The following is a 55006-nucleotide window of genomic DNA, read 5'->3' as shown; positions in this document are numbered from 1 at the left end:
GAGCTCGTTCTTGCTGGCCACGTAGGTGTACAGCGACATGGCGGTACGCCCGAGCCGTTCTCCCACGGCCCGCATGGACAGGGCCTGGAGGCCCTCGGCGTCGGCGACCTCGATGGCGGTCTCCACCACCAGATCCACGCTGAGTTGGGCCCGTGGCCCGGGTCCGGAGCGTTCGACCGGCTCGTGGTCGCGCCACAGCAGCCGCATGGAGCGACGGGGGTCTCCCTGCCCGGCGTAGACAACCACTTGCATCTCCTTATGGAATAAACTAACGTTCGCGGGCCGTTAGTTTACCGCATAAGGTTTCCCGAGGACCCTGAGGAGCAGCTTGTCTTCCGAACCCACCACCCTGGCGGACTCCCACGACACCATCCAGGTCCGAGGGGCCAGGGAGAACAACCTCGACAACGTCTCCGTGGACCTGCCCAAGCGAAGGCTGAGCGTGTTCACCGGGCTCTCCGGATCGGGGAAGTCCTCACTGGTGTTCGGCACCATCGCCGCCGAGTCACAGCGGCTGATCAACGAGACCTACACCGCCTTCCTCCAGTCCTTCATGCCCAGCGTGGGCCGCCCCGACGTGGACGCGCTGCGCAACCTCAGCGCCGCGATCATCGTCGACCAGGAGCGCATGGGCGCCAACTCGCGCTCCACCGTGGGCACCGCCACCGACGCCCACGCCATGCTGCGCATCGTCTTCAGCAGGGTGGGCACACCCCGTCTGGAGCCCGCCAGCGCCTTCAGCTTCAACAACTCCGAGGGCATGTGCCCCGAGTGCGAGGGGTTGGGCCGCACCAACCAGATCGACCTGGAAGAGCTCTACGACCGGGACCTGTCCCTGAACGAGGGCGCCATCACCGTCCCGGGGTTCGCCGTGGACAACTGGTACTGGCAGATCTTCGCCACCTCGGGCCTACTCGACCCCGACAAGAAGCTCCGCGACTACGACGAGCGGGAGTGGGACACCTTCCTGCGCCACCCCGTGACCAAGGTGAGGGTGGGCACCAGCAACCTGACCTACGAGGGTCTGGTCCCCAAGATCAAGCGCACCTACCTCACCAAGGAGCGCGAGAAGATGCAGAGCGGCATCCGCGCGTTCGTGGACCGGGCCGTGGTCTTCTCGACCTGTCCCGAGTGCGCGGGCACCCGGCTCAACGCCGCGGCGAGGGAGGTCAAGGTCAACGGACGCACGATCACCGAATGCGCGTCCATGCAGATCAGCGACCTGGCGGAGTTCGTCCACGCGATCGACGAGCCCTCGGTGAAGCCGCTCGCGGACACCCTCGGGCACACCCTGGACTCGCTGGTGGAGGTCGGACTCGGATACCTCAGCCTGGACCGCGAGTCGGGGACGCTCTCCGGCGGCGAGGCCCAACGGGTCAAGATGGTCCGCCACCTGGGCTCCAGCCTCAGCGACGTCACCTACGTGTTCGACGAGCCCACCGTGGGGCTGCACCCGCACGACATCGAGAGGATGAACCACCTGCTGCTGGGCCTGCGCGACAAGGGCAACACCGTGCTGGTGGTCGAGCACAAGCCCGAGACCATCGCCATCGCCGACCACGTCGTGGACCTGGGGCCGGGCGCCGGACCCACCGGCGGCACCGTCACCTACAGCGGCGACGTGGCCGGGCTGCGGGCCTCGGGTACCCTCACCGGGCGCCACCTGGACCACCGGGTCGCCCTCCGCGAACGGGCGCGGACCCCGAAGGGGAGCCTCCCCATCCGAGGCGCCAGTACCCACAACCTCCGGGACGTGTCCGTGGACGTTCCACTGGGCGTCCTCACGGTCGTCACCGGGGTGGCGGGCTCGGGCAAGAGCTCGCTCATCCACGGGGCCCTGCCCGGCCGGGAGGGCGTGGTGGTCGTCGACCAGTCCGCGATCCGCGGGTCGCGCCGCTCCAACCCGGCCACCTACACCGGGCTGCTGGACCCGATCCGGACCGCCTTCGCCCGCGCCAACAAGGTGAAGCCCTCCCTGTTCAGCGCGAACTCCGAGGGCGCGTGCCCCGAGTGCAAGGGCGCCGGGGTGATCTACACCGACCTGGCGATGATGGCGGGGGTGGCCACCACCTGCGAGAAGTGCGAGGGGCGCCGCTTCAAGGCCGAGGTGCTCGAACACAGGCTGCGGGGGAGGGACATCAGCCAGGTTCTGGCGATGTCCGTGGTGGAGGCCCGCGACTTCTTCGCTTCGGGCAACGCCCGCGTGATCCTGGACCGGATGCACGACGTCGGACTCGGGTACCTGGGGCTGGGGCAGCCTCTGACCACTCTGTCCGGAGGCGAGCGCCAGCGGCTCAAGCTGGCCATCTCCATGGCCAAGAAGGGCGCCGTGTACGTGCTGGACGAACCCACCACCGGCCTGCACCTGGCCGACGTCGACCGGCTCCTGGCACTGATGGACCGCCTGGTGGACGACGGCAACACCGTTGTGGTGATCGAACACCACCAGGCGGTGATGGCCCACGCCGACCACCTCATCGACCTCGGTCCGGGGGCCGGGCACGACGGCGGCCAGGTGGTGTTCGAGGGCACACCGGCCGAGCTCGTGGAGCGGGGGGAGACCCTCACCGCCCGGCACCTGCGCGCCTACCTGGGCCGTTAACGTCCCTGAACGAGCAGGTGGGGCCCGCCGTCGGAGAACTTCCGAAGGCGGGCCCCGTGTGTGCTCGGGTGCCGCAGGGTGGGGGCAGGAGGTGACGGGCACGGCCTCGCGGGCGCGGGCGATGACGGCGTAGGGGGTGCTATAGCGCACGCTGGGTCGCACATGACCATCACGATGATCCCGGCGAAGCCCGCCCAGCCGTTGGGCCCGTAGGAGATGAAGAGCGTGACGGCCAGGGTGCAGCCGAACAGGCTCTGGATGTCGTTAGTCCAGACGGTCAGCTTCTCGGTCCTGAAGGACCGAGCTTGCAGCTCGAGCCCACACCTGGATGGTGAATGCTAGTCCGCGTCGTCGGCAGCGTGACTCACTGCCCAGACCGCAACACCACGTTGGGCGATGTTACGGCCTGCGTTGACGTCGGCGTGCTCAGCGAAGCCGCACGACGTGCACTGGAAGGTGGCCTGGTCGGCCCGGTTCTTCTTGTCGATGTGGTCGCACTCACTGCACCCCTGCGAGGTGTAGGCCGGATCGACGTAGACCACCGGCACCCCGGCCCGTTTCGCCTTGTAGGCGATGTAGGAGCCGAGCTGGGCGAAGGACCAGGAGTGCAGCGTGACCCGCTGGGGCTTGCGTAGCCGGACCCTGTCACGAATTCCGCCCAGATCTTCCAGGGCGATACCGCGACAGGTGCGTTGAGCCTCGGTCACGATCCGCTTGGCGATGCGGTGATTGGTATCGGCGGCGAACCGCCTCTCACGGCCCGACAGGCGACGCGGCACACGCTTGGCGGACTTGGTGCCCTTGGACTGCAGGCGCTTGCGCAGATGACGGTGGCGGTGGCGGACGTGGTTGAGCTGCTTGCCGGAGTAGACGGTGCCGTCCGAGGTAGTGGCGATACTGGCGATCCCGAGGTCGACACCGACGAACCCCTCGGGGGTGTACTCCTCGGCTACGGGCACCTCACAGGTGGCGTACAAGTACCAGTTGTCACCGCGTCGGACCAGGTACGTGCGCCACCGAGGCCACGAGATCGGCAACGTGGTGAGCGGGGTGCTCACCGTGGACGTCGGGTTCGACACCTACGAGCTGCGGCCGGGCGACTCGATCACCTACCCCTCCACCACCCCGCACCGCATCTCCAACCAGGGCGAGCACGACGCCGTCGCCGTCTGGCTCAACCTGGACTGAGCCCCGGCCCGCCGAGGTTCGAGCGCGTCCGCCGGGACGGGCGGGGGCCTCCGACCGGGACGCACCCCTCGCGATGGGCCGCGGACCGCATGTGACCCGCCGACCGCTCCGGCCTCAGGCGAGCTCGTCGAAGCGCTCCCGGGCGCGCTCCACCTGAGGCATGGTCTCGGTGGACCAGACCAGGAGCGCGTCGACGAGGTCCTGGAGGGTTCGGCCCAGGGTCGAGATGCGGTACTCCACGGCCAGGGGGCGAGTGCTCACCACGACCCGGTCGACCATCCCGTTGCGCTCCAGGCGCCGCAGGGTCGCGGTGAGGGACTTCTGGGTGACGACGGGGATCGCGCGGCGCAGGCCGTTGAAGCGCAGGGGCTGTTCGCAGAGGTGGTCGAGCACCTGGAGCGACCACTTGTCGAGGATCTGGTCGAGGAGTTCACGGTGCTCCGCGGTGATCTGCGGGGCGGGCTGGACGGTCGGGGTTTCGCGCATGATACCTGGTCTCGTTGAGGTTCCCTTAGGCCACCTAGTACACATGAGATACCTGACCTACGCCAACCGGAAGGACCCTTCCATGACCGTGCAGCTGCTTTCCCCCGAGGGCCTGTTCCAGCCCGTCCCCTACCACCACGTCGCGATCGGCACCGGCAGTCGCCAGGTGCACGTGGCCGGACAGATCGCCCGCGACGGCGACTCCAACCGGCTGGCCACCGGCGACCTCACCGGCCAGGTCGAGATCGTCCTGCGCCACACGGCGAGCGGCCTGGCCGCGGCGGGCGCGACCTTCGACGACGTCGTGCGCCTGCGGTTCTTCGCCGTCGGCTGGAAGCCCGAGAAGGCCGACGCCTTCATGAAGGGGATCGAGAACGTCACGGAGGAACTGCGCCTGCCCACGCCGCTGCCGCCCGTGTCGCTGATCGGTGTGGACTACCTGTGGGAGCCCGACGTCCTCGTCGAGCTGGAGGCCTTCGCCGTCCTGGACTGACTGTGAGGATGTGTAGTGGCTTCTCCGACGGGTCTGACTCACGGACTGACCGACGTTTTCTGTCCTGTTGGGGATTTGTCGGCCCGTTCGGAGGGGCCGCTACACGCGACCGGACGGGCGATCGTGACCTCATAGGAGCTTGGTCTAGGAGCCCCACCACAGTCTTGTCCGCCCGCCCGGCCGGCGCGTGCCACCCCAACGGGATCAGCGACAAGGCGGCAGGTACCAGCATGACCGATCAACCCCTCGATGTCACAGCGGGCGTGGACACCCACGGCCACACCCACCACGCCGCGATCATCGACCCGCTCGGCCGGCACCTGGCCGACGCCGAGTTCGACGCCACCGGCCCCGGATACCACCAGCTCCTGACCTGGCTGGAATCGTTCGGAACCGTGGCGGCGGTCGGAGTGGAGGGCACCGGCGCCTACGGAGCCGAACTGGCCCGCCACCTGGCCCGAGCGGGCCTGACGGTGGTGGAGGTGGACCGGCCCGACCGCAAGATGCGCAGGATGAAGGGCAAATCCGACCCCATCGACGCCTACGCCGCGGCCACCGCGGTCGCCTCGGGCCGGGCCACCGGTACCCCCAAGACCCGCGACGGGATCGTGGAGGCCATCCGCGCCCTGCGGGTGGTGCGCCGCTCAGCGGTCAAGGCCCGCACCCAGGCCATCAACCAGACCCGCCAACTGGTGGTCACCGCCCCCGAACAGGTGCGTGCGGCGTTGCGTGACCTTCCCGTCAAGGAGCTGACGGCCCGGTGCGCCCGGCTGCGCCCGGGCACTGACCTGACCGATCCGGTCCCAGCGGTCAAGTTCGCGCTGCGTCGGCTGGGCAAGCGTGTGGGTGCCCTTGATGAGGAGCTCCAGGAGCTGGATGTTCGACTCAAAGCCTTGACCCGTCAAGCTGCCCCGGAGTTGTTGGAGGTCAAGGGTGTGGGTCCTGATGTGGCCGGCCAGCTGTTGGCCACGTGTGGGGATAACCCCGACCGTTTGGGTTCGGAGGCGGCCTTCGCGCACTTGTGCGGGGTGGCGCCGATCCCGGCTTCCTCGGGGCGGCGGGACCGGCATCGGCTCAATCGGGGCGGGGATCGGGCCGCCAATCACGCGTTGCACACCATCGTGCTCTCTCGGATGCGATGGGACGAGCGCACTCGCGCCTACGTTGAGCGGCGCACCGGCCAGGGGTTGGCCACCAAGGACATCATGCGGTGTTTGAAACGCTATGTGGCTCGGGAGGTCTTCCAAGTGCTGAACTCGAAGAACACGACGAAATCCCGGGGCAGAGATGACTTCGCTGAAGCTGCTTGACATCCATAGGAGCATCCACGACCACCGGTGGCCCCGCTCAGGAAGCGGGGCCACCGGGATGGTTCAGTCCTCCTCGAGCGCGTCCTCGTCGGGCCGGACCCGGCCCGCGAGCCGGTAGTCCACACGGACGTCCTCGTAGACGGTCCCGGTCTCGACGGGCCTGGGGACGCCGGACCGGTCGCTGCCCGCCGTGCCCTCCGACCGGGGGCTACCCCTGTACCTCGACTCGACCTGCGGCACCTCGCGGAACGTCAGTTCGCGCGCGGTGACGGACGCGCCGATCTCCACGTCGTACCCGGGTTCCTTCCGGTTGTTCACGGTGATCACCCCCGGTTCACCGGTCGGCCCCGCCACCGGGGCGCCGCACCGTGTCACCGGCCCGCTTCGCGACGTCGCGCAACACGTTCGCGGTGGCCCTCGCGGCCTCTCCCGCGCTCTTCGCGGCCTGCTCCGCCCGCTTCGCCGCGGCCTCCACGGACCCCACCGCGTCGGCGGGAAGCGAGCCGACATCCTCTGGCGGGTCGTCGACGCCCTCGTCCCCTCCGGCCTCGTCGGGCGCCTCGTCCTCGATGTCCGGGTCGGGGTCGGGGTGCTCCGTCTCTTCGGCGCCGGACCCGTCGTCGTGTGCCGCGTCCCCGGTGGCCGGGAGCACGTCGCTGACCGTGTGCGCGGCACCTGAGCCGACTCCCTGCGCGGTGTCTCCGACGTCCTCGACGGCGCCACCAGCGCCCTGTCCGACATCCTCGACGGTGCTCCCGGCACCTTGACCAACGTCCTCGACCGCGCTTCCGGCTCCCGAGCCGACGTCCTCGACCGCGCGACCCGTACCCTGTCCGACGTCCCTGACAGCGCCTCCGGCCCCCTCGCCCAGTGCTCCGACGGCACGGCCCGCGCCACCGCCCACCTCTTCGAGACCGGATTCCACACCGCGAGCCACGTGTTCCAGGACCTGCGGGTTGGTGTCGATGGTGTGCAGGACCCGGGCGATGATCTCCCTGACGTTGTCGAGTCTGACCTTGAGCAGGGCCTCGGCCTCGACTCCCTTGATGTTCAGGTGGACGCGACCGAGTCCGACGTCGGCCCCCACCTTCAGCTTGAGCAGGTCCAGTACCTCGGCCTGGAGCGAGACGGAGGCGACCAGGTTGTCGACCTCGAGGTCGATCTCGTCGACCCGCAGGTTCGGGACTTCGAGCAGGACGTCCGGATCGCCGCTTCTCGCCGACTCGCCGTCGGATTCCCGGCGCGGCGCCGGAACGGCCTCGGTTCCCACACCCTCCGGTGCCGGGTCCTCCGCGACCCTCTCGACGTCCTCGCTTGTGCTTCCTCCGGTCCTTGGAGTCTCTTCCACCTTTCCCACAACCTTCCGCGTGGCTGGGAACACCCAGCTGTCTCAGCGCCCTTCCGGGGGGTGTCTTCGAACGGTCGGCCCGGTCGCGGACTCCGGTGCGCGGTGTCTTCCGTTGGTCGCCGTCGCGGGGGTGCGTGAGGGCGTGTCCGCCCCACGTACCCACCGCGAGCGCCAGGTAACCGTTACTCCAGTTCAGAGCTGTTCCAGGTGGCCTGATGCCCGGGCAGGACACGCCCCGCGCCAGGTCGGTCCCGGGCGCCCGCGCGATACTGGGCCGTATGTCGACTTCCTCCAGCTCCGAGCCCCCGCCCTTCTCCCGCGTCAAGATCCGGGTGGGAGCGCTGGTGTTCTGCCGGAACGAGGTGGCGCTCATCCGGCGCGACCGGCCCGGGTCGGTGCACTACACACCTCCCGGCGGCAACGTCGAGCCCGGTGAGGACCTGGTGGCCGCGCTCCGGCGCGAACTGGCGGAGGAGCTGGACCTGCACCCGCACCAGGCCACGGCACCGGAGCTGCTGTGGGTGGCCGACCAGCGGGTCAGCCGCCCCGGCCCCACCCCGCCGCCGCGCAAGCTCCACCTGCTCTACCGACTGCACGTCTCGCCCGAGGTGCGCGAAGTGCTGGCCGTGGAGGAGTACGACGAGCGGGCCGACGGCGGGTACGAGGTCGGCGTCGTGGAGTGGATCGACCACCGCAGGACCGCCGAGCTGCCGTTGTTCCCCCTGGTGGGGGCGGCGCTGGCGGCCCTGCCCGACCCGCACGCCCCGGTGACGGACGCCGCCCTGCCAGCGGCCACGGACGACACCTACGCGTGGGTCTAGGTCGGCCTCAAGCGGGCTGGTCCTCCGCGACCTTCTTGAGGTCGGACAGCCAGGTACGCCAGTCGGCCTTCCACTCCGCGGCGCGCTCGGCGCTGGCGACGCGGGTGTGCTCGACCCCCACCGACGACTTCGCCTCGCCCTTGGCCTGGAAGGTGACCGCGACGCGCGTGTCCTCGGGCAGATCGGCGGTGAAGCGTTTGCCCGGCTTGGCGGTGCGCTCGGCGGCCTCGACCGGCAGCCAGCGAGCGCGCAGGTCCGGGTCGGCGAAGGCCGCGAACAACCGCTCCACCGGGACGTCCACGGTCTTGCTGGCGCTGACCGCGAAACCGTCCTTCTTCTGTCCGGGTACGCGCAGGCCGCGCTCCTGCTCGTAGGCGACCGTGACGGTCTGCGCCCACCAGCCCGGCACGCCCTGCTCGTCGACCAACCACGCGGCGATCTCGGTGTGGGTGCGCGAGGTGGCGCCCCAGGCGTCCAACAGGGCGAACCAGCCCTCGTAGTCGCGGCCGGTGGCGTCGGCGACCTTGTGCCCGCGGACGCGGTCGCGGATGGTCGCGGCGCCCGTCCCCGGGGCGGCGGCGCTGTCGGGCGCGGGCTCGCTCTCGGGGAGCAGCTGTGCCCGGGCGGCGGTGTAGCTCTCGCCGGTCTTTTCCATGCGGTCGCGCACGGTCTGCTTGAAGGACTTCTGGCGGGTCATGACGGCTCCTCGGCGGCACACGGCGGAGCCCACGCCCCCGTCGCCCGCCGGAAGGGCTCACACGTCACACCGGCGTCCCGAGGGCTCCAGGGCCCCCTTTGCCTCCACGAGGCCGACGGCGTGGGCGCCGGGGCCGGAGGTTGGGCGCGGGACCGCGCCGTGTCCCACGTTACCCCGCCCCCCCGCCGCGCCGCCACCCCTTCCCAGGTCAGGGCCGTGCGCGATGGGCGCGCAGCACGGTGTCGTGGGTGTGGTGCGAGCCCGGGGGAGCGGGGGCCACCCGGGCCCGGGTCTCGTTGACGGTGACGGTCCAGTCGTCGTCCAGGAGCCCGGCCACCTCGGCGGGCTGGTAGTAGTCGGCGGGAACGTGCCCGTCCTCCAGCCGCTCGGGCAACGGGGTGATGTCGTGCCCGACGAACAGGAGGGTGCCTCCGGGGGCGACGGAGGCCAGCAGGGCGCGCAGGGCGGTGTGCTCGGGTTCGCGGGGGAGCGGGAAGTAGTGCACGGTGACCAGGTCGAAGCGGCCCGGCGGGGGCGGGGCAGTGGTCAGGTCCCCGTGTTGCCACGAGAGCCGCTCGCGGACGTCGGCGCCCTGGGCGGCGGCGCGCTCGAGGGCCACCCGCGAGATGTCGACCCCGGTGACCCTCCAGCCCCGTCGGGCCAGCCAGAGGGCGTCGCCGCCCTCGCCGCACCCCACGTCGAGGGCCCGCCCGGGTGTGAGGTCGTCCAGCTCGGCGACGAGGACGCCGTTGGGCTCGCCGCTGAACAGCCGTTCCCGGCTGCCGTACCTGTCGTCCCAGAATCGCGCGTCCATACCGGTCTCCTCACGGGGTCGGGGAGGCCGGGTGGCCCCCTCCGCCACCACGGTGCCCCCGACGGGGTGATTCGGCAAGGAAATGTGCGATAACGGCAAAAACCTCGTTCAGGACGGGTGGTCGTAGACCAGGGTGTGCCGCCAGAACAGGCGCCGACGCACCCGGGCGCCCGGCAGTTCCCGCGCGACGGCGGCACGGATCTGGTCGAGGGTCCACTCCGGTTCGCGTGTGGGGGCGCGCATGTGCGCGGGGGGTTCACTGGCCGGAACCGGGTGTCGCAGCAGGCCCACCAGCGGGTTGAGCACGGCGGAGAACACCCCGAGGAGGTGGTCGGCGGGGGTGGCGTCGCGGTGGCACCCCACGACCACCAGGCGGCCGCCGGGAACCAGGACGGAGCGCAGCTCCCGCAGGGTCGGCTCCAACGGCAGGTGGTGCAGGACGGCCACCATGGTGACGGCGTCCCAGCGCCGCCCCGGTGCGCGCCCGTCGAGGCCCGTGCGGACGACGGTGATCCCGGGAACGTCGGCGAAGCGGGAGACGGCCAGGTTCGCGGTCTCCGGATCGGGTTCCAGTCCCGTGACCGCGTCGACCCTCCGGCGCAGGCGGGCCAGCAGGTTTCCGGTGCCGCACCCGACGTCGAGGACCTCGCGCGCCCCGCTGGCGGCCACCCGGCGCACCACCCAGGGTGCGAGCCGGTCGTTGTGGCTCCACGGGTGCCGTCGGTTGAGGCGGTTCAGCCAGGCGGCCACGGGTGTCGGTGAGGGCATACCGGACACGGTAGCGGCGCCGCGCCGCCTCAGCCGAGCAGAACCCCGACCAGGGTCACCCCCGCCCAGGCCGCCCCCACGCCCAGGGACAGGTGCGCCAGCACGTTCAGCAGGGCGCGGCCCCGGGCGCCGGTCCGTGACAGCTGGACCGTCTCGTAGGCGAACGTCGAGTAGGTGGTCAGCGCCCCGCACAGCCCCGCGCCGAGCAGGTCCGTGGTCGCGGGGGAGAGCGGAAGCGCCAGAACCGCGCCCAGGACCAGGCTGCCGACCACGTTCACCAGCAGGGTTCCCCAGGGGAAACCCTCGCCCAGGCGGCGTTTGAGCTCCAGGTCCACCAGGAACCGGATCGGAGCCCCCACGGCCGCGCCCAGGACCACCATCAGCGCGCTCACGGGTTGCGCCCCCCGCCGTGGGTCAGGAAGCGGTGGGCCAACGCCGAGGCGGCCCAGGCCGCGGTGAGCGCCCCCGCCACTGTGAGGAGGAGATAGGCCAGCGCCACGCGCGGCTCCCCGCGCTCCAGGGCTGTCACCACGTCGGCGGCGTAGGCGGAGAAGGTGGTGTATCCGCCTAGGAACCCCACCCCCCAGAAGGGGCGGACCAGGCGGTTGCCGGGCCAGCGGTGCACGATCAGCTCCATGAGGAGGCCGATCAGCAGGCAGCCGGTGACGTTGACCGCAAGGATCGTCCAGGAGACCCCGGAGCTCGCGGGCGGCCAGAGCGCGTCCAGGGTGTGGCGGGTCAGCGCGCCCAGCGCACCGCCGGCGGACACGGCGGCGACCAGGGGCGCCACGGACCCCCGTGCGGATGAGGACATGGGGTCATTGTGCACCCACCGCGCCCGACCTGCCCGCTCGTCCCCGGGGGAGCCTCCTCGCGTCAGGGGCGTGACCGCTGGAGTGTCAGGGTCCGGTTCAGGGGGTGTTCAGGGCGATCCCTCATGGATTCCTGTCCGGCTGTATAGAATTCTGGCCATGCAGTCAGAAAAAAAGCCGGGCAGTCAGAAACGGTCCTTCATCGAGGAGGCCCGACGGGCGCAGATCATCGAGGCGGCGGTGGAGACCATCGCCGAGATGGGCTACCCCAACGCGTCCCTGGCGCGGATCGCGCGAACGGCGGGGATCAGCAAGGGCGTGATCTCGTACCACTTCGACGGAAAGGACGAACTGGTGGACCAGGTGGTGACGAGCGTCTACACGGAGATCGCGGAGTCGATCGTCCCCCGCGTCACGGCCCAACCCGACGCCGAGACGATGCTGCGCGCCCATGTGCGCGGCGTCGCCGAGTACGCGATGGAGCACCGCGACCGCATGGCCGCGCTGGCCCAGATCTTCATCCACGCCCGTGACGCCGACGGCGGACCCCGCTACGGCGGCCGCCAGGCCGAACCGCTCTACCAGGGCCTGGAGGGCTTCTACCGGCACGGCCAGGAGAGCGGCGAGTTCCGCGACTTCGACGTGCGGGTGATGGCGGTCAGCCAGCAGGCGTCCATCGACGCGATGTTCGAGTACTGGCGGGTCCACCCCGACCACGACCTGCTCGCCCACGCCGACGAACTGGGCGAGCTCCTCGTCCGTGCCGCCCGGGCCGACTGACCGCACCGAGCCCGTCCACCCCCCGAACACGAGGGCACCATGACACAGCACCACCCGCCCGTGATCCCAGCGACCACGCCCCCGGCCACACGGGCGCGCCTGTTCTTCGTCGACAACCTGCGGGTCTTCCTGACCGTGCTGGTGATCCTGCACCACGTCGCGGTCACCTACGGCAACATCCCGCTGTGGTTCTACACCGAGCCCGCCCAGGACCCCACCGGCGGCCTGCTGGACGTCTTCGTGATCCTCAACCAGACGTTCTTCATGGGGCTGTTCTTCCTTCTGGCGGGGTACTTCGTGCCCGGGGCCGTGGACCGCAGGGGCGGTCGCCCGTTCCTGCGCGAGCGCATGGTCCGCCTGGGCGTTCCGCTGCTGCTCTTCGTGGTCCTGCTGCGGCCGCTGGCGATGGCGCCCGCGCACGCCCAGCTGCTCGCGGCCGACCCGAGCCTGTCGTACTGGATGCTCTACGTGTTCGGGATCGACCCGGGACCCCTGTGGTTCGTGGAGGTCCTGCTGGTCATGAGCCTGGTCTACGTGGCCGTTCGCAGCCTGCGCGAACGCCGCCCCGCCGTCGTACTCGGCGCCCTGGAGCGAGCGGCCGCGCGTCCCGCCGACTCCGCGCCGCTGCGCTGGTTGGGGCCGGTCGTGCTGTTCGCCGTGGGCCTGGCGCTGCTCACCTTCGCCTGGCGGTTCGCCTTCCCCGCGCCGTACTGGCCGGTCGTGGGGCTGCCCAGCCCCGGGTACCTGCCGCAGTACGTCGCACTGTTCACGGTGGGTGTGTTGGCCTACCGCAACAACTGGCTCGTGCGGCTGCCGAACAGCGCCGGGTGGGGCGGGCTGGGGCTGGCCGCGACGGGACTGGTCGCCATGGCGGCGGTCCTGGTCATCGTCGGCGCTGACTCCCTGACCCCCGGAAGCTGGCAGGCGCTGGCGCAGATCCTGACCGAGAACCTTTTCGCCATGGGCGTGGTCGTCGCCCTCCTGGTGTCCTTCCGTCGGCTGTTCGACCGAAGCAACCGCTTCCTGGAGTTCCTGTCCGACAACGCCTTCGCCGTCTACGTGCTCCACGCCGTGGTGCTGGTCGCGCTCGGGGTGGCCCTGAGCGGTTGGGAGGCCTCCGCGCTGGCCAAGTTCGCGGGGATGGGCGTGCTGGCCGTGCCGCTGTGCTGGGTGGCGGCCGCCGCCGTGCGTGCGGTGCCGGGAGCCAGGCGCGTCCTCTGATCCTCGGGGAACCGCGAGGCGCCGCCGTGGCCGCGGGGATAGGGTCGAAGCAGAACTCCCAAGGGAAGGACCCGACCCCCGTGGCCACTCAGAAGGAACGCATGCTGGCCGGTGAGCCCTACCTCGCCGACGACCCCGAGATCGAGGCGGACGTGGCCCGGGCGCGTCGCCACTCCGAGGCCTTCAACTCCTGCGCGGCCGACGACGTCGAGGGACGGCACAAGGCCCTGACCGACCTGGTGGGGGAACTGGGGGAGGGGGCGGAGGTGCGTCCGCCGCTGCGCGTGGACCTGGGCTACCGCATCACCATCGGACCGCGCTCGTTCGTGAACTTCGATGCCGTCATGCTCGACGTCGCCCCCATCACGATCGGCGCCGACGTCCTGATCGGCCCCCGCGTCCAGCTGCTCACCCCCACGCACCCGATCGACCCGGAGCCGAGGCGGGCCAAGTGGGAGGCGGCCGAACCCATCACCATCGGCGACAACGTGTGGCTGGGCGGCGGGGTGATCGTCTGTCCGGGCGTGACCATCGGTGAGAACACCGTGGTGGGCGCCGGGGCCGTGGTCGCCAAGGACCTCCCCGCCAACGTGGTAGCCGTCGGCAACCCGGCGCGGGTCGTCAAGGAGATCTGAGCCCGGAACCGGCGCGGCCCCGGGTCCGACGGGCGAGGAACCCGATGCCGCTCCACGGACGGCGGAATCAACGGATGGGGGAGCCGCTGCCCGTGCGCTGACGCGGACGGACGCGGGGGACCGCCCCCCGGTGTGGCGCCACCGGGGGACGGGGTCGGGGCGGGCGGCCGGGGACCTACCCGGCCGCCGCCGGTTCGGTGTCACCGTGGGAGAACTGGGTCCGGTACAGCTCGGCGTAACGTCCGTCGCGGGCCAGCAGCTCCGCGTGGGTGCCGCGTTCCACGATCCGCCCCGCCTCGACCACCAGGATGGCGTCGGCGGCGCGGATGGTGGAGAGCCGGTGGGCGATGACCAGGGCGGTCCGTCCCTCCAGGGCCTCGGCCAGGGCGGCCTGGACGGCCGCCTCGGAGGTGGAGTCCAGCGCGGAGGTCGCCTCGTCGAGGATGACGACCTCGGGCCCGGTCAGGAGGAGGCGGGCGATGGTGAGCCGTTGGCGTTCCCCTCCGGAGAAGCGGTAGCCGCGTTCGCCGACCACCGTGTCCAGCCCGTCCGGCAGGCCGCCGACCAGGGCGTCGAGACGGGCCCGGCGCAGCGCGTCCCAGATCTGGGCGTCGGTGGCACCGGGGGAGCCCAGCGTGAGGTTGGCGCGGATGGACTCGTGGAACAGGTGCCCGTCCTGGGTGACCATCCCCAGGGTGGCGCGCATCGAGGCGAAGGTGAGTTCGCGAACGTCCGTGCCGCCGAGGCGGACCGCTCCCTCGTCCACGTCGTACAGGCGAGGGGTGAGCTGGGCGATGGTGGACTTGCCCGCTCCGGAGGAACCGACCAGCGCCACGGTCTGTCCGGGCTCCACCCGGAAGGACACCCCGTGCAGGACCGGGCCGTTGTCGGTGGTGTCGAGCGTGGCGACCTCCTCCAGGGAGGCCAGGGAGACCCGGTCGGCGGTGGGGTAGCCGAAGGTGACGTCGTCGAACTCCAGGGAGACCGGGCCGGTCGGGACCGGTCGGGCGTCCGGGCTCTCGTCGACGAGCGGCTTGAGGTCGAGGATCTCGAACACCCGGCTGAAACTGACCAGCGCGCTCATCACCTCCACCCGGGCGCTGGCCAGGGCGGTGAGCGGGGCGTACAGGCGAGTGAGGAGCATGCCCATCGCCACGACCGTCCCGGCGTCCAGCTGCCCCCGCAGCGCGTAGAGGCCGCCGAGGCCGTAGACGAGGGCGAGGGCGAGCGCGGAGACCAGGGTCAGGGCGGTGAAGAAGACCTCCTGGACCATGGCGGTGCGCACCCCGATGTCGCGGACGCGGCTCGCGCGCCGGGCGAACTCGGCCGACTCTTCGTCGGGGCGCCCGAAGAGCTTGACCAGGGTGGCGCCGGGCGCGGAGAAGCGCTCGGTCATCTGGGTGCTCATGGCGGAGTTGTGGACGGTGCGTTCGCGTTCGATCCGCGCCAGGCGGGCACCCATGCGGCGGGCGGGCAGGACGAAGACGGGCAGCAGCACCAGCGAGAGCAGGGTGATCTGCCAGGACAGGGTGACCATGACGGCGAGGGCCAGGACGAGGGTGACGACGTTGCTCATCACCCCGGACAGGACGTCGCTGAAGGCGCGTTGGGCACCGATGACGTCGTTGTTGAGCCTGCTGACCAGGGCGCCGGTGCGGGTACGGGTGAAGAAGGCGACCGGCATGCGCTGGACGTGGTCGTAGACGGTCGTGCGCAGGTCGAGGATGAGCCCCTCGCCGATCCGGGAGGAGAGCCAGCGAACGACCAGCGAGAGAACCGCCTCGGAGACCGCGACCAGGGCGATGAGCCCGGCCAGGAGGAGGACCGGTCGGAGCGCGGCCCCGGCGACGATCTCGTTGACGACCTCTCCGGCCAGGAGCGGTGCGGCCACGGCGAGCGCGGCCATGAGCACGCTCAGACCGAGGAACCAGGCCAGTGGACGCCCGTGTGGTCGGGCGAAGGAGGCGATCCGGCGCAGGACCGCTCGGGAGAAGGGGCGCTGATCCTCGTGGGCGTGCATGGCGTGGTAGATCGAGTTCCACGCGGCCATTTCCATACTCATGGGGTCCACCGGTCCGTCTTGTTGGTTACCCCAGAACCGTAGAACCTGAACAATAGTTCAGGTCAAGCCGCAGCGCCGTCTTCCCCATCCTGGTGACCCCCTTGTGCGCCGCACCACCGCTCGAACAGGTTCTGGCGCGATATGACTCCACCCGCGGGCGGGAGATGGTGCTGCCCCCGTCCTGGCCGTCCCTGCGGGCAGAATCTGCGGGGACAGCACTTCTGCCGCAACATGGACGAACGCCCCAACAGCGGCACTGCTTCGTTGTTGGGGCGTCCCCGGATCTGGCGCGGCGAGACCGAGAGTTCATCGCATGTGGGTTCTCGGCATTCTGACTGCGTATCGGTAGACGCGACGATTGTGCCGACTGCTCCGTGAAGGCGCCCAACGGGCGAGCGAAGAGCCCCCGGTGTCGGTCACCGCCGGGGGCTGCACTCCAGCGGGGTGGAGCGCTGGGAAGGCCCGCCCGGGGAGGGAAGGGGCGGGCCCCGTGTGGTCAAAGCAGGCGCGTGCCCCGTTCGGCCAGGACCCGTCGCACGTCAGTGGCCACGGCGTCCATGTCCAGGGCCCGGCCGGTGTGCTCGGCCAGGGCGGCGTGGAGGTTGATCAGGTGGCGCTCGGGGGCGACCGCCCACTGCGCCAGGACGCCTTCGGTCAGGGCCTGGTGCAGGGCGAGGCGTTCGGTGGCGCCGCTGCGGTGGGCTCGGATGGCCTGCTGGCGCAGGACCCGCAGGTAGGTCAGCCGGCTGGTGATGGCGCGTTCGATGTCGGCGCCGGAGAGCAGGGTGCCGTGGCTGCCCACGACCTGGTGGGGGGCGCAGTCGCTGATCCACCGCAGGGCCTGCTCGGCCTGCGAGGGGGTGAGCCCCCAGAGTTCGGGGGCGACGGGGGCCAGCAGGTCCCCGGCCAAAAGAATGCGGTCGGTACGGTCCCACAGCAGCAGCTGGTCGGCACTGGGGGCGTGCGCGCTGACCCCCGGCAAGCTCGGGATGTTCAACCGGTGGCTCAGTACACGCGGCGAGCCGGGCGCGAAGCTGGCGGCTGGCCGGATCTGGTCGGCGTGCAGGCGTTCGGCGTGCTCGGGGGTGCGCTCCCCGGAGCCGTGGTCCCAGCGCAGCCACACCATCCGGCGTAGTCGCAGGGCCGGGGCGGCGGTGGCAACATCGGTCAGGAGGCGTTCGGTGGCCTCGGTGCTCATGCCGTGGTCCACGACCGTCAGCTCGGCGCCGCGGCCGACCAGGAGGCTGGCGCCCGGGCTCGCGGTCCACCGTGTGGTCCACACCCGGCTGCTGAGGCGGCTCAGGGTGGGCGCCCCGGGGCTGTGCGTGTGGTGGTGGGTGCGGGTCAGCGTCGCGTCCATCCTGGCTACCTCCTGGTCCGTGCGGCGGGGCCGCCCAGGTGGTACAGGGTTCGGTGGGGCGACCTGGGATCAGGTCACCACGGCGGGGTCCGGTGTGGGATGCGATATCCGCAACCGGAACCCCTTGACAGGACAGTGTCGGGTTGTTCTATGCAGGTCACTCGTTGTTGAGCTCGTTCAGGGCGTCGAGGTTGTTGTGGCAGAGCACGGCCAGCTCGTAGAGGGCCTCCAGAGCCGGGGGCGGGGGAGAGTCGGAGCGGATGGCCACCCCCAACTTGACCGCGCGTCCCGCCAGCGGCACGAACCGGGTGTGTGAGGTCTCGAAGGCGGGGGCGGCGAACATGGTGTGCAGCGCGACGTTGCCGGTGACCTCCACGGCCGCGCTCACCTCCTCCGGGGATTCCAGGGTGGTGGCTCGGGAGGCCTCCGCGAGGGGCAGGTCGTCCATCCACCGGGCATAGCGGGCCCCTCCGGGGTCGGCGTAGAGCCATTCGGCGTCGGCGACGTCGTGGGGGCTGAGCCATTCGGCGTCGGCCAGGTCCGAGCTGCGCGGCACGACCACGGCCCGGGGTGCGGTGGTGGTTGTGTGGGCGCGGTAGCCCAGTTCGTGGGCCTCATCGCCCAGGAGCTGCCCGAAAACGATGTCGGCGGCCGCGAGCGGGTCGGCGAGAGTGTGGGAGTGCACGGGCACGTGGGCCAGACGCACGTCAGGCCAGCGGGCCCGCCACTCCTCCAGGATGGCTGGGCCGGTGTCGGCCAGCGCGGCTCCCAGGACCGCCACGCGGATCAGCTCGGTGCCGGCTTCCTGTTCGCCATGGGTGGCGACCCGGTCGAACCGGCGGCGGGCGCTCTCGCCCCATGACAGATAGCGGCGGCCGAGTTCGGTGAGCTGGACGGGGCGGCCCTGGCCGCCGCGGTTGACGATGGTTCCCTGCACGAGCGCCTCCAGAGAGCTGATCTTGCGGCAGGCGGCCGTAGGGCTGAGGTAGACCGCGGCCGCCGCCTCGGCGATGGTGTCGTGCACGGTCAGGGCGCGCACGAGGTCGATGGTGGTGGAGTCGATGGACAAGGGGGTCCTCCCAGGGTCGCAGTGTCCCGGGGACGGTACGTGGTCGCGCCACCTCGTGGAGTCAATGTCGGGCAAAGTGTTCCTCTGGATCTCCTACCCGCCTGTGAGCAGCGGAAGTCCTGTCGCTTGGGATCGCCCCGAGACGGAGGAGAGAGGTTCCCCCGATGCCGCCCGGGACTCGAAGGTAAAGTGCTACCGCCCTTGCTCCATGCCCCTGCCGACCGGACCACGACCCAGCCCGTGGACGGCCGTGGTCCCACTCCCCAGTGAATAGGTGGCTCTGTGCTCCGACTTTCCAGATCCCCACGACTGATGTCTGGTGTGGCGCTGTCCGCGCTCCTCGTCGTCACGGCCTGCGGTGACGACGGAAGCAGCGCAGAGGAGGCAGAGCAGGAGGTCAGTGAAGGCAGCGCCGAAGTAGCTCCCCTCAGCGGTGATGGGTTCCTCGCGTTGGCCTGCGGAGAGGACTCCATCACCGTGTCACGGTTCTCCAGGGAGGACGGCACCGTCCAGGCCGAACACGTGTTCTCTGTGGCCGATGCCGTGGCCACCGATGAACCTGTGCTTGCCCATAGCCGTCCAGTGGAGTCCCTCCAGAGTGTGGAACTCCCGAGCTGCTCGACCGAGGCGTTCGAGGACACGATCACTGGCACTCTCCCGATCACCTTCAATCAGGCCCACGAATTGGCGGCGCTGGTCCTGCCTCACGAGTCGCTCCTGTTGGTGACGATCGTGGAGGAGATCGACGGCACAGAGACCACCACTGTCGGCGCGATGTCCGCTGACGGCGGGGTCGAGGCCCTCCTGCCCGCTGATGACGCGTCCGGTTTCAGTGGTGCCACCGAGAAGAAGTCGCCCCGTTACTCGCACTCTGATGGTGGGCTCTACTACGTAGAGATCGACCACGGGACGGAAACCCACACTGTGAAGGCGCTTGACCCCACCAGTGGGGAGGTCCGAGACGTGGGTGATTGCGGGATGCGATGCGAGCGCCTGATCATTGACCCCCAGTCCGGCGTCCTTTTCGGAACCGTCGTCGTCCAGGACACGGAGAACCCCAGCGGACCTGCCAAGATCTCCAGCTTCTATAACCGGCACTTCGCGTTCACCGAATCAGGTGTCGCCGGGGTGTTCCAGGTGCGAGACGGGGAGATCAGTCTCTCGGAAGACCTTGAGGGAGATCCCGCAGTCGTGCCCGCCGGTAGGAGTAACAACGGCCGCCCTTTCGAGGGCGCCTGGGAGCACCTCAAATTCTCGCGCACAGCTTCCTCGGGCCAGGGGCTCCCCCGAGCACTGTTCGCCGTCGGCGAGTACGAGCTGATGCTCGACGACAACGAGTTCACGGTCTGGTCTCTCGACCCCGCCGAGGAGGTGGAGGAGGCATTCTTCGGGGACCCCGCACCTGTGGTGCTGCGACAGATCCTGCCCGGCAGCGACCGCACCAACGAGCATCCCGTTCTTTCGCCGGAGGGAGACCAGCTCCTCTTCCGCTCTACCGATAGCGCAGGCAAGGTGTCCTGGTTCAGCGTGCCTGCGGCGGGTGGAGAAGAACCCGTCGAGATCGGCACTGCCGAGGGTGAACACGCCTCTATGATCCCGATTCACTGGTTGTGATCCGCCCGCTGTGACGTGTGGCCTCGTCCTACGCACCGCACTATGGCATCGGGTGCTCCGTAGCGTCCACGGCGCCGGGGGCCCGGGTACGGGTACTGCCCGGCGCCGGGCACGCCCTCACCGGTCTGACCGCGCCGGTCCTGGAGTTCCTCCTGGACGAGCGGAACCGGCCCGGGCCGCCGTGCCAGCGCTGACCGCGTTCGCGGCCACGATCGCCAGGACCGCCGCGATCTCCGCACCGCCCAGCGTCTGCCCCAGCACCCACCAGCCCGCCAGCGCCGCCATCACCGGGTGCACGCTCATGAACAGGCCGAAGAAGCGGGCCGGGACCCTGCGCAACGCGTACAGGTCGCCCAGGAACGGCACCGTCGAGCAGAGCACCCCCGCCACGGCCGCGCACAGCAGCGCCGCCAACGTGGGCGGGTTCAGGTACAGCACGAGGGCGCCCACCGGTGCGAACACCAGAGCCGACACCCCGGCGGCGGCCGCCGACCCCTCGATCCCCGGCAGCCGCCGCCCCACCGTCCGGTTGAGCAGGATGTAGGCCGCCCAGCACGCCGCCGCTGTCAGGGCCAGGGCGATCCCGAGGTGGTCGGTGGTGGGCTGCGGTCGGGTCAGGACCGCGACCGCGCCGCCCGCCACCAGCGCGCACACCAGGTCGGTCCAGCGGCGTGTGGCGGCCAGGGCCACCGCCAGCGGGCCGAGGAACTCCAGGGTGACCGCCAGACCCAGTCCGATCCGGTCGACGGCCAGGTACAGGGTCAGGTTCATAGAGCCGAACACCGCCGCCATCGCCAGCACCGGCCACCACTGGCGCCAGGTGAACGTCCGCAGCCGGGGCCGCCCCACGGCCATCAGCACGGCGCCCGCCACCCACTGGCGGACAGCGACCACGCCCACGGGACCGATCATGGGGAAGGCGAGCGCGGCGGTGGCCGCTCCCACCTGGTTGGAGGCGCCTCCGGCGAGCATCACCGCCATACCGCGCCGGCGTCCGGTGCCCGTCTCCCGGCCGGTCTCCCCGGCCGTGTGCCCGTCGGTGTCGGTGGAAGTCGTCATGGCGCGAGCATCCACCCGCGGTTCGCATACGCAAAATGCATACGAGCGATCTTCTATACGCTGAACGCATGGATCTCGAACTCCGCCACCTGCGCTGCCTGGTCGCGATCGTGGACTCCGGAGGGTTCAGCGACGCCGCCCTCGAACTGGGCGTGTCCCAGGCGGCGGTCTCCCGTAACCTGGCCGCCCTGGAGGGGGTCCTCGGCGTGCGCCTGCTGCACAGGACGAGTCGCCACGGCACCCCCACCACAGCGGGAGTACAGGTACTGGCCCGCGCCCGCCACCTGCTGGCCGAGGCCGACAACCTGGTGAGCGAGGCCACCAGCGGGCACACCCGCCTGCGGGTGGGGCACGCGTGGTCGGCCGTGGGCCGTCACACCGCCGAGTTCCAGCGCCGCTGGGCCGACCGGCACCCCGGGATCGCCCTCCACCTGATCCGCACCAACACCCCCACAGGAGGGCTCGCCGAGGGGCTGTGCGACCTCGCGGTGGTCCGCGCCGCCTTCGACGGCCGACGCTTCGACAGCGCCGTGGTCGGGCACGAGCTCCGGCACTGCGCCATGGCCTCCGACGACCCCTGGGCGCGCCGCCGGTCCCTGCGCCTGGAGGAGCTGACCAGCCGGGTCCTGCTCTACGACCGGCGCACCGGCACCACCACCGCGGACCTGTGGCCCGACAACGCCAGGCCGGAGATGGAACCCACCCGGGACATCGACGACTGGCTGGCCGAGATCGCCACCGGCCGGGCGGTCGGCATCACCCCGGAGAGCACCGCCACCCAGTACCGGCGCGACGGTATCGTCTTCCGACCGCTGCGCGACGCGCCGCTCATCCCGGTGCGGCTGGTCTGGCGGCGGCACGACCCACACCCGGCCACGCACGCGGCGGTCGCACTGCTCACGGAGCTGTACGCCCGCTAGAGAGCGGCCGGGAACCCGCCGGGAGAACCACCCCGGTCGTCGGTGTGCCCGGCCATTGGGCTCGCCCCGCCCAGGCCGGAGGGTCAGGGGTTGAGCGAGTCGATGAGGTCGACGACACCCACCTGCTGGAGCCCGTTGACGAGCAGGAGGAGGCCCACGATGCCGACGACCCAGGACAGGGCCTCCCGCGAGCCCGCGTCGATCCGCTCCCGCCAGCGGTCCAGCCTCGGGCGCAGACGTTCGCCGAACACACGGTGGGCCAGGTAGAGCAGGACCGGCGGGAGCACCATCACCAGGTTGTAGGCGGCGAGCACGGGCAGCCAGGCGTGGACGGCCAGGCCCGAGGCGCTCATGATGCCGATGGCGCCGAGGTAGGGGAGCGCGGTCCCGGCCTCCAGCAGCCCGGTGGCCAGGCCCAGCCCGATCATCGTGGTGGTGCGGAACGAGGCCGGGCGGCGCGGGGGCCGCTTGCTGTTCGGCATCACCCAGGAGTAGGCGAACAGCCCGCCTCCGAGGACCACCATGCCCCAGCCCGCCAGAGGGCTGTCGGCCAGGGGGGTGAGGCGGTCCATCACCGCGCCCAGACCCAGCATGAGCGCGCACCCGAGCGCGAAGTAGAACAGCGCCACCGTTCCGAGGTAGGCGAACAGCGGACGGGCCACGGAACGGGCTCCGCTGAGCAGTACGAAGAGGGAGACACCCAGCGTGGTGGGGCTCAGGGTGTCCAAGAGCGCCAGACCGGCGACCGGCAGGAGGACGTCCAGGGGAGGCATGCGGTACTCCGGATCTTTTCAGCTCGACTGTGCGAAATAAAATAACACAAGTGTGCTAAAAAAGTGGAGTGCCCAAGATCGTCGATCACGAAGAACGCCGCCGCGCGCTGGCCGAGGCTCTGTGGAGGGTGATCGCCCGCTCCGGACCGCAGACCGTGTCCATCCGTACCGTCGCCGCTGAGGCCGGTCTGTCCTCCGGCGCGTTGCGCCACTACTTCCAGACCCGCGAGGAACTCCTCGTCTTCGCTCTGGACCTGTCCGAGGAACGGGTGGTCCGGCGGATGCGGGAGCACTCCCGCGACCAGGACCCCGACGCCACCGTGGTCGAACGTGCCGCCGGGTTCGCCGAGCACATGCTCCCCCTGGACGAGATCCGGCGCGCCGAGTACCGCGTCTGGGAGGCCACCGGGATCATCGGCGAACGCGATCCCCGCCTGGAGGAGCGCTGGAACCAGCAGCGGGGCCTGTACCGCCAGCTCGTGGGCGCCCTGGGAGGCCTTCCCCGCCTGGACGACCCCGCGAGGACGCACCCCGACCCCTGGCTGGAGGACTGGGCCTCGTTCCTGCACACCTTCGTGGACGGGCTCTCACTCCAGATGATGGTCAACCCGGACCAGGTCCCGCCCGACACCGCGCGGGCCCGACTGCGCGCCTTCCTGACCCACGTCGAGTCCAGCAGGCGGTAGCCGCCCCGGTCCGTACCGGACGTGGACGGGCCACCCCTCGGACTTGGACATACTGGATGCCGACACGGGGTTTCCAAGGGATTCGGGGGGATGGCGTGACCACCACGCAGGGCGACGGGAACGTTCGGGAGCACGGGAGCGGGGTCGAGTTCAGGGCCGCACGACCGGAGGATGTCCCCGCGCTGGTCGAGCTGGTCAACTCCTGCTACCGGGGCGACGACTCACGCCGGGGCTGGACCACCGAGGCCGACTTCCTCGACGGGCAGCGCGTGGACGCCTCCGCCATGACCGAGCTGCTGGGCCGTACCAACACCCTGGTGCTCGTGGGCGAGTCCGGGGGCGAGATCGTCACCTGCTGCGAGCTCCAACGCAGTGTCAACGGCGCCTACTTCGGGATGTTCTCCGTGCGGCCGGAGCTCCAGGGGGCGGGCCTGGGCCGGATCGTGCTGGCCGAGGCCGAGCGCACGGCCGCCCAGGAGTGGGGCTGCCGCCTGATGCGGATGAAGGTCCTCAAACAGCGCCCCGAACTCATCGCCTGGTACGAGCGGCGCGGCTACACCGGGACCGGGAAGACCGAACCCTTCCCCTACGGCGACACCGCCTTCGGGCTGCCGCGCCGGGACGACCTGGCCTTCGTCGAACTCACCCGCGAACTGCACCTGGACTGACCGTCAGCGCGGTTCGAGGTTGGCCGACATGCGCTCCAGGACGTCGACGGCGTCGCGGTACTCCTGGTCGCCGATGCCCTCGCACAGCCGTTCCCGGGCCCGGCTCACCCGCTGGAGGAGCTCACCGTGGGCACGCCGCCCCTCGGGAGTGAGCTCCAGGGAGACCAGCCCGCTCACCCACCCGCGCCGGCGCAGCGACTCCACCACCGGGGCCACGCCCGTCTCGTCGTCCTCCAGAAACGGCGCCAGGCGCTGGTCCAGCTGGAGAACGGTGCCGGGGTCGACGTGCAGGGAGTTGAGCACCTGCCACTGACGACGGCTCACGGAGTCCTCGGCGAGGGTACGGTCGAGGTCGTTCTCGATGAGCCGGTCCAGGTGCTTGAGCCAGTACCCGATCGGTAGGTCGGACATGGGGCCTCCGGGTGGCCGAGGTCTCGGGACGGATCGACGATATGTCGCCCGCCCGGGTCCCCGCCAGCCCTTGAGCGGGGTGTCACCCCGCGAGTCCGGCGCGGGCGAACCGGGTCCGGGAGGGTGTCCGACCCAGCCGGTAGTGTGCCCGCATGCCCGACTCCCGTTCCGCACCGCGGTACCTGCGCGGCGACGCGACCAGCCCCCAGGCCTCCGGGCCCAAGATCATCGCCCACGTGTGCAACAACCGGGGCGGCTGGGGCAAGGGGTTCGTCCTCGCCCTGTCCCGCCGCTGGTCCGCGCCGGAGCGCGACTACCGCGCCTGGCACCGGGGGCGGTCCGCCAACGACTTCGCCCTGGGCGCGGTCCGGTTGGTGCGGGTGCTCCCCGACGTCCACGTGGCCAACATGGTCGCCCAACACGGGGTCAGGCGCGGAAGCGGCGGCCCGCCGATCCGCTACGAGGCGCTGGCCACCTGCCTCGGCAGGCTCGCCGACCACGCCCTGGAACTCGGGGCGACGGTGCACATGCCCCGGATCGGCTGCGGACTGGCGGGCGGCCGGTGGGAACACGTGCTGCCCCTGATCCGGGAGCACCTCCTGGAACGGGGCGTGAGCGTCACCGTCTACGACGTGGACTGAGCCGGGCGCCCCGGGCTGGGGTCAGGGCCCCTCGACGAGGCCGGTGAGCACCCGGCGAACCATGCGCTCGAACAGGACGTGGGTGTCCTGGTCCGCGCCCGGGCTGGCCGCCAGCGCGGCCGTGACCAGCGGGTGTCGGTCCGGGGTCGCGGCCGCGCCGGGGACCCGGGTTCGGGAGGGGGAGTCCCCCTCGGTGGCGGCACGTCGGATCTCGGTCCGGGCGAACAGGGTCACCAACCCGTTCACCAGGCCGATCGTCTCCAGCCGGGCGGGGTGGGCCAGCCGGGTCGGCTCGAGCGCGCGCAGGGCGTACTCCAGGTAGTCCATCCCCCGGGGGCCGGGGACCGGCTCGGTGGGAAGGTCCAGGAGCCACGGGTGGTCCAAGTGGGTCCGTTTGGCCCGGGAGGCCAGCGCCGCCAGGTCCTCGACCGGGTCCCCGGTCAGCGCCACGTCCAGGTCGATCTCGCCGGAGACGGCGTCCGCCATGAGATCGAGCAGGTCGGCGCGCGTGGACACGTACCGGTACAGCGAGGCGGGTCCGGTGCCCAGCCGCCGCGCCACCTGGCGCATGGACACCGCCGCGAGGCCGCCCTCGTCCGCCACCGCCACGGCCTCGGCGGTGATCTGGGCGCGGCTGCGCTCCGGTGCCGGGCCCCGGGCCCCGCGTTCCGGCCGGTTCCACACGGTCGTCGGTTCGTCTTCCACCGGGCCCCTTGTCTTCACGTGTCGGCGTACCCCTATCCTATTACCGAGAACACCGATCGCAGTATTGGGAGGCGTCATGGACACCAACATGTGGACCCCGACCAGGTGGGCGCGTAACGGCGCCGTCCGACTGGCTCACGACTCCTGGGTCGAAGCACCGCCCGAAGGCGAGCCGCTGCTGCTCATCATGGGTCTGGCCGTCAACCGGACCTGGTGGCCGGACGGCCTGTGCCGAGCACTCGCCGACCAGGGCTTCGCCGTCGCCCGCTACGACCAGCGCGACTCCGGGGAGTCCACCCACCTGCCGCCCACCCGGACCAAGATGCCCGTGACCGCCCTGCTGGGCAGGCGCGGCGACGCCTACACCGCCGAGGACATGACCGACGACACCGTCGCCGTACTGGACGACCTGGGGTGGCCCTCGGCGCACCTGTTCGGGATCTCCCTGGGCGGGGCCGTCGCCCAACGCGTCGCCGTGCGTCACCCCGACCGGGTCCGCACCCTCACCACCGCCTGCGCCGTCCCCGGCGACGTGGGCGGGCTGGGCACCCTGCGGTACATGAACCTGCCCTCCACCCTCAAGCTCAGCCGTATCCGCTTCCCCGACACCAGGGAGGGCGCGATCGAGGCGAACGTGAACATCGCCCGCTTCTGCGCGGGCCCCCGAGAGCCCTTCGACGAGCGGGCGGCCCGCGCCCGCTTCGAGGCCATGGCCGACGTGGGCGCCCGCGACCTCGAAGCGCAGAGCAGGCAGATCGGGGCCCAGTGGCACGGGCCGCCGATCAGTGAGGTCAGGGCGCCGACGCTGGTGTTGCACGGCACGCACGACCCGCTGGTCCGGCCGCGCGCCGCCGCGACGATCGCCGCGCGCGTTCGGGGCGCCCGTCTGGTGCCCCTGCCCGGCGCCGGACACGAGCTCCCTGCCCGGACCTGGCCGAACGTGGCCCAGGAGGTGCGCGCGCTCGCGGACTCCGCGCGGTGAGACGGGCGACGGGTGGGCGGGGCGCGGAACGGGGTCAGCCCGGAACGCGGCACAGGACCGCGCCCCGGGGGATGACGAACACGCCGTCGGGGTGCTCGCTCCACCGCCGCCAGCCGGCGGAGATCCACTCCAGGTCGTCCTGGCTTGCCATGCCCCGGCCGACCGCGTCCCGGCCCATGGTCGACTCCAGGATGCGGCGCGACCACATCCCGCCCCACCAGGCACGGCGTTCGGGGTCGGAGTGGTTCCATACCTCCGCGACATGGCTGACCTCGGTGAACCCGGCCGCGTGCGCCCAGGCCAGCAGGTGGCGCCCGGCATCGGGTTCGCCGCCGTTGGCGCGGGCCACCCGCTGGTACAGCGCCATCCACGCGTCCAGTTCGGGCAGGTTCGGGTACCAGTGCATCGCGGAGTAGTCGCTGTCGCAGGCGGCCACCACCCCGCCCGGCCGGGCGACACGGCCCATCTCGGCCAGCGCCCGGACCGGATCGCCCACGTGCTGGAGGACCTGGTGGGCGTGGACGACGTCGAAGGTGTCGTCGGGCAGGTCCAGGGCGTGGACGTCACCGACCACGAAGTCGACGTTGTCCACACCCGCCTCCTCCGCGTGGGCGCTCGCCCGCTCGACCGCCTCGGCGGAGGCGTCCACGGCGGTGACGCGCCCCGGCGCGACCCTGCGGGCGAGGTCGGCGGTGATGCTGCCGGGTCCGCAGCCCACGTCCAGCAGGGAGCGGCCGGGCCGGACCTCCGAGAGCGCGTAGGGGGCCGAGTTCTCGGCGTCGCGCCACAGGTAGGAGGAGGTGACGATCGGGTGCTGTCCGTGCGTGTACCGGGCCATGGCGTTCCGCCTTCGTCTCGGGGGCTCCGGTCGACCCTACCCGCGAGTCTCCCACTATGAGATCCATTTCTCACTAAGCGAGACGAAACCTGGGTGACTCAGGAGTCCAGGCGTCCGCCCAGGGCCTCCAGGTCCGGGACGAACCAGCACTGGGTGCCGCGCTCGCACTCGCGGACCAGGTCCCGGAAGGCGTCGCTGGCGGCCACGTGCCGGGAGACGTCCCCGACCACGGCCAGGCGCAGGCGGTAGTTGGCGAACTTCTGGAGGAACTCTCCAGCCACACCGGTGCGCAGGCGGAAGAAGTCGGGGTCGAGGCGTTCGGCGGGTACCGCCACCCAGGTGACCCCGTGGTGGAAGGCGTCCCCGATCACGTCCGCGGCCTCGCGCAGGGGCGGGCCCTGCTCCGGGCAGAGCATGACCGGGTGTGCGCCCAGGTGGTGGACCTCGGGGAGGGACATCGGTGTGGTCTCCTGTTCGGGATCGTGTGGGCCGGACCGTTCCGGCGTGCTCACGACCGGTCTCCCGTGAGGGAGTCGACGTAGCCCAGCAGGGTCGCGGTGGAGGCCAGGTCGCCCACGATGACGACCTTGAGTCGGGAGCGCTCCGGGTCGTGCACGACCTGCACGTGGACGCGACCCCGGTCCTCGGGACGTCCGGTGACGGTGAGCAGGGTGGTGAGGCGGTCGACCGTGGCGCGGTCGACGTCGTCGACCTGCACGACGGTGGAGGCCTCCGCGTGGGGAGTTCCCCGGGGCGGCATCGCCTCCTCCGCCAAGGGGCCGCCGGTGAACTCCTCCAGGTCACTGCGGCGGACGCGGTACTGCTTCCCGATCCGGGTGGCCGCCAGGCGTCCCTCTCGAACGTAGGCGCGCACCGTCTTCACGTGCAAGCCCAGGAGGTCGGCGACCTGGTCGACCGAGTAGTACTGCCGGGTCACGTCTCTCCTCACGAACGGCCTATCTTCCTTAAGATTCCCTCATTGTACGCGAAGAAGCGCGATGTTAGGGAAGTTTGAGGAAGATGATGCGGTGAGGGAGAAGCGGGTACAGAAGGGGAGAGGGCAATCCACGGGGGAGAGGGGGAGCCATGGCGCTCCTGCACACCATCAGACCGTGTCTGTGGTTCGACGACCAGGCCGAGCAGGCGGCGGAGTTCTACACCGGCGTGTTCGAGAACTCGCGTGTGCTCAGGACGACGCGCTACGGCCCCGACATGCCGGTCGCCGAGGGCACCGTGCTCACCGTCGAGTTCGAGCTGGACGGGGCACGCTTCACCGCGCTCAACGGCGGGGACCGGTTCACCTTCGACGAGGCGGTCTCCTTCCAGGTCATCTGCCGCGACCAGGCCGAGTCGGACCACTACTGGTACGCGCTCGTCGACGGCGGCGAAGAGAGCCAGTGCGGTTGGCTGCGGGACCGCTTCGGGCTGTCCTGGCAGGTCTATCCGGAGGAGCTGGACTCCCTGGTGTGGGACTCCGAACCCGAGCGCGCGTACCGCGCCACGCAGGCCATGCTCACGATGCGCCGGATCGACCTGGAGGCGGTGCGCCGGGCCGCGGACGGCGTCTGAGCCCACCGGGGAGTCCCGGCGCGCTCGACGCCGGGGCTGGTTTCTCTCAGGTCCTCATGTGTGCCGCGAGCTGGTCCGCGACGCTCCGGGGGGCGCGGCCCAGGAGTTCACCCAGCAGCGGGTCCCGTTCGGCGAAATACCCCTCCCGCGTCGCACGGAACATGGTGAGCGTGAAGCGGGCAGCGCTCTCCGGCATGCCGCGCGCCCGCTGGTCCGCGACCCACTGCTCGTCGTCGACGACGACGCGTTCGACGGAGCGTCCGCTGAGCGCGGAGACGACCCCGGCGAAGTCGTCGAGGGTGACGGCCTCCTCGGCGACCAGGGTCATGGCCCCGTCGAAGGAGCGGTCGCCGGAGAGGATTGCGGCCGTGGCCTCGGACAGGTCGGCGGGGGCGGTCCACGGGACGGGGCCGTCGTCCGGAGCCGCGATCACCCCGGTCTCCTGCCACGGACCGAGCACGGCATCGAAACTGTGGCCGAAGAAGCCGTAGCGCAGGGAGGTCCAGGCGACCCCCGAACCGGCGAGGATCTCCTCGGTGGCGGCGTGGACGGCCGCCGGGGGGTACGGTCCCTCGAACGCGGCTCCCTGTTGACTCGTGTACAGAATCCGCCGGGTCCCGGCCGCGACCGCCGCCTCGATCGCGTTGCGGTGCAGACTCACCATGTCGACCGTCGGGTCGTTCCCGGACACCAGGAGCACCTGGTCGGCACCGGCGAAGGACGCGCGCAGGGCGGCCGGGTCCTCATAAGAGGCCTGTCGCACGCGCACTCCGCGCTCAGCGAGGTGCCGAGCCCTGGCGGGGTCCCGCACACTCACACCGACCCGTTCGGCTGGCAGGCGGCTGAGGAGGTGTTCGACTGTGCCCCCGTTGAGGGTGCCAGTGGCGCCGGTGACGACGATCATGTTCGCGGTCCTTCCTTGCGTGCCCGTGCTCGTGCCGTGTCGGCCTCCGAGCTGGTGGCGCCCGGTCCAATAACTTGACCTGCCGGGTCAGGTTCGCTTCCGCCCACGACCGTAGATAAACTGACTCGGTCAGTCAAGTTATGGCGGTGGCGAGAGGCGGCAGAATCCATGACCGGTGCTACACCCGCGAACCCCCGGCTGCGCGCCGACGCCCGGCGCAACGCGGAGCAGATACGCCGGGCGGCGATCGCCGCCTTCCAGGGGCGGGGTCTGAGCGTGCCGCTGGAGGAGGTGGCCCGGGCGGCGGGAGTGAGCAAGGCGACGATCTTCAACCGGTTCGGCGGCCGGGTCGGCCTCATCGAAGCCGTCATCCAGGAGGTCGTCGCCGACGAGCTCGACGCCGTCATCGACCACACGCGGTCCCTGGACGACGCCGGGGATCGAATGGACCACTACCTCACCGCGATCCGCGACCTCCAGTACCGTCAGCCCACCACCAACGACGTCCTGCTACAGGACTATCCCCATTCGCGGCAGCTCATGGACATCTGCCGTGCCGCGGGAGAGATCTACGAAGAACTCGTCGAGGACGGACACGCCTCGGCGGCCCTGCGGCCCGAGTTCACGGTGGACGACCTGCACGCGCTCGTCGTCGACAACGCTCTCGCCCTCAAACACGGTGCGCTGCCGCCCCGGGACGCCTACGACCGCCGCACCGCCTACCTCCTCGACGGCATCCGAGCGCCGCGGAGAAGGTCCCGCGCCTGACCAGCCCGACCTCCTCATCGGCCGGTGGTGGGCCTCGGACCACCCGGTCAACGGGCACCCGGTGAACGACGCAGGGCGCAGTCGCCGCACAGGCCGCCCCCGGGCACGCGGTAGTACAGGCAACACGTGGTCCTGCGCAGCGTCGCCCTCCCCGCGCCGTCCACGCCCGTGTAGGAACCGGTGCCGGCCAGACACGGGCGTTCCAGCAGCGCCCGCACCACCGCCTCCGCGTCCGCGCGCCGGTCCCTGCGCGCCGCGCCCAGGGCGCGCGCGGCGCCCGCCAGGGCCGAGCCGGTGTTGCCCCGCAACAGTCCCGGAGAGATCCGACCGAGCCCGGTCAGCGCCTCCTCCACCCGCGCCAGAACCCCCTCCACCACCGTCTCCTCCAGCCACGCGGCGACCGCGGCGACGTCCTCCCCCAGCACGACGGCACGGGTCTGCGCCGTGCCCAGGGCCAGTGGTCCCGAGCGTCCCGGCTGGTACGCCAACAGGTCCGCGCGCAGGCCCGCACCGTGGCACAGAGCCGCCGCCAGTACGGGAGAAAGCATCCGGGAGGCCAAACCCTGGTGGAACAGCGAGGCCCCCACCCGCCACTCCACGTCCTCGGCCCCACCGCCGGCGAGCGCCCCGAGCTGGCCCCGCACCCGGTGGACCTCGGCGGCGAGCCGCTCCCGCCCGGACGCGCGGGCCCAGCCGGAGACCGGCTCCCAGCCCCCGTCCAACGGCGCCGCCCGCACCCGGAAGAACACGTTGACGTCCCCGACGTCATCCAACACCCGTTCCAGCACCACGCCCCCCGGTCCACGAACCACCACCCTGCACCACCCCGGCCCGCACGCCACCACGCGGGTAGTGCTGGCACCACCCGCGTTCCTCGTGCTGCTGACCTCGTCCCCGGTGCCCCGAATCCCTAGATTGGTCCCGTGAGCGGTACACGGGAACAGCGGGCGCACGGCGCGCGGCGGGGCGGCGGACGGGTCGGAGCCCGGCTGTCGGCCCTGGCCGGGGTACCGTTCGCCGCCGAGTCGGCCGTGAGCGCACGGCGCCAGCTCCTGGTCCAGGTCCTGCACCTGATGACCTCCATGACCCTGGCCCTGTTCTACCTGATCCCCGTGTCACTGCTGGTCACCGTCGTCACCTGGATCGGTATGGGGATGTACCTGCCCTGGACCGACCTCGGGATCGACTTCCCCGTCTCCCGGATCGTCTGGGACTCGCTGGGATTCCTGGTCGCCCTGCCGGTCGCCGCCACCCTCCTGGCCCGGCTGGCCTGCCGGGTCCAGCGCGACCGCCTCGCCAACGTGTTCGGCATCGTGGAGACCGACCCGCCCGACCCCATGGCCGACGACGCCCCCTGGACCCGAGCGTGGCGGTTCGTCTTCGGCCGGGAGGCGTGGACCATGGTCGTCTACAGCACCGCCGCCGGACTGCACGGGCTCTTCGCCGCGGGACTGGTCGTGGTGTTCGTGGTGTGCGGAGGGGCCTCGGCGATCGGAGCGTCCCTGGGGGTCGCCTACATCCTGGCGATGGGCTCGCCGGGCGACCTGACGGGGCCCCTCGTCCTGGTCATCGCGGGACCGCTCGCCGCCGTGGTCGGGCTGCGTCTGGCCCCGTACATGATCTCCACCGAGGTCCTCCTGCACCGCCTACTGCTCTTCGAGGCCCCCGAGGTCCGCATGCGCCGTCGCCTCCTGCACGTGCAGGACAGCCGCCTGCGCATGGTCGACGAGGCCGAGGCGGAGCGCCGGAGGATCGAACGCGACCTGCACGACGGCGCCCAGCAACGGCTGCTCGCGCTCACCATGACCCTCACCCGGGCGCGCGCCCGGCTGTCCCACGACCCCGAGGGGGCACGCGAACTCATCGCCGAGGCGCAGGCGGAGTCCCGCGAGGTCATGACCGACCTGCGCCAGGTGGCGCGCGGCCTGCACCCCCGGGTCCTGACCGACCACGGGCTCGGTGCGGCCCTGCCGGTGGCGGCCGGACGCTCCCCGGTACCGGTCCGACTCGACGTCGACCTGCACGAGCGTCCCTCGCCCCGCGCCGAGGGCGTGGCCTACTACGTGGTCTGTGAAGCGCTGACCAACGTCGCCAAGCACGCCGGAGCCGACCACGTGGCGGTGGTGGTCGAGCACGTCGCCGCCACGCGCCACGAGGCGGAGCTGCTGCGTGTCACCGTGACCGACGACGGGGTCGGAGGAGCCGACCCCGAGGCGGGCACCGGTCTCTACGGGCTGTGGGACCGCGTGGACGCCGTCGACGGGGAACTGAACGTCCACAGCCCGACCGGCGGGGGCACCGTCCTGACCGCGAACATCCCATGGAAGGCGTGACCGTGAGCACGGCCCACACACACGACGGGCGGCGGGAACCGCGCGTCATCATCGCCGAGGACAGCGTGCTGCTGCGCAGCGGCATGGTTCGGCTGCTGGAGGACGCTGGGGTCGAGATCGTCGCCGCGGTGGGCGACGCCGACGCGCTGATGGCCTCCGTGGCCGAGAACCCCGACGTGGACCTGTGCCTGATCGACATCCGGATGCCGCCCACGTACTCCGAGGAGGGCATCGAGGCGGCGGTACGCATCCGGCGGACCCATCCGGGGATGGCGGTCCTGCTGTTGTCCCAGCACGTGGTCAGCCGGTACGCCGCCGACCTGCTCGGCGGCGGCGCGGAGAGGGTCGGCTACCTGCTCAAGGACCGGGTGGCCGACATCGAGGAGTTCCTCGGGGTGCTGCGCCGGGTCGCCGGGGGAGGGGCGGCGATCGACCCCGAAGTGGTCTCGCAGCTGTTGAGCAGGAACCGGGACCGCGCCCTGGAGAGCCTCACCCCGCGCGAGGGCGAGGTCCTGGAGGTGATGGCCCAGGGCCTGAACAACGCCGGGATCGCCGACCGGCTCACCATCACCGACCGGGCCGTGGAGAAGCACATCAGATCGATCTTCACCAAGCTCGACCTCGGTCAGGACGACCACGACCACCGCAGGGTCCAGGCGGTGCTGCGCTACCTGCGCGGCGCCGACCGCGACTGACCCGCGCCGCAACCGGCACCGGACACACCAGAGGGAGGGCCGAGCCTTCCAGGAAGGGAAGAACATGACTTTCAGGGCACGGGGCCTGTACGCCTCCTCAAGCAAGGAACGCGGAGGCTTTCGCAGGGGGCCGTGGATGTTCCTGGGCGGAGTGCTCGTGCTGGCACTGGTGGTGGTCACCGCGCTCTCGGTGCTGGGGAACATGACCGTCAACCAGTCGGACCGCGCGGACTCCTTCGACGGGGTGAACGCACTGGAGATCGACAACTCCACCCTCGGCGGGGTCGTGCTCCGGGGCGGCGGGGACGGCGGGATCACGGTGGACCGCAAACTGCGGGGCAGCCCGCTGTCGGAACCGGACGAGGACATCGAGACCTCGGGGGACACCCTGGAGATCGACGCCGACTGTTCGGGGCTGGGGCTCTTCGACACCTGCTCTGTGGACTACGACGTCACCGTCCCCGCAGGCACCAGTGTGGAACTGCGGACCGTCAGCGGGCTGGTCTCCGTGGAGAACCTGGAAGGCGAGCTGAGGGTGGAGACCTCCAGCGGCGCCGTGGACGTCACGGAGCAGGTCGGCGCGGTCGAGGTGGAGTCCGTCTCGGGCGACCTCGTCCTCGACGGGGTGGAGGGCGCGGTGGAGGCCCACACCGTCAGCGGCCGGATCACCGCCTCCGGCGCGGGCTCCGTGCTGGACGTCTCCACCACCTCGGGGGAGGTCGTCGCCGAGGGCTTCGGCGCCGAGGAGGTCCGTGCCGAGTCGGTGAGCGGGTCCATGGAGTTCGGCGGCGGGTTCACCACCCTGGAGGCGTCCACGACCTCCGGCGGGATCAGGATCAGGACCACCGAAGCCTTCGAACTGCTGTCAGTGGAGACGGTCAGCGGCGAGGTCGTGGCCACCGTGCCGGACGGGGTGTACGAGGTCGAGGGTGATTCGGTGTCCGGGCAGCGCGACATCGACGTCACCACCGGGTCCGGAGCCGACGGCACCATCGACGTCTCCACCACCAGCGGATCGGTCCGCGTGAGTTCCTAGGTCCGGGGCACGCTGTCAGACCTACCGGCGTTCGAAGCGCAGCGCCGCCCAGTCGGAGTCGATCGGCACCAGGGCGGTGCTGCGCCACCCCGCGTCCACGAACGTGTCCCAACCCTTGTCGGCGGTCAGGTCCGTGATGATGGTGCCGCCCCGCTGGGGGAAGCACACCCACAGGCGGGTCGAGGGCCCGGCGAGTTCCAGGGCGCGCGGTCCCTCCCGGTCGACGGTGCCCCGGTCCAGGGTGAACAGGTGCAGGTCGTCGTACTCGGCGCCCTCGACCGGTCCGAGGTCGATGTGGAGGTCGGGCGGGGGGTCCAGCAGCCGCAGGTAGCGTTCCGGGGCGTTGAGGACGAGCAGCCGGTCTCCGGGCTCGACTCCCAACCTCCGGGCGAGTGTCTCCGACATTCCTCCTCCGTTCACGCGCCGGGCCGTGCGCGGCCTCTCCTGGGCCACCGTACGGTTCCCGCGCTCCGAATCCGAGGACCTCCCCCGTCTCGACCCGGACATGACCGTCTTTTTAGGATGCGCTCATGACACTTGAGAACGGTGGGCCGCGCTGGGGCGTGGTGGGGACCGGCGGTATCGCCCGCGCCTTCATGAAGGGGCTCCTGGCCGTCCCCTCGGCCCGGGTCATGGCGGTGGCTTCGCGCACGCGTGACCGGGCGGAGGAGTTCGGGCGCGAGTGGGGCGTGCCGAACCGCCACGGGAGTTACGAGGATCTCGCCGCCGATCCCGACGTGGACGCGGTGTACGTGGCCACCCCGCACCCCTGGCACCATCCGAACACCCTCCTGATGCTGAACGCGGGCAAGCACGTGCTCGTGGAGAAGCCCATGGCGATGAACGCGCTCCAGGTGGCGCAGATGGTGGCGGCGGCCCGGGCCAACGACCGCTTCCTGATGGAGGCCCTGTGGTCGCGCTTCCTGCCCGCCTCCAAGCTCGCCCGCGAGCTGGTCGCGGACGGTGCGGTGGGGGAGCTGTGCGCGGTCTCGGCGGACTTCGGGATCAACGTGCCCTACGACCCCGACCACCGGCTGTTCAACGTCGACCTCGGCGGCGGCGCCCTGATGGACCTGGGGGTGTACCCGCTGTCGTTTGCGGCGCAGTACCTGGGTGAACTCACGGTGGTGGGTGCCACCCGGCAGTTGTCCCCGGACCGGATGGTCGACACCCAGACCACCGTGCTGGTGCACGGGGAGAACGGGGTGAGCGCCGCCCTGAACTGCGCTTCGCGCAACGTCCTGCCCAACCGTGCGGTGCTCGCCGGGACGGACGGGTGGATCGAGATCCCGTCGTTCTGGGCCGCGACGGAACTGGTCCTGCACCGGGAGGGCGGCGCTTCGGAGCGGTTCCACCGGCCCTTCCGCGCCAACGGCTACGAGTACGAGATCGAGGAGGTCGGGCGCTGCCTGGCGGCCGGGGAGCGGGAGAGCTCCGAGATGACCTGGGCGGAGAGCCTGCGGCTGGCCGGGGTCACGGACCAGATCAGGGACGTGGGCGCCCTGGTGGGCGGCCCGTCCACGCCCTAGAACCGTCCCCCGGGGATGAGCCCGCCCGCCCCCGCTCCGGTGGGGGTGGCGCGGACGGCGAAGTCGTCGCGCGTCGGCCTGCCCGGCGCGGTCCGGCCCCGGGTGGCGTGTGCGGGGCGCGGCCGGGAGGTCAGGGCGCGGCCCAGCGCGAACCGTGCCAGGGGGAGCGCCCCCATGCGGGCCACGACCAGGACCGCGTCCTTGGGGCCGACCTCACGGGCGAAACGGGCGTCCAGTACGGGGTCGCCGCTGCGGGGGGCCACCCCGTAGATCTCGCCGTCGAACATGCGGTAGGCGTCGCGGACCAGCAGGGACTCGGGGTCCAGGCCGGGGCCGTCTCCGAGCCATTCGGCGGCGTCGGCGGCGATCCGCTGGACCAGACCGGGCACGGGACGGTCCTGTCGGGGGAAGACCCGGGCCGGGCCCAGGCCCTTGCGCCAGCCCGCGTAGACGGCGGGGTGGCGCGTGCGCAGGACGACGTAGGTGCTGGACAGGGGGTGGGCGAGGACCTCGCGGTTGAGGAAGTGCGTCATCAGCGCGGCGGAGAGTCCGGACCTGCGGTGGGCGGGCACCACTCCGGCGGCGTCCAGGTACAGGGCGTGGCGGGCGGCGAAGCGGCGGCGGTGGTAGCCGCCCCAGCCGACGGGGACTCCGTCCGGGCCGAGGATGAGCGCGAGCGAGGAGATCTGGTCGAAGAACCCGGAGGCCATCCTCGCGTGCCAGTACCCGGAGTGGTCGGCGCCGAAGGCGCGGGCGGCCAGGTCGCGCAGCGTGTGGTGGAGCCGTTCCCGGCACGCGGGTGCCAGGGATGTGGGGTCGTCCCAGCGGGCGACACGGTAGCCGGGCCGGAGCGGGCGGACGGTGGGCGCGACACTGAGTTCGCGCAGTTCCAGGCTGTGGTGTCGAATCTGGTCGGGCACGCGGAAGCCCCACTTTCATTACTCTACGAAAGTAAACGACTCCTTAACGTAGCGGCTTTGTGGCGTTCTCGGGCCGACTTGACCCAACTGGAGGTTCCCGGGACTACCCGGACACCGGGACAGGGGAGACGCCCGACCGCCGCCGGTACCGGTTCCACGCGACCCCCGCGTAGGCGCAGCCGATCACGCCCGCGATCACGAACCGCGAGGCCACCAGGTACTGCGCCGGGTACAGGACGCCCGTGATGTGGAAGTCGATGAACCCGTTCTCCATCACCGCGCGCCCGGTCCGCTCCCGCGACCAGTTCTCGACCTCGGTGAGGAAGCACGACCACCCGACGATGACGATCCCCAGCGCGTAGACGGCCACCAGCAGGTGCGGCCAGAACAGCCGCGGCCACCTCCAGGCGAGGAAGCCGCCGAGAACGACGTAGGCGAAGAACAGGTAGTGGAGGACCATCGCGGTGTGGCCGATCAGGAGGGGCATACCGCGAACCTAGGCCGGAAGGGGACCGCCGGACATCGGTGCGGGTACCCACCACCGGTGAGCACCCGTACTCATGCGCCCGGGCCGCCGCCCTCCCGGACCGGGCGCCCACGGGCTCCCGTACGCGTGAGGCGGTCGCCCAACCGGACCATCTCCTCACGCAGCTCCACGGGCTCCTCGACCCACATGTCGACGTCGAGCATGGCCAGGTAACAGGCCATGCCGACCAGGTCCTCGCCCGCGCACAGCAGGACGCAGGAGTGCTCGTCCACCGCCTCGACGACGCCGTGGCGAGCCGCCGGGCCCTCCATGGCGGTCTCGGCGGACACACCCAGCCGCACCCGCGCCTTGATCGGCCACATGTGCAGGCTCATGCGGTCGGCCAGGTACCCGGCCACACCGCCCTCGGGTGCCTCACGAGGGGGCACCCGCGGACCCGTGGGGGTGAGCGGGCGCATGCGGTCGACCCGGAAGGTGCGCCAGTCGTCGCGGCCGGTGTCCCAGGCCACGAGGTACCAGCGCCGCCCCCGGGAGACCAGCCGGTGCGGCTCCGCGGTCCGGCGCGCGGTCGTGCCGTCGTGGCGCTCGTAGTCGAAGCGCAGCACCTCGCTGTCGCGGCACGCCGCCGCCACGAGTGTGAGGGTCCGCGAGTCGACCGTGGGGCCCTCGCCCGGCATCGGCACGGTGAAGGTGCCCAGCGCGTCCACGCGGCGCCTCAGCCGGGAGGGCAACACCTGGAGGAGTTTGGCCAGGGCCCGCACCGAGGTCTCCTCGATCCCGGAGACACCGCCCTGCGCGGCGGTGCGCAGCCCGACCGCGACCGCCACCGCCTCGTCGTCGTCCAGGAGGAGCGGAGGCAGCGCGGCGCCCGCCCCCAGCTGGTAGCCCCCACCGGTGCCCATGGTCGCCTCGATCGGATACCCGAGATCGCGCAGGCGCTCCACGTCGCGGCGAACGGTGCGGGGGCTGACCCCCAACCGATCGGCGAGGTCGGCTCCCGGCCAGTCCTTGCGGGTCTGGAGGAGGGACAGGAGCTGGAGCAGCCGGGCCGAAGTCGACTTCATGCCCCCGAGTGTGACAGGAGTGGAGGTCGGTTTCCGTCCTCCACTCCGGCCCGGGTTCCCCGCGCCCCGGTACCGGCGGCGGGTGGACGCGCTCGGGGTCGTGGGCGGCACGGTCGTCTCCGATTCGTTCCAGGGGCTCGACAAGGGGTGCCTGCTCCACGCGCTGCGGGAGCTGGGACCCGGATTCGTCGGCGTCACCCAGGTCCCGCACGACACCTACCTCCGCACCTTCCGCGACCCGCCCCGGACGGTGACCGGGGCAGGGCTCCGCGCGGGTGCGGTCCGGCCCCGGTCAGGTGGCCGTCGGTGCGAGGCGGTCGGGAACCAGCACGCTCAGGCAGGTGACGCAGGCCTCCAACTTCTCGAACTCGGAGATGTCGACCGGCAGTACCCGCCAGTGGTCGGCGGCCAACTGGTGGATGGTCTCGTGGGCGGCGGCGCTGACCAGCACGTCGCGGCCGCCCAGGGGCAGCACGTGCGCTCCGGGCTCCTCGGCGACGGGGCGCACCGGCGGCAGCGCGGCGGTGTCCACCAGCTCGGGCAGGCCCACCAGGGTGCCGTCCGGCAGGGCCGTCACCGCCGACTTCAGGTGCAGGGCCCGCCCCAGCCGTACCCGGCGGACCTTGCGGCCCAGCGGCGCCAGGTGGCGTTCGAGCTGCCGGGCGCCCTCCTCGTCGGTGCGCTCCCCGATCCCGACGTACACGTCCTCCCCGACCTGGAGGACGTCGCCTCCGTCGAGGGTCCCGGGCTCCTCGATCCGTACCACCCGCAGTCCCAGGGCGCGGACCGTGGCCTCCACACCCTCGACCTCGCCCCGGCGCGCCTTCGCCCCCGGCCGGGTCAGGACGGCCAGGTCCTCACACACCACCAGGGGGTCCTCCACGAACACCGAGTCCGGGAGGTCGGGCGCCGCGTCCACCTCGTGCACACGCCACCCGGCCGAGGCCAGCGTCTCCTGATAGATCGTGTACTGGCGGGCCGCCAACACCGGGTCGACCGGGGTACGGGCGACATGGGTGACGATGCCGTCGGCCAGTCGGGGACCGGGTCGGCGCATCAGGGCGACGCCGAAGGTGCTGAAACCGTCCATGCGAACTCCAGGGGATCAGGGGACCGGGAGGCCGGGCTCCCATGAGGGGAGCCGCAGCGTATCGCCACTCCCTACCCCGTTTGGAGGACCGGCACGCGGACCGAACGGCTTGTTCGTCGGCGCAGGTCAGGGCAGGGTGGACATATGGACGTGATCGTTGTCGGCGGCGGGATCGTGGGGGCCAGCGCGGCTTTCCACCTGACGAAGAAGGGGGTGTCCACCGCGCTGGTGGACGCCTCCCACCTGGGGCAGGCCACGGCGGCCGGGACGGGGGTCGTGTTCCCGTGGCCGTTCCCCTGGGACGCGCCGCCGGTGTGGGACTTCAAGGCCCGCGCCGCCGCGCACTACCCCGAGCTCATGGCGGAGCTGGCCGAGGACGGGCAGAGCACCGGGTACGAGGTGGTCGGCGGCCTGTCCGTGGACCGCGAGGGCGGGGACTCCGGGTACGAACTGCTCAGCACGCTCTCCCAACGACCCGAGTTCGCCACCATGGGCCGTGTGGAACGGCTGTCCGAGGGGGAGCCCAGAGACCTCTTCCCCCTGTTGCCCGAAGCCTACTCGGGGGTGCGGGTGGAGGGCATGGCCCGGATCGACGGGCGCCGGGTGCGGTCCGCCCTGTTCGACGCCGCCGGGGAGCGGGGACTCCGCTACTACAAGGGCGACTCCCGGCTGCTGTGGAACGGCCACAGGGTCACCGGGGTCCGGGTGGGCACGGAGGACCTGGAAGCCCCGACGGTGATCGTGGCCGCCGGGGCGTGGTCGGCGGGGCTGTTGTCCGTGGCCGGGGTCGACCTGGGGGTGCGCCCGGTACGCGGACAGGTGACCCACTTCGCGCTCCCGGGGCGGGACACCCGCCCCTGGCCGGTGGTGCGGTTCGGCGAACTCGACCACTACGTGAGCGCCTTCGGCCCCGACCGGGTGGTCACCGGTGCCACCAGTGAGCCCGAGGCGGGGTTCGACCGCAGGGTGACCGCCTCCGGCCTGCTGCACAACCTGTCGTCGGCGCTGGAGCTCCTCCCGGAGCTGGCCGAGGCCAGCGTGGTGGAGACCCGCGTGGGGTTCAGGCCCGGCACTCACGACGGCCAGCAGCTGCTCGGGCCCGTGGAACGGCTGCCCGGTGTGCTGGTCGCCACGGGGCTGGGGTCGCAGGGGCTCACCTTCGGCCCGTTCCAGGGGGTGGTGGCGGCCCGCCTGGCGATGGGGGAGGGCCCGGGGCCGGACCTGTCCGCGTTCGTCCCCGACCGCCCCCAGCACCCCTCTGTGGCCTGAACCCCGGGCGGGGCACCGGGGCGGCGCCCGGGGGGTCCCGGTCCCGCACCGCACCGGTGGGTCGCGCTCTGGTCAGGCGTTGGGAGGCAGATCCGTTCCCGCGCCCCGCCTGCGGGCGCGCAGGAGGTCGTGGCGCTCGGCCGGGAGGGTGGGCTCGCCCGCGCCCTGCACGACGAACCCGGCGTCGGCGATCATCTCCAGGTCGTCGCGGCCCGCCTGCCCCTCGCTGGTGAGGTAGTCGCCGAGGAAGATCGAGTTGGCGATGTGCAGCGCCAGCGGTTGGAGGGAGCGCAGGTGGATCTCGCGCCCCCCGGCCAGCCGCACCTCCACGTCGGGGAAGACGAACCGGGTGGCGGCCAGGACGCGCAGGCAGCGCTGCGGGGTCAGCTCCCACGTGCCCTCCAGGGGCGTACCGTCGAACGGCATGAGGAAGTTGACCGGCACCGAGTCCGGGCCCAGGTCACGCAGGGCGAACAGGGCGTCGACGAGGTCGTCGTCGGACTCCTTCATACCCGCGATCAGCCCGGAGCAGGGCGACAGCCCCGCGTGCTTGGCCCGTTCGACCGTGTCGACCCGGTCGGCGAACTCGTGCGTGGTGCAGATGTCGGAGTAGCGTTCCCGCGAGGTGTTGAGGTTGTGGTTGTAGGCGTCGACCCCGGCGTCGCGGAGCCGGTCGGCCTGACCCTCCGAGAGCAGACCGAGGCAGGCGCACACCTCGACCCCGGGGTGCTGTTCCTTGATCCCGGCCACCGCCGGGGCGAGGCGGTCCACGTCGCGGTCGGTGGGCCCGCGCCCGCTGGCCACCAGGCACACCCGGCTGGCCCCGGCCCGTACACCGTGCGCGACGGCCTCACGGGTCTGGTCGGGTTTGAGCCAGGTGTACTTGACGATCTCGGCCCGGGACCCCAGGCGTTGGGAGCAGTAGGTGCAGTCCTCGGGGCACAGGCCGCTCTTCATGTTGACGAGGTAGTTGAGCTTGACGCGGCGGCCGAAGTAGCGACGGCGGACCCGTGAGGCGGCGGCCACCAGGTCCATCAGGTCGTCGTCGGAGCCGGTCAACACCTCCAGGAGTTCGTCGCGGGTGGGGGCCTCGCGCCGGAGGGCCTTGTCGGAGAGTGCGTGCAGGCGAGCGTGGAATGTCGTCACGGGCACGATCCTGGGGGCTGGACGCGGGTGCGCGCAGTGCCCGAACCCGCCAAGAATCCGCCGTGAGTCTTGTGCCGCTCCGCACGCGTCGCGGCCCGGGGCTCCGGCAGCGGGGTGTCCGGATACGGTCAGCACGCGTCCGGACGGCGTGACCGCCGCTACGGTACCGCCCATGCGAGAACTCCCCTCCCCGGCGCCGACCGGCGCCCCCTGGTCGTCCCCGGTGCGCCTCCTGGGCACGGGCCTGCTCGTCCTGGCACCGGTGCTGTTGCTGGTCGGAGTGTTCCTGGACGCGGGCCGGTTCGTGCACGGCGCGGATCGCGTGTGGGTGGCGGCCCTGGCCGCGTCCTCGCTGTTCACGCTGGGCGTCTCGCTCGGGGGAGCTCGCGCTGCGCGCGGGCTCGGCCCCGCAGAGCTGGGAATCCTCGGGCCGCTCACCCGGGTGGCGGCCCTGGTCCTGTTCGTGGTGTCGCTGAACGGTGCCGTGGTGGTGGGGCGCGCCCTGCTGTTGCCCGTGTGGTCCGCTCCGGGCGCCGCGGCGTGGCTGACGGCCTCCTGGGTGGCGCTGGCCGCCGCTCTCCTCGTTCTGGTGGTCGGTGGGCACCCTCCGACCGCGTCCGGGCGGACGATCCTGGGCGGGACGGCGAACGTACTGGCGGCGACCCTGGTCGTCGGGCTCGCGGTGGGTACCCTCCTCCCCTACGGGCACGAGTCCGCGGGAACCGGCGGTGAGGCCCCCGTGCCCGGCACCGTCGGTCAGGTGGTCTGGACACAGCCCCCGTACCCGGGGCGCGCGTCCGCCCTCCACCCCACCGCCCACGGCGTGCTCGAGGTGGCGGAGGACAGGGTGTTCGGGGTGAACCGGAGCTCGAACGTGACGACCTGGTCCTACACGTCAGGCGGGGAGCCGCCGGAGGTCGTGGTGCGGGCCGGAGGCGAGATCGTGGACGTGCTGCTGCCCGGCCGGGAGGCCTTCCTGACCCTGGACACCCGGACGGGCGAGCCCGTGGTCCCACCGCCGGGCAGCGGTCGCCCCGTCGCCGACAGCTCCGGGGAGGCACTGGTCCGGCAGCTCGGAGCGCATCCCGGTGACGCGCTCTGGGAGTACGGGGGAGAGGAGGGGTGCCTACCCCGGGCGGGCGGCCGGGAACGGCTGGACGACGAGGGCGTGGTGGCCGTCGGCGACACCGTCGTGGTCGCGCTGTTGTGCGCGGAGGGCCTGACCGACCCCCTGGAGGGCGATGTCCGGGCAGCGCCCCGGCTGGTGGGTCTGGACTCCACGACCGGTGAGCGGCTGTGGAGCGTCGACCACCCGGGCCCGGGAACGGAACTCCGCGCGGGCGGAGGGGTGGATCTTCCCGTACCGGTCACCGCGGTCTCCCTCGGGCCGACACCGCACACCGGCTCCTGGGCCGGTGACGCCGTCGCCTTCGAGGGTGGCCCCTACGTGGACGCGGCGGACGGCACGGTCCTGCACCCGGGGGACGGCACCGCACCGGGCGAGGGGGAACCGCTGGAGGGGGCGACGGTGCATGGGGGACGTGTCCTGGTCGACTTCGGCGCGGACTCCTACGTGAACACCGTGTGGACGCCGGGCACGGAGGGCACGCGATCCGAGGTCGCGCCGGAGGACGTGCGGGTGTGGTTCGAGGAACGCGCCTGGGACGGGCGCCTGCTGCGGGAGACCGCTCCGGTGGCGCTGGAGCGGCCACCGCCCGCGGCCCACACCGAACCCCTGACCGACGCGGTGGTGCACGCGGTGGACGGCGCCACCGTCCTGGTGCACCCATGGGGCGGCAGCCCGCACCACGAGGTCACCTCCCCCGCCCTGACGCGCATGGAACTGAAGGGCGCGCCCCTGCCGCTGGCGGTCCCGGGCTCGGTCCTTCTCCTGACACCGGCGGGGGACGGGCTGGTCGCGGCCCTCGGCTGAGGGACCGACCGGGGCCGCCCGAACCGGTGCGCACCCCTGCCGGGGCAACGGGGCCACGACGGCGCCGCCCGCTCACGTCGGAGGACGTCTCCTGGGCGACGGACGGCGCGGGTCCCGCTCCGGGCACGTCCAGCGCCCCATGGGCGGCAGGGGGTCGCCGGTGGCCGGTAGCGGGGTGAACCCGGCGGCGCGGAAGAACGCCAGCCTGCCCTGCGTCCCCTCACCGCCCTCCGGAAGCAGGAACACCCACCGGACCCCGTTCTCACGCGCCTCGCGCACGTACCGGTCCAGCAGGGCGCACCCGATCCCGCGCCGACGCCACGCGGGGTCCACGACGACGGCGAGCACGTACCCGTGCGGCGGGGGAGCGGGCGCGCCGGGTCCGGTGTAGGCCCAGTCGAGAACCGCCTCCAGCCAGCCCACCACCCGGCCCGCCTCCTCCGCGACCAGGACCACCATTCCGGGAGGCAGCAGCCGATCGGGGTAGCCCTTGGTGTCGAAGTGCGGTGCGGCCCGGATCATGAGATCGCTGATCGCGGGCCCGTCGTCACCGGTGGCGCTCCGGACGATCATGCACCCAGAGTATCGGCCGGTCGGTGGTTCACCTTCGATCCGTCGTGCGGTGATTTCGCCCCAATAGCCCTCAGCCCTGGGATTTCCGACACCACCGCGTGTGCGGGGTGTCGGATTGCCCCGCGAGCACCCACCCACGATCATCACGTTCGGTGACTCCCAACGAAAGGTCCGATCGCATGCTCCGAAGCCCGGCCGTCCTCGCCGCCCTCCCGTTCGCCGCCGTGTTCCTGCTGGCGCCCTCCACAGCGCACGCCGAGGCCCCCACGCCCCTGACCGAGGCGATCGAGGCCCTCCCCGTGGCCGAGGAGTCGCGCGAGGGCTACGACCGAAGCCTCTTCCCGCACTGGACGGACGCCGACCGGAACGGCTGCAACACCCGGGCGGAGGTGCTCCTGGAGGAGGCCGTCACCGCTCCCGAGGTCGGCGAGCGCTGCCGCCTGAGCGGTGGTGAGTGGTACTCCTACTACGACGACCGCACCTTCACCGAGGCCCGGGCCCTGGACATCGACCACATGGTGCCGCTGGCCGAGGCTTGGGACTCCGGCGCCTCGCAGTGGAGCACCCAGCGCCGCCAGGCCTACGCCAACGACCTGGACGAGCCGGTCGCGCTCGTCGCGGTCAGCGCGTCGTCCAACCGTTCCAAGGCGGACAAGGACCCGTCGCAGTGGCTGCCGCCGGCGGCCGACGCGCACTGCCGGTACGTCACGGAGTGGACCACCGTGAAGACCCGCTGGGGCCTGACCGTGGACGAGGCCGAGCGCGAGGCACTGAACACCGTGGCGCGGGACTGCCCGGACGCGGTCGTGGAGACCACCCCGGCCCCCTGACCCTGACACGCCTCTGACGCGGGCCCCGGGGAATCCGGGGCCCGCGTCGTGTGTCCGTACCGTTTTCGGTCCTGCCCGGATTCCGGTTCGTGCGTACGTCTCCGGTGGCTCGTGGGGGCGGTGGGGCTTGTTCCGTGAATGCCCGTGTCCTAATGCGAACAGGCCTTTCGGCGGGTTTCCACGAACCGAGAGGGCGAGACCTCCGAGGTCATCTCCCCTTCCCTCCCCGGTCGATCCGGGCCACCCGGTCAGCGCCCGGGCCGGTCGCCGAGAAAGAGGGCGAAGACGACGGCGGCTCGTGAGTGCGGTCGCCCGCGCGGGTATCGAGCCCGGGTAGTTCTCGCACCCCCGTTTCCGCGAGGAAGGGACCCCCGTGAAACTCCCCCGCTTCACCCTCTTCCGACGTCTGGGCGCCCTGCTGTCCGCGGCGCTGCTCACCGTCGTCCTCCTCCCGGTCGGCGCCGGGGCGAGCGAACAGGCGCTCGCCTCCGTCAACCTGCGCACACCCTTCGACTGCGGCCAGGTGTGGAACGCCAACACCCGCACCAACCACAACCCGCAGCTCGCGGTCGACTTCCAGCGCTCGCCCGCCCTCAACCAGAACGTGCGCTCCAGCGCCGCCGGCACCGTGACCACGGTCGCCGACCGGGGCAACACCAGCTACGGCAAGTACATCGTGGTCGACCACGGCAGCGGCGTGACGACCCTGTACGCGCACCTCAACTCCCAGTCGGTCTCGGTCGGTACCCGGGTGAGCACCGGCACCGTCATCGGCAAGGTCGGCAGCACCGGCGGCTCGACCGGCCCGCACCTGCACTACGAACAGCGCGTCAACGGCACCGTGGTCCGCGCGGTCCTCAACGGCGTGGCCATCCGCTACTACGGCAACACCACCATCACCAGCAGCACCGGCTGCTGACGTCCCGGTTCACGGGCGGCGCGGGTCCCCAGGGTCCGCGCCGCCCGTTCGTCGTTCCGCGGGCACGCGGGCGGCCGGACGGGCGATGGCGCATGGAAGACATGGTGACGCGGCGGGCGGAGGGCGGCGGGGCAAAAAGGTTATGCCCAGGCCACCATATTCGCCGCCCTTTCACGCAAACATCATATTCCCCTGATACCACTCGGCCGTGTTTGTGTCCCAGGGAGGCAGGGGTATTCCCCTCCACGCCAGAATGGCGACCGAGTGAACGGGGATGGCAACAATGGGTATCCGAACGTGGGAATCAGTCGGCGGCGGTCCCCACAACCGTCTGACGGACCTGGAGGAGCAGGAACTCCAGCAGGTCGAACAGGCCCAGTCGACTCCGGAAACCGACGCGCAGGACTAGTCGACGTCCGGGGCGGCACCGTCTTTCGGCGGAACGCCCCGGACCCCGGTGCCCGACCCGACCAGAAAGGCACTGCCCCCACCGGGCCCCTCGATGACCACGACCTCCAGCCCGGCACACCGCACCCGTCAAGCCGGAGAGCGCAGCTTCTCCCTGACCCGGGCCCGCGAGCTCGCCGAGCAGACCCTCGCCCAGGCCGGACTGCACGCCCGACTGCGCGACCTGGACGGCGCCTGGCGCTGCCACCTGCACCGCTTCGACGACACCCTCGCCCCGGCCGGTGTCGGGGCGGGCAAGGGCGAAAGCGAGCAAGCCCGCGTGGGCGCGCTCTTCGAAGCCCTGGAACACCACCACAGCGACGCCCACGCCATCACCGCCGAACACCTGGTGCTGCGCTGCCCCCAGGAGCTCGCGTCCGAGGAACTGGCCACCGACCCCGCGATACGCCCCCTAGCCCTGGCCCCGCCCGCGCCCCTGGCCTGCCGCACCCACACCGCGCTGGACGACTCCGGCGCCAGTATGGACGTGCCGGTGTACCTGCACACCCCCTCCTACCTCTCCGCGTCCCCCCACCAGCGCCGTGCCCTGGGCGACACCTTCGACTACTCGACCGTGGGGCGCTACAGCACCAACAACGGGACCGCCATCGGCGCCACCGACATCGAAGCCTTCGTGCACGCCCTGGCCGAGACCGTCGAACGTGACGCCCTCTCGATGCTGCTCTGCTCCACCTTCCTGAGCCCACATCCAGCGCCCCTGCGCGTGGTGGACCCGACGACCCTGCCCGAGGGCCTGCGTCAGCTCCACACCCGAGCCCAGGACCGCTCCGGCGGCGCGGTGTGGCTGCTGGAGATGACCACCGACCTCGGCATACCGGCGTTCCACGCCTACGCCCCCGCCCAACAGGGCCACCCCATGGCCGGGTACGGCGCCTCCCTGTGCGCCACACACGCCGCCCGCCGTGCGTTGGAGGAGTTCGTGCAGGTCCTCGCGATCTTCGAACACGAGGAGCACCCGCCCCCGGATGTGGCCGCGCTGGCCCGCCACCCCGCTCTCCTGCGCGCCGGCCGGGCCGATTTCACCCCCCACCTGAGCTCTGCGAGAGTGCTCGCCTTCACCGCCACCACCGCGCCCGCGTCCCCTGCCGGGCACCTGGCCGAGTTGGTGCGCGTGCTCACCGCCCACGGGCATCGCCCCTACGGACGCATCCTCCACGAGGCCGCCAACAGGGTGAGCACGGTCTCGGTGTGCGTGCCCGGCCTGGAACGCTTCTTCGCCGTCACCAGCGGCCAGTGCGTGGTCCCTGGTGCGCGAGGCCGCGCGCACATGACCCGGGCGGCGAACTGAGGCTCGACCGTCACCGGGGAGCGCTTCTGGCCGTGGCGGAGCCACAGGCTCACGCTCTCTTCGGTGGCCGCAGTGACCTCGCTCGCCGGGGCGGAGTTCTCGTTCTTCTCACTTGCCGCCTTGGCGAGGCGGAGAGACCGACGTTCTCCCGGGGGGTTCGTCGGTGGTCTCCCGCTCGGATACGGGGGAGGGATTTGGGAGATATCTGGGAGACGCGGCAGGCGGCGGGGTGCTTTCGTCCGCGTTCGGGGGCGGCCTGACGCGGGGTCGCGTCGCGTTGCGGTACGGGACCGAAGGGCCCGGTTCTGTCACCCTGGGTCACGCGCGCACTACCCATGTGCGCCCGTGACCTGGGAAGAGGCAGACGTGAGCGATGCCAGAACATCGTCGTCGGGGGCCGGGGACTCACACCTGGCCCACGTGACCATGATCGCGGCGGCCGCCGCGATGGGCGGGTTCCTGTTCGGCTACGACAGCGCCGTGATCAACGGCGCCGTCGACGCCATCCAACAGAAGTTCGGAGTGGGCACCGGGGTCCTGGGGTTCACCGTGGCCTCCGCCCTGCTCGGGTGCGTGGTCGGCGCGGCCACGGCGGGCACCCTCGCCGACCGGCTCGGCCGCATCCGGGCCATGCAGATCGCCGGTGTGCTGTTCGCGGTGAGCGCCATCGGTTCTGCGCTGCCGTTCTCCATCTGGGACCTCACCTTCTGGCGCGTCATCGGCGGCGTCGCGATCGGCATGGCCTCGGTGATCGCGCCGACCTACATCGCGGAGGTCTCGCCCGCCGCCTACCGAGGACGCCTGGCCTCGCTGCAACAGCTGGCCATCGTGCTGGGCATCGCCTGTTCCCAGCTGGTCAACTACGCCATCGCCCAGGAAGCCGACGGCAGCGCCCACAACATGCTCGGGCCGGTACAGGCCTGGCAGTGGATGCTGGCCGTGGAGGCACTGCCCGCCCTGGTCTACCTGGGGCTGAGCCTGGTCATCCCCGAGTCGCCCCGGTACCTGGTGCGGGTGGGGCGCGTGGACCATGCCCGAAGCATCCTGAGCGACGTGGAGGGCGGCGGAACAGCCCGGATCGACCGCCGGATCAGCGAGATCAAGGAGGCCCTGGGCTCGGAGGTGCGACCGCGGCTCCGTGACCTCACCGGGAAGTACGGCCTGCTGCCGATCGTGTGGATCGGCATGGCGGTCTCCGCCTTCCAACAGCTCGTGGGCATCAACGTCATCTTCTACTACTCCAGCTCGCTGTGGCAGTCCGTGGGCGTCGCCGAGACCGACTCACTGCTGTTGAGCCTGTTCACCTCCCTGGTCAACATCGTGGGCACGGTGATCGCGATCATGCTGGTCGACCGGGTGGGGCGCAAACCGCTTCTGCTCGCCGGTTCGGCCGGGATGACCGTGGCTCTGGGCCTGGCCGCCTTCGCCTTCGGCCACGCCACCGGAACGGGCGACAACGTCGTGCTGCCCTTCGGGTGGGGCGTCGTCGCACTGGTCGCGGCCAGCTCGTTCGTCCTGTTCTTCGCCCTGTCCTGGGGCGCGGTCGTGTGGGTGCTGCTGGGGGAGATGTTCCCGCTGCGCATCCGCGCCGCCGCGATGGGCGTGGCGACCGCCACCCAGTGGCTGGCCAACTGGCTGATCACCGTGAGCTTCCCCAGTCTGCGGGACTGGAGCCTGCCCGGTTCCTACACGATCTACGCGGGCTTCGCGCTGCTGTCGTTCTTCTTCGTGCTCAAGTTCGTCAAGGAGACCAAGGGCAAGACCCTGGAGGAGATGCGGGGCTGACCCCGACGGCGGCGCCCGACAACGCGCCCGGTCCGGCCCCACGGGGTGGGGGAGCCGTCCACCGCGACCGGGCACCGCGACCGGGCGCCGAACGGGGGAGGCGTCCGCCTCTCGGCGGGACCTCCCCGAAACCCCGGCCGACCCCGGGGCTTCGCGACACCCGGTACGGCCACCGACCAGTGAAGGGAACCCATGAGTGACACGAACCCCACCGTCTGGAGCACGCTCCAGGCCGTGGACGCACCCGCACTGATCGACTACTACGTCGAGACCTTCGGCTTCGTCCTCACGGCACGCCACAACGACGGCGACACCGTCGCCCACGCCGAACTGTTGTGGCCCGAGGGCAGCGGAGGCCTCATGCTCGGCACCCACCGCCCAGGCAACCCGTGGACACGCCAGCCCGGGACGGCGGGGACCTACGTGGTCACCGCCGACCCGGACGCCCTGTACGCGCGGGTGACGTCACGCGGCGCCGACATCATCCGACCGCTCGCCGACACCGACTACGGTTCCCGCGAGTTCGGGGTACGCGACCCCGAGGGCAACCTCTGGTCGTTCGGCACCTACCGCGGGGCGCCCGCGCCCTGAGGCACGGACGCCCAGGCGACGGTCACCGCCCGGACGGTGCGCCGGTGAACAGCTCGCGCACCTCCTCGGCGGTGGTCTCCCGCAGCTCCTCGTCGAGCAGCAGCCAGCGGGTGATCCCCACCGACTCCAGGAACCGCAGGTCGTGGCTGGCGACCAGCAGCGCCCCCCGGTACGCCTCCAGGGCGTGGGTCAGCTGCCGGGCACTGGCCAGGTCCAGGTTGTTCGTGGGCTCGTCCAGCATCAGCAGCTGCGGCGCCGGGGAGGCCAGCATCGTCGCCGCCAGCGCCGCCCGGAAGCGCTCACCCCCGGACAACGTTCCCGCGACCTGCGCGGCGCGGTTCCCCTTGAACAGGAACCGTGCCAGCTGGGAGCGGATGTGCTGGGCGCTCACACCCGGAGCCGCGTTCGACACGTTCTCCGCGACACTGAGGGACTCGTCCAGCACGTCCAGCCGCTGCGGCAGGAACCGCACGGGCACGGACACCTCGACCTCACCCTCCACCGGGGCCTCCTGACCCGCCACGGCGCGCAACAGCGTGGTCTTGCCCGCGCCGTTGCGCCCCACCAGGGCGATCCGCTCCGGTCCGCGCACCAACAGGTCACCCGAGACCAGACGCCCGAACCGGGGACGCACCCCGTTCAGCCGTAGTACGTCACGGCCGTTGGGCACCTCGGTGTGCGGCAGGTCCACCCTGATCTCGGCGTCGTCGCGGACCGCGTCGGCCGCTTCCTCCCGGCGTTCGCGCGCCTCCTCGAGCCGGTCCTCGTGGGTGCCCCGGAGCTTGCCCGCCGACTCCTGGGCGGCGCGCTTGAGCGCGCCCTGGACGATCTTGGGAATGCCCCCGTCGATCGCCGCCTTCTTGGCGGTGCGCTGGCGCCGGGCCAGCTTGATCTGGGTCTCCTCCAGTTCCCTCTTCTGCCGGCGCACATCGGCCTCGGCCGCGCGCAGGGAACGTTCGGCCGCCTCCTGTTGCACGGCGAGCGCCTCCTGGTAGGCCGTCCAGCCCCCGCCGTAGACGGTCACCGAGCCGGTTCGCAGCTCCGCGATACGGTCCACCCGCTCCAGGAGCTCCAGGTCGTGGCTGACCACCACGAGGGAGCCGGAGCGCCAGGTCTCCACGGTCTCGTAGAGCCTGCGCCGGGCGAACAGGTCCAGGTTGTTGGTGGGCTCGTCCAGCAACAGGACGTCGGGGCGCTCCAACAGGACGGTGGCCAGGCGCAGCAGGACCGTCTCGCCGCCGGAGAGCTGTCCGACGCTGCGGTCCAGGCCGACCCCCTCCAACCCCAGCGAACCCAGGGTCGCGAGGGTGCGCTCCTCGATGTCCCAGTCGTCACCGACCGTCTCGAAGTGGCGTTCGGAGGCGTCACCGCCCTCGATGGCGTGCAGGGCGGCGCGCTTGTCGGCGACGCCCATCGCCTCGTCGACACGCATACCCGTGTCGAGCGTGACGTTCTGCGGCAGGTACGCCAGACTCCCGCCGACGGTCACCGAGCCCCGCGCCGGACGCAGTCGGCCAGCCAGGAGCCGGAGCAGAGTGGACTTGCCAGCGCCGTTGGTACCGACCAGTCCGGTGCGGCCCCGGCCGAGGGTGAGGGACAGGCCGTCGAACACGACGGTGCCGTCCTTCCACTGGAAGGCCAGGTCGGAGCAGGCGACGGCGGCACTCGTGGGGGTGCTGGTCTTTGACATGGGTGTTCTCGCAGTCAGAAGCAGTGGGAAAAGGGCTTCGTGTGCGAGCACCACGCGGCGTTGCGCCGGGAGGGGTGGGAGTCCCGGTCGAACCGGGGACGTCTCCTACACCGAGGTTCCATACACGCGTCGGACAGACCGGATACCGGCTCCGTACCGCGTGATGATCGCGAACCTCAGATGCGCAACGTCCACCTCGTTCGTAGACAACAGGACGAGGAGTACTGTACCCACTCGGCGCCAGGAGTCAATCACCTCTTCCACGTGACCCGGGTCTCGAACCGCGGGTTGGGGACCCAGAGCCGCGGCCGGGACGCAGGAGACTCCGGGCCGGGTCTCAGGAAGTGGACCGGGCCTTGGAACCGCAGGTCGGGACCCAGAGGTGGACCGGGCCTTGGAACCGCAGGGCTGGACACGGACGTGGACCGGGCCTCAGGACGGGTCTCAGAACTCCTCCAGGTCGATCCTGCGCTGGAGGTACTCCTCCCGGCTGATCTCCCCACGGGCGTAGCGCAGGCGCAGCTCCTGTGTGGCGGCGTCCCCTGGCTCGACCACCGGTGGCTCGTGACGCCGCCGGAGCAGTCGCCCGGTCTCGGTGACGGTGAGCACGAGGAAGAAGCCCAGGCCCGCCAGAACCACGATCGCGACCACGGCGACGAAGACGTTCACGGTGTGCCTCCCTGCCCCCTGTCTACCGCCTGACCGGGGCCGCCGCCAGGACCCCAACGCACCGCGAACCCCCCAGAACGCCGTAACCTGGGACATCGCGATCCGGTAGCCGGGACAGAAGGGGCGGGATGCGCGTCCTCCTCGTGGACAACCACGACTCCTACACGTACAACCTCTTCCAGCTCCTCGCCGGTGCGCTCGGCGCCGAGCCCCGGGTCCTCACCAACGACGACCGGCGCTGGGCCGAACTGGACCCCGCCGAGCTGGACGCCGTCGTGGTCTCCCCTGGGCCGGGGCGCCCGCAGAACCCGCGCGACCTGGGGCGCGTCCCCGAACTCCTCGCCCGCACCGACCTGCCCGTCCTGGGGGTGTGCCTGGGCCACCAGGCCATCGCGCACGTGGCCGGAGCCCGGGTGAACGCCGCCCCCCAGCCCCGCCACGGCCACCTGACCCGGGTGCGGCACCACGCCACGGGGCTCTTCACGGGAGTCCCCCAGGACTTCACCGCCGTGCGGTACCACTCCCTCGCGGTTCCCGAACCCCTGCCCCCGGCCCTGGAGGCCACCGCCTGGGCCGAGGACGGCGTGGTCATGGCGCTGCGCCACCGCGACTTGCCACGCTGGGGAGTGCAGTTCCACCCCGAGTCCGTGGCCAGCGAACACGGAGCCGCGCTGGTCGCCAACTTCCTCTCCCTCGCCAGAGAACACCACGGCACCACCGCCGTCTTCGCCCCACCACGGGTCTCGGCGCCCGCGGCGGCGCCGACACCACCCGCCGCCACCGTGCCCCGCTCCGCGACCCTGCCCTACGCGGTGGACACCGAACGCGCCTTCGCCCACCTCTACGCCGGGGCCGAGCACTCCTTCTGGCTGGACAGTTCCCGCCCCGAGGGCCCGGCCCGGTTCTCCTTCCTCGGCGCGGGGTCCGAAACCCTCACCTACGACGTCGGCGACCGGAGCGTGCGCGTCGAAGGACCCGGCGGGGTCCACGCCGAACCCGGGAACGTGTTCGAGGCACTGGACCGACGCACCTGCCACACTCGTCACTCGCGCGACATGCCCGGCACCCGCCACACATGCGACCCCCGCGACGCGCGCGACACCTCCAGCCCCAACTCCGGCTCCGGCGGTCCTGGTACCGGTGGTCCCAGTACCGGCGGGCTGCCGTTCGACTTCACCGGCGGTTACGTCGGTTACTTCGGCTACGAACTCAAGGCCGACTGCGGAGCCCAACGCGCCCACACCGCCGCCACCCCGGACGCCGTGTGGATGCGCTGCGACCGCTTCGTCGCCGTCGACCACCACGAGAACCGCACCTACGCGGTCTGCGCCGACGACCTCCCCGACGCCGACGCGTGGCTCCAGCTGACCCTCACGGCCCTGGAGAACCTCCCTCCTCTGCCCGCCCCCGCTCCACCCGCGGCACCCGTGGATCTCGCGGGCCACCTGGAACGACCCCGCGACTCCTACACCGACGACGTCAAGACGTGCCTGGGGCACCTCGCCGACGGCGAGAGCTACGAGATCTGCCTGACCAACCGGGTGCGCCTGCCCGACCTCGGCGACGGCGGCAGCCTGGACGCCTACCGCCGCCTCCGCGCCGCCAGCCCCGCCCCCTACGCCGCCTTCCTGCGCCTGGGGGACGTGACCGTGCTCAGCGCGTCACCCGAACGTTTCCTGCGGGTGGA

The 55006-nt window shown here is 71.5% G+C and carries 58 protein-coding genes and 3 pseudogenes (2 of these 61 only partly in view); 29 read left to right on the top strand and 32 right to left on the bottom strand.

The window, feature by feature from the left end:
* Positions 1–246 carry the start of a TetR/AcrR family transcriptional regulator C-terminal domain-containing protein gene (locus ABZ635_RS10660; RefSeq protein ID WP_357762137.1) on the bottom strand. 600 nt of this gene lie to the left of the window's left edge, so only the first 246 of its 846 coding nucleotides appear in the window; its start codon is at positions 244–246; the stop codon falls past the left edge of the window.
* 82 nt (positions 247–328) lie between these two features.
* Here ABZ635_RS10660 and ABZ635_RS10655 point away from each other — a divergent pair, with 82 nt between their 5' ends.
* Positions 329–2602, top strand: a complete 2274-nt coding sequence (locus ABZ635_RS10655; protein ID WP_357762134.1) for an excinuclease ABC subunit UvrA — start codon at positions 329–331, stop codon at positions 2600–2602.
* 111 nt (positions 2603–2713) lie between these two features.
* On the opposite strand, the pseudogene ABZ635_RS10650 reads toward ABZ635_RS10655, so the two are convergent.
* Positions 2714–2877, bottom strand: a pseudogene (locus ABZ635_RS10650) (NCS1 family nucleobase:cation symporter-1); the annotation flags it as partial.
* A gap of 63 nt (positions 2878–2940) precedes the next feature.
* Positions 2941–3606 (bottom strand): annotated as a pseudogene (locus ABZ635_RS10645) (transposase); the annotation flags it as partial.
* A gap of 1 nt (position 3607) precedes the next feature.
* Between ABZ635_RS10645 and ABZ635_RS10640 the strand changes: the two are divergent.
* Positions 3608–3790: pseudogene (locus tag ABZ635_RS10640) on the top strand (cupin domain-containing protein); the annotation flags it as partial.
* A gap of 114 nt (positions 3791–3904) precedes the next feature.
* Here the strand turns inward: ABZ635_RS10640 and ABZ635_RS10635 are convergent.
* A complete protein-coding gene (locus ABZ635_RS10635) occupies positions 3905–4276 on the bottom strand; it encodes a helix-turn-helix domain-containing protein (RefSeq protein ID WP_357762131.1) in 372 nt (123 codons plus the stop codon).
* A gap of 82 nt (positions 4277–4358) precedes the next feature.
* Here ABZ635_RS10635 and ABZ635_RS10630 point away from each other — a divergent pair, with 82 nt between their 5' ends.
* Together ABZ635_RS10630 and ABZ635_RS10625 are read left to right on the top strand one after the other, a co-directional pair.
* Positions 4359–4769 (top strand): Rid family hydrolase, encoded by a 411-nt coding sequence (locus tag ABZ635_RS10630; protein ID WP_357762128.1) that lies wholly within the window; start codon positions 4359–4361, stop codon positions 4767–4769.
* 230 nt (positions 4770–4999) lie between these two features.
* Complete coding sequence (locus ABZ635_RS10625; protein WP_357762125.1) at positions 5000–6079, top strand: IS110 family transposase; 1080 nt, start codon at positions 5000–5002, stop codon at positions 6077–6079.
* Between the two features lie 63 nt (positions 6080–6142).
* Here the strand turns inward: ABZ635_RS10625 and ABZ635_RS10620 are convergent, their stop codons facing one another.
* Positions 6143–6397 (bottom strand): hypothetical protein, encoded by a 255-nt coding sequence (locus ABZ635_RS10620; protein ID WP_357762122.1) that lies wholly within the window; start codon positions 6395–6397, stop codon positions 6143–6145.
* Positions 6398–6413: 16 nt separating this feature from the next.
* Positions 6414–7427, bottom strand: coding sequence for a hypothetical protein (locus tag ABZ635_RS10615; protein ID WP_357762119.1), 1014 nt, complete (start codon positions 7425–7427; stop codon positions 6414–6416).
* 278 nt (positions 7428–7705) lie between these two features.
* Here ABZ635_RS10615 and ABZ635_RS10610 point away from each other — a divergent pair, with 278 nt between their 5' ends.
* On the top strand, positions 7706–8248 hold the full coding sequence (locus ABZ635_RS10610) for an NUDIX domain-containing protein (RefSeq protein ID WP_357762116.1): 543 nt from the start codon (positions 7706–7708) through the stop codon (positions 8246–8248).
* A gap of 7 nt (positions 8249–8255) precedes the next feature.
* Here the strand turns inward: ABZ635_RS10610 and ABZ635_RS10605 are convergent, their stop codons facing one another.
* The 5 genes from ABZ635_RS10605 to ABZ635_RS10585 all read right to left on the bottom strand — a co-directional run bounded on the left by ABZ635_RS10605 (position 8256) and on the right by ABZ635_RS10585 (position 11341).
* Complete coding sequence (locus ABZ635_RS10605; RefSeq protein ID WP_357762113.1) at positions 8256–8945, bottom strand: SRPBCC domain-containing protein; 690 nt, start codon at positions 8943–8945, stop codon at positions 8256–8258.
* Between the two features lie 208 nt (positions 8946–9153).
* A complete protein-coding gene (locus tag ABZ635_RS10600) occupies positions 9154–9759 on the bottom strand; it encodes a class I SAM-dependent methyltransferase (RefSeq protein WP_357762110.1) in 606 nt (201 codons plus the stop codon).
* Between the two features lie 108 nt (positions 9760–9867).
* On the bottom strand, positions 9868–10527 hold the full coding sequence (locus tag ABZ635_RS10595; RefSeq protein ID WP_357762107.1) for a class I SAM-dependent methyltransferase: 660 nt from the start codon (positions 10525–10527) through the stop codon (positions 9868–9870).
* Between the two features lie 29 nt (positions 10528–10556).
* Positions 10557–10919 carry a fluoride efflux transporter CrcB gene (gene crcB, locus ABZ635_RS10590; RefSeq protein ID WP_357762104.1) on the bottom strand — a complete coding sequence of 121 codons (363 nt, stop codon included), beginning with the start codon at positions 10917–10919 and terminating at the stop codon, positions 10557–10559.
* On the bottom strand, positions 10916–11341 hold the full coding sequence (locus ABZ635_RS10585; RefSeq protein ID WP_357762101.1) for a CrcB family protein: 426 nt from the start codon (positions 11339–11341) through the stop codon (positions 10916–10918). The genes crcB and ABZ635_RS10585 overlap by 4 nt, the downstream gene beginning before the upstream one ends.
* Before the next feature lie 157 nt (positions 11342–11498).
* Here ABZ635_RS10585 and ABZ635_RS10580 point away from each other — a divergent pair, with 157 nt between their 5' ends.
* The 3 genes from ABZ635_RS10580 (at position 11499) to ABZ635_RS10570 (ending at position 13975) form a co-directional block, all read left to right on the top strand.
* A complete protein-coding gene (locus ABZ635_RS10580) occupies positions 11499–12119 on the top strand; it encodes a TetR/AcrR family transcriptional regulator (RefSeq protein ID WP_357762098.1) in 621 nt (206 codons plus the stop codon).
* 60 nt (positions 12120–12179) lie between these two features.
* Complete coding sequence (locus ABZ635_RS10575) at positions 12180–13340, top strand: acyltransferase (protein WP_357762095.1); 1161 nt, start codon at positions 12180–12182, stop codon at positions 13338–13340.
* Positions 13341–13441: 101 nt separating this feature from the next.
* On the top strand, positions 13442–13975 hold the full coding sequence (locus ABZ635_RS10570; RefSeq protein WP_357762209.1) for a sugar O-acetyltransferase: 534 nt from the start codon (positions 13442–13444) through the stop codon (positions 13973–13975).
* A 175-nt stretch (positions 13976–14150) separates the two neighbouring features.
* Here the strand turns inward: ABZ635_RS10570 and ABZ635_RS10565 are convergent, their stop codons facing one another.
* The 3 genes from ABZ635_RS10565 to ABZ635_RS10555 all read right to left on the bottom strand — a co-directional run bounded on the left by ABZ635_RS10565 (position 14151) and on the right by ABZ635_RS10555 (position 18466).
* Entirely contained in the window at positions 14151–16037 is a 1887-nt protein-coding gene (locus ABZ635_RS10565; RefSeq protein ID WP_357762092.1) for an ABC transporter ATP-binding protein, read from the bottom strand.
* 496 nt (positions 16038–16533) lie between these two features.
* Positions 16534–17397 carry a hypothetical protein gene (locus tag ABZ635_RS10560; protein WP_357762089.1) on the bottom strand — a complete coding sequence of 288 codons (864 nt, stop codon included), beginning with the start codon at positions 17395–17397 and terminating at the stop codon, positions 16534–16536.
* Between the two features lie 157 nt (positions 17398–17554).
* Positions 17555–18466: a LysR family transcriptional regulator gene (locus ABZ635_RS10555; protein WP_357762086.1), complete on the bottom strand. Its 912-nt coding sequence runs from the start codon at positions 18464–18466 to the stop codon at positions 17555–17557.
* A gap of 321 nt (positions 18467–18787) precedes the next feature.
* On the opposite strand from ABZ635_RS10555, the gene ABZ635_RS10550 reads away from it, so the two are divergent.
* Positions 18788–20080: a hypothetical protein gene (locus ABZ635_RS10550; protein WP_357762083.1), complete on the top strand. Its 1293-nt coding sequence runs from the start codon at positions 18788–18790 to the stop codon at positions 20078–20080.
* Between the two features lie 117 nt (positions 20081–20197).
* Here ABZ635_RS10550 and ABZ635_RS10545 read toward each other — a convergent pair whose 3' ends face one another.
* A complete protein-coding gene (locus ABZ635_RS10545; RefSeq protein WP_357762080.1) occupies positions 20198–21139 on the bottom strand; it encodes an EamA family transporter in 942 nt (313 codons plus the stop codon).
* A 68-nt stretch (positions 21140–21207) separates the two neighbouring features.
* Between ABZ635_RS10545 and ABZ635_RS10540 the strand changes: the two genes are divergently transcribed.
* Entirely contained in the window at positions 21208–22059 is an 852-nt protein-coding gene (locus tag ABZ635_RS10540) for a LysR family transcriptional regulator (protein WP_357762077.1), read from the top strand.
* An 83-nt stretch (positions 22060–22142) separates the two neighbouring features.
* Here the strand turns inward: ABZ635_RS10540 and ABZ635_RS10535 are convergent, their stop codons facing one another.
* Complete coding sequence (locus ABZ635_RS10535; protein WP_357762074.1) at positions 22143–22832, bottom strand: GAP family protein; 690 nt, start codon at positions 22830–22832, stop codon at positions 22143–22145.
* 68 nt (positions 22833–22900) lie between these two features.
* On the opposite strand from ABZ635_RS10535, the gene ABZ635_RS10530 reads away from it, so the two are divergent.
* Together ABZ635_RS10530 and ABZ635_RS10525 are read left to right on the top strand one after the other, a co-directional pair.
* On the top strand, positions 22901–23518 hold the full coding sequence (locus tag ABZ635_RS10530; RefSeq protein ID WP_357762071.1) for a TetR/AcrR family transcriptional regulator: 618 nt from the start codon (positions 22901–22903) through the stop codon (positions 23516–23518).
* A 95-nt stretch (positions 23519–23613) separates the two neighbouring features.
* Positions 23614–24186 carry a GNAT family N-acetyltransferase gene (locus tag ABZ635_RS10525; RefSeq protein ID WP_357762067.1) on the top strand — a complete coding sequence of 191 codons (573 nt, stop codon included), beginning with the start codon at positions 23614–23616 and terminating at the stop codon, positions 24184–24186.
* 3 nt (positions 24187–24189) lie between these two features.
* Here ABZ635_RS10525 and ABZ635_RS10520 read toward each other — a convergent pair whose 3' ends face one another.
* Complete coding sequence (locus ABZ635_RS10520) at positions 24190–24597, bottom strand: MarR family transcriptional regulator (protein ID WP_357762065.1); 408 nt, start codon at positions 24595–24597, stop codon at positions 24190–24192.
* A 152-nt stretch (positions 24598–24749) separates the two neighbouring features.
* Here ABZ635_RS10520 and ABZ635_RS10515 point away from each other — a divergent pair, with 152 nt between their 5' ends.
* On the top strand, positions 24750–25238 hold the full coding sequence (locus ABZ635_RS10515) for a macro domain-containing protein (protein ID WP_357762062.1): 489 nt from the start codon (positions 24750–24752) through the stop codon (positions 25236–25238).
* Positions 25239–25259: 21 nt separating this feature from the next.
* Here ABZ635_RS10515 and ABZ635_RS10510 read toward each other — a convergent pair whose 3' ends face one another.
* On the bottom strand, positions 25260–25943 hold the full coding sequence (locus ABZ635_RS10510) for a TetR/AcrR family transcriptional regulator (protein WP_357762059.1): 684 nt from the start codon (positions 25941–25943) through the stop codon (positions 25260–25262).
* A gap of 76 nt (positions 25944–26019) precedes the next feature.
* Between ABZ635_RS10510 and ABZ635_RS10505 the strand changes: the two genes are divergently transcribed.
* Positions 26020–26925, top strand: coding sequence for an alpha/beta hydrolase (locus ABZ635_RS10505; protein ID WP_357762056.1), 906 nt, complete (start codon positions 26020–26022; stop codon positions 26923–26925).
* A 34-nt stretch (positions 26926–26959) separates the two neighbouring features.
* On the opposite strand, the gene ABZ635_RS10500 is transcribed toward ABZ635_RS10505, so the two are convergent.
* The 3 genes from ABZ635_RS10500 to ABZ635_RS10490 form a co-directional block, all read right to left on the bottom strand.
* Complete coding sequence (locus tag ABZ635_RS10500; protein ID WP_357762053.1) at positions 26960–27763, bottom strand: methyltransferase domain-containing protein; 804 nt, start codon at positions 27761–27763, stop codon at positions 26960–26962.
* A gap of 98 nt (positions 27764–27861) precedes the next feature.
* Positions 27862–28275 (bottom strand): DUF4180 domain-containing protein, encoded by a 414-nt coding sequence (locus ABZ635_RS10495; protein WP_357762050.1) that lies wholly within the window; start codon positions 28273–28275, stop codon positions 27862–27864.
* Complete coding sequence (locus ABZ635_RS10490; protein ID WP_357762047.1) at positions 28272–28700, bottom strand: helix-turn-helix domain-containing protein; 429 nt, start codon at positions 28698–28700, stop codon at positions 28272–28274. The genes ABZ635_RS10495 and ABZ635_RS10490 overlap by 4 nt, the downstream gene beginning before the upstream one ends.
* A gap of 149 nt (positions 28701–28849) precedes the next feature.
* On the opposite strand from ABZ635_RS10490, the gene ABZ635_RS10485 reads away from it, so the two are divergent.
* Positions 28850–29332 carry a VOC family protein gene (locus tag ABZ635_RS10485; RefSeq protein WP_357762045.1) on the top strand — a complete coding sequence of 161 codons (483 nt, stop codon included), beginning with the start codon at positions 28850–28852 and terminating at the stop codon, positions 29330–29332.
* A gap of 46 nt (positions 29333–29378) precedes the next feature.
* On the opposite strand, the gene ABZ635_RS10480 is transcribed toward ABZ635_RS10485, so the two are convergent.
* Positions 29379–30236 carry an NAD(P)H-binding protein gene (locus tag ABZ635_RS10480; protein ID WP_357762042.1) on the bottom strand — a complete coding sequence of 286 codons (858 nt, stop codon included), beginning with the start codon at positions 30234–30236 and terminating at the stop codon, positions 29379–29381.
* Between the two features lie 168 nt (positions 30237–30404).
* Here ABZ635_RS10480 and ABZ635_RS10475 point away from each other — a divergent pair, with 168 nt between their 5' ends.
* Positions 30405–31004 carry a TetR/AcrR family transcriptional regulator gene (locus tag ABZ635_RS10475; RefSeq protein WP_357762039.1) on the top strand — a complete coding sequence of 200 codons (600 nt, stop codon included), beginning with the start codon at positions 30405–30407 and terminating at the stop codon, positions 31002–31004.
* Positions 31005–31051: 47 nt separating this feature from the next.
* On the opposite strand, the gene ABZ635_RS10470 is transcribed toward ABZ635_RS10475, so the two are convergent.
* Positions 31052–31816, bottom strand: coding sequence for a (2Fe-2S)-binding protein (locus tag ABZ635_RS10470; protein WP_357762036.1), 765 nt, complete (start codon positions 31814–31816; stop codon positions 31052–31054).
* A gap of 111 nt (positions 31817–31927) precedes the next feature.
* Here ABZ635_RS10470 and ABZ635_RS10465 point away from each other — a divergent pair, with 111 nt between their 5' ends.
* From ABZ635_RS10465 to ABZ635_RS10455, 3 genes are all read left to right on the top strand, one after another.
* Positions 31928–33337, top strand: coding sequence for a histidine kinase (locus ABZ635_RS10465; RefSeq protein ID WP_357762033.1), 1410 nt, complete (start codon positions 31928–31930; stop codon positions 33335–33337).
* A complete protein-coding gene (locus tag ABZ635_RS10460; protein WP_357762030.1) occupies positions 33325–34032 on the top strand; it encodes a response regulator transcription factor in 708 nt (235 codons plus the stop codon). The genes ABZ635_RS10465 and ABZ635_RS10460 overlap by 13 nt, the downstream gene beginning before the upstream one ends.
* Positions 34033–34096: 64 nt before the next feature.
* Entirely contained in the window at positions 34097–35068 is a 972-nt protein-coding gene (locus ABZ635_RS10455) for a DUF4097 family beta strand repeat-containing protein (RefSeq protein ID WP_357762027.1), read from the top strand.
* A gap of 21 nt (positions 35069–35089) precedes the next feature.
* On the opposite strand, the gene ABZ635_RS10450 is transcribed toward ABZ635_RS10455, so the two are convergent.
* Positions 35090–35473 (bottom strand): hypothetical protein, encoded by a 384-nt coding sequence (locus ABZ635_RS10450; RefSeq protein ID WP_357762025.1) that lies wholly within the window; start codon positions 35471–35473, stop codon positions 35090–35092.
* 125 nt (positions 35474–35598) lie between these two features.
* Between ABZ635_RS10450 and ABZ635_RS10445 the strand changes: the two genes are divergently transcribed.
* Complete coding sequence (locus ABZ635_RS10445) at positions 35599–36597, top strand: Gfo/Idh/MocA family oxidoreductase (protein ID WP_357762021.1); 999 nt, start codon at positions 35599–35601, stop codon at positions 36595–36597.
* Here ABZ635_RS10445 and ABZ635_RS10440 read toward each other — a convergent pair.
* From ABZ635_RS10440 to ddaH, 4 genes are all read right to left on the bottom strand, one after another.
* Positions 36594–37517 carry a GNAT family N-acetyltransferase gene (locus ABZ635_RS10440; protein WP_357762018.1) on the bottom strand — a complete coding sequence of 308 codons (924 nt, stop codon included), beginning with the start codon at positions 37515–37517 and terminating at the stop codon, positions 36594–36596. The two genes, ABZ635_RS10445 and ABZ635_RS10440, sit on opposite strands and share 4 nt — an antisense overlap.
* A 103-nt stretch (positions 37518–37620) precedes the next feature.
* On the bottom strand, positions 37621–38004 hold the full coding sequence (locus ABZ635_RS10435; protein ID WP_357762015.1) for a DUF2784 domain-containing protein: 384 nt from the start codon (positions 38002–38004) through the stop codon (positions 37621–37623).
* A gap of 71 nt (positions 38005–38075) precedes the next feature.
* The gene (locus ABZ635_RS10430; protein WP_357762012.1) at positions 38076–39068 is read right to left on the bottom strand and encodes a YafY family protein; all 993 of its coding nucleotides are present in this window, start codon (positions 39066–39068) and stop codon (positions 38076–38078) included.
* A 292-nt stretch (positions 39069–39360) separates the two neighbouring features.
* Complete coding sequence (gene ddaH, locus ABZ635_RS10425) at positions 39361–40158, bottom strand: dimethylargininase (RefSeq protein ID WP_357762010.1); 798 nt, start codon at positions 40156–40158, stop codon at positions 39361–39363.
* Positions 40159–40302: 144 nt separating this feature from the next.
* On the opposite strand from ddaH, the gene ABZ635_RS10420 reads away from it, so the two are divergent.
* Positions 40303–41427, top strand: coding sequence for an FAD-dependent oxidoreductase (locus tag ABZ635_RS10420; RefSeq protein ID WP_357762007.1), 1125 nt, complete (start codon positions 40303–40305; stop codon positions 41425–41427).
* Between the two features lie 72 nt (positions 41428–41499).
* On the opposite strand, the gene bioB is transcribed toward ABZ635_RS10420, so the two are convergent.
* Positions 41500–42573, bottom strand: a complete 1074-nt coding sequence (gene bioB, locus ABZ635_RS10415) for a biotin synthase BioB (protein ID WP_357762004.1) — start codon at positions 42571–42573, stop codon at positions 41500–41502.
* A gap of 172 nt (positions 42574–42745) precedes the next feature.
* Between bioB and ABZ635_RS10410 the strand changes: the two genes are divergently transcribed.
* Positions 42746–44506: a hypothetical protein gene (locus tag ABZ635_RS10410; protein WP_357762001.1), complete on the top strand. Its 1761-nt coding sequence runs from the start codon at positions 42746–42748 to the stop codon at positions 44504–44506.
* 72 nt (positions 44507–44578) lie between these two features.
* Here the strand turns inward: ABZ635_RS10410 and ABZ635_RS10405 are convergent, their stop codons facing one another.
* Complete coding sequence (locus tag ABZ635_RS10405) at positions 44579–45079, bottom strand: GNAT family N-acetyltransferase (protein WP_357761998.1); 501 nt, start codon at positions 45077–45079, stop codon at positions 44579–44581.
* Between the two features lie 179 nt (positions 45080–45258).
* On the opposite strand from ABZ635_RS10405, the gene ABZ635_RS10400 reads away from it, so the two are divergent.
* From ABZ635_RS10400 to ABZ635_RS10375, 6 genes are all read left to right on the top strand, one after another.
* Entirely contained in the window at positions 45259–45909 is a 651-nt protein-coding gene (locus tag ABZ635_RS10400; RefSeq protein ID WP_357761995.1) for an HNH endonuclease family protein, read from the top strand.
* A 373-nt stretch (positions 45910–46282) separates the two neighbouring features.
* On the top strand, positions 46283–46828 hold the full coding sequence (locus tag ABZ635_RS10395; protein WP_357761992.1) for a M23 family metallopeptidase: 546 nt from the start codon (positions 46283–46285) through the stop codon (positions 46826–46828).
* 283 nt (positions 46829–47111) lie between these two features.
* Positions 47112–47237 (top strand): hypothetical protein, encoded by a 126-nt coding sequence (locus ABZ635_RS10390; RefSeq protein WP_357761989.1) that lies wholly within the window; start codon positions 47112–47114, stop codon positions 47235–47237.
* Between the two features lie 93 nt (positions 47238–47330).
* Positions 47331–48584 carry a YcaO-like family protein gene (locus ABZ635_RS10385; RefSeq protein WP_357761986.1) on the top strand — a complete coding sequence of 418 codons (1254 nt, stop codon included), beginning with the start codon at positions 47331–47333 and terminating at the stop codon, positions 48582–48584.
* Between the two features lie 366 nt (positions 48585–48950).
* A complete protein-coding gene (locus ABZ635_RS10380) occupies positions 48951–50369 on the top strand; it encodes a sugar porter family MFS transporter (protein WP_357761983.1) in 1419 nt (472 codons plus the stop codon).
* A gap of 192 nt (positions 50370–50561) precedes the next feature.
* On the top strand, positions 50562–50960 hold the full coding sequence (locus ABZ635_RS10375) for a VOC family protein (protein ID WP_357761981.1): 399 nt from the start codon (positions 50562–50564) through the stop codon (positions 50958–50960).
* A 22-nt stretch (positions 50961–50982) separates the two neighbouring features.
* Here the strand turns inward: ABZ635_RS10375 and ABZ635_RS10370 are convergent, their stop codons facing one another.
* Positions 50983–52650 carry an ABC-F family ATP-binding cassette domain-containing protein gene (locus tag ABZ635_RS10370; RefSeq protein ID WP_357761978.1) on the bottom strand — a complete coding sequence of 556 codons (1668 nt, stop codon included), beginning with the start codon at positions 52648–52650 and terminating at the stop codon, positions 50983–50985.
* A 444-nt stretch (positions 52651–53094) separates the two neighbouring features.
* Complete coding sequence (locus ABZ635_RS10365; protein ID WP_357761975.1) at positions 53095–53319, bottom strand: SHOCT domain-containing protein; 225 nt, start codon at positions 53317–53319, stop codon at positions 53095–53097.
* A gap of 128 nt (positions 53320–53447) precedes the next feature.
* Here ABZ635_RS10365 and pabB point away from each other — a divergent pair, with 128 nt between their 5' ends.
* Positions 53448–55006, top strand: partial view of an aminodeoxychorismate synthase component I gene (gene pabB, locus ABZ635_RS10360; protein WP_357761971.1) — the 5' portion only. It continues 568 nt past the right edge of the window; the window shows 1559 of its 2127 coding nt (coding positions 1–1559); the start codon lies at positions 53448–53450; the stop codon falls past the right edge of the window.

Origin of the sequence: Nocardiopsis sp. NPDC007018 (assembly GCF_040635075.1) — a bacterium.
In the GTDB taxonomy this organism is placed as follows: domain Bacteria; phylum Actinomycetota; class Actinomycetes; order Streptosporangiales; family Streptosporangiaceae; genus Nocardiopsis.
This window is presented reverse-complemented; position numbering and strand designations above follow the sequence as displayed.

Excerpts from the sequence above, each read along its gene's own strand:
- ABZ635_RS10635 (WP_357762131.1), bottom strand. The coding sequence starts at position 4,276 with ATGCGCGAAACCCCGACCGTCCAGCCCGCCCCGCAGATCACCGCGGAG.
- ABZ635_RS10630 (WP_357762128.1), top strand. The coding sequence starts at position 4,359 with ATGACCGTGCAGCTGCTTTCCCCCGAGGGCCTGTTCCAGCCCGTCCCC.
- ABZ635_RS10625 (WP_357762125.1), top strand. The coding sequence starts at position 5,000 with ATGACCGATCAACCCCTCGATGTCACAGCGGGCGTGGACACCCACGGC.
- ABZ635_RS10610 (WP_357762116.1), top strand. The coding sequence starts at position 7,706 with ATGTCGACTTCCTCCAGCTCCGAGCCCCCGCCCTTCTCCCGCGTCAAG.
- ABZ635_RS10605 (WP_357762113.1), bottom strand. The coding sequence starts at position 8,945 with ATGACCCGCCAGAAGTCCTTCAAGCAGACCGTGCGCGACCGCATGGAA.
- ABZ635_RS10600 (WP_357762110.1), bottom strand. The coding sequence starts at position 9,759 with ATGGACGCGCGATTCTGGGACGACAGGTACGGCAGCCGGGAACGGCTG.
- ABZ635_RS10595 (WP_357762107.1), bottom strand. The coding sequence starts at position 10,527 with ATGCCCTCACCGACACCCGTGGCCGCCTGGCTGAACCGCCTCAACCGA.
- ABZ635_RS10585 (WP_357762101.1), bottom strand. The coding sequence starts at position 11,341 with ATGTCCTCATCCGCACGGGGGTCCGTGGCGCCCCTGGTCGCCGCCGTG.
- ABZ635_RS10580 (WP_357762098.1), top strand. The coding sequence starts at position 11,499 with ATGCAGTCAGAAAAAAAGCCGGGCAGTCAGAAACGGTCCTTCATCGAG.
- ABZ635_RS10570 (WP_357762209.1), top strand. The coding sequence starts at position 13,442 with ATGCTGGCCGGTGAGCCCTACCTCGCCGACGACCCCGAGATCGAGGCG.
- ABZ635_RS10565 (WP_357762092.1), bottom strand. The coding sequence starts at position 16,037 with ATGAGTATGGAAATGGCCGCGTGGAACTCGATCTACCACGCCATGCAC.
- ABZ635_RS10560 (WP_357762089.1), bottom strand. The coding sequence starts at position 17,397 with ATGGACGCGACGCTGACCCGCACCCACCACCACACGCACAGCCCCGGG.
- ABZ635_RS10545 (WP_357762080.1), bottom strand. The coding sequence starts at position 21,139 with ATGACGACTTCCACCGACACCGACGGGCACACGGCCGGGGAGACCGGC.
- ABZ635_RS10540 (WP_357762077.1), top strand. The coding sequence starts at position 21,208 with ATGGATCTCGAACTCCGCCACCTGCGCTGCCTGGTCGCGATCGTGGAC.
- ABZ635_RS10535 (WP_357762074.1), bottom strand. The coding sequence starts at position 22,832 with ATGCCTCCCCTGGACGTCCTCCTGCCGGTCGCCGGTCTGGCGCTCTTG.
- ABZ635_RS10520 (WP_357762065.1), bottom strand. The coding sequence starts at position 24,597 with ATGTCCGACCTACCGATCGGGTACTGGCTCAAGCACCTGGACCGGCTC.
- ABZ635_RS10515 (WP_357762062.1), top strand. The coding sequence starts at position 24,750 with ATGCCCGACTCCCGTTCCGCACCGCGGTACCTGCGCGGCGACGCGACC.
- ABZ635_RS10505 (WP_357762056.1), top strand. The coding sequence starts at position 26,020 with ATGGACACCAACATGTGGACCCCGACCAGGTGGGCGCGTAACGGCGCC.
- ABZ635_RS10500 (WP_357762053.1), bottom strand. The coding sequence starts at position 27,763 with ATGGCCCGGTACACGCACGGACAGCACCCGATCGTCACCTCCTCCTAC.
- ABZ635_RS10485 (WP_357762045.1), top strand. The coding sequence starts at position 28,850 with ATGGCGCTCCTGCACACCATCAGACCGTGTCTGTGGTTCGACGACCAG.
- ABZ635_RS10480 (WP_357762042.1), bottom strand. The coding sequence starts at position 30,236 with ATGATCGTCGTCACCGGCGCCACTGGCACCCTCAACGGGGGCACAGTC.
- ABZ635_RS10475 (WP_357762039.1), top strand. The coding sequence starts at position 30,405 with ATGACCGGTGCTACACCCGCGAACCCCCGGCTGCGCGCCGACGCCCGG.
- ABZ635_RS10460 (WP_357762030.1), top strand. The coding sequence starts at position 33,325 with ATGGAAGGCGTGACCGTGAGCACGGCCCACACACACGACGGGCGGCGG.
- ABZ635_RS10455 (WP_357762027.1), top strand. The coding sequence starts at position 34,097 with ATGACTTTCAGGGCACGGGGCCTGTACGCCTCCTCAAGCAAGGAACGC.
- ABZ635_RS10450 (WP_357762025.1), bottom strand. The coding sequence starts at position 35,473 with ATGTCGGAGACACTCGCCCGGAGGTTGGGAGTCGAGCCCGGAGACCGG.
- ABZ635_RS10445 (WP_357762021.1), top strand. The coding sequence starts at position 35,599 with ATGACACTTGAGAACGGTGGGCCGCGCTGGGGCGTGGTGGGGACCGGC.
- ABZ635_RS10435 (WP_357762015.1), bottom strand. The coding sequence starts at position 38,004 with ATGCCCCTCCTGATCGGCCACACCGCGATGGTCCTCCACTACCTGTTC.
- ABZ635_RS10430 (WP_357762012.1), bottom strand. The coding sequence starts at position 39,068 with ATGAAGTCGACTTCGGCCCGGCTGCTCCAGCTCCTGTCCCTCCTCCAG.
- ddaH (WP_357762010.1), bottom strand. The coding sequence starts at position 40,158 with ATGGACGGTTTCAGCACCTTCGGCGTCGCCCTGATGCGCCGACCCGGT.
- ABZ635_RS10420 (WP_357762007.1), top strand. The coding sequence starts at position 40,303 with ATGGACGTGATCGTTGTCGGCGGCGGGATCGTGGGGGCCAGCGCGGCT.
- ABZ635_RS10410 (WP_357762001.1), top strand. The coding sequence starts at position 42,746 with ATGCGAGAACTCCCCTCCCCGGCGCCGACCGGCGCCCCCTGGTCGTCC.
- ABZ635_RS10405 (WP_357761998.1), bottom strand. The coding sequence starts at position 45,079 with ATGATCGTCCGGAGCGCCACCGGTGACGACGGGCCCGCGATCAGCGAT.
- ABZ635_RS10400 (WP_357761995.1), top strand. The coding sequence starts at position 45,259 with ATGCTCCGAAGCCCGGCCGTCCTCGCCGCCCTCCCGTTCGCCGCCGTG.
- ABZ635_RS10390 (WP_357761989.1), top strand. The coding sequence starts at position 47,112 with ATGGGTATCCGAACGTGGGAATCAGTCGGCGGCGGTCCCCACAACCGT.
- ABZ635_RS10385 (WP_357761986.1), top strand. The coding sequence starts at position 47,331 with ATGACCACGACCTCCAGCCCGGCACACCGCACCCGTCAAGCCGGAGAG.
- ABZ635_RS10375 (WP_357761981.1), top strand. The coding sequence starts at position 50,562 with ATGAGTGACACGAACCCCACCGTCTGGAGCACGCTCCAGGCCGTGGAC.
- ABZ635_RS10370 (WP_357761978.1), bottom strand. The coding sequence starts at position 52,650 with ATGTCAAAGACCAGCACCCCCACGAGTGCCGCCGTCGCCTGCTCCGAC.